Here is a 57,671-nt window from a genome sequence, read left to right on the forward strand (position 1 = left end):
TACAACCGCCGCCGCGAAGCGCTGCTCGGCGCGTAACCCTCCCCTCACCACCAGGAGCACCGCATGTTCAACCTCGATCGCCTCACCGCTGATCGACTGCGCCACGTGCTCAGCTATGACGAGCAGAACGGCGAATTTCGATGGGTCGTCCGGATCAACAATCGAATCCAGATCGGTCAGATAGCAGGGTACGCGAGCGGCGGCTATAGGCGAATCTCCATTGATGGCGTGACGTACCTTGCGCATCGACTGGCGTGGCTCTACATGACCGGCGAATGGCCGTCGAATCAGATCGACCATATCGATGAAAACGGATTGAACAATGCGTTCGGCAATCTGAGGGGCGCCACCGCTTCTCAGAATCGATGCAACCGCGGTGCGCAGTCCAACAATCGGTCTGGATTCAAGGGCGTTTCATGGTTCAAGAAAACGAAAAAATGGCGTGCTCGTATTCGAATTGCCGGGCAAGCCAAGACGCTCGGATATTTCTCTGATCCTGCCGAGGCGCATGAGCTTTACGGACTTGCGGCCGAAATGCTCCACGGTGAATTCGCAAACCTCGGCCATTCGGCCGCTCACCTCGATCAGTAATAGGAGAACTCATGTTCAACGTCCAAGACACGCTCGCCAAGATCACGTCGTGCACCAACCGATCGGAGAAGCACGGAAAGGAGCGCGAGCCGGCGATTTCCATCGGCCTTACGCTGGTCGGCGGTGGCGAGCTGCTCGACCAATTCGACGTCGCCCTGCGGCCGATGCTGTATCGGAAACCGCAACCGAAGCCGGGTGAGCTTCCGATGGAACACGCGGGGCTCACGGAGCTGCGGTTCCCGTACCTCCGCAATATGCGCTGGGACAAGAGCTATCCCGGATACCTGCTTCGATTCCACATCGGTGCGTCCGGCGCTGAAGACGTACTTCTGGCCGAGTGCGAGATCAAGGAAATCGTGTTCGTGACCATGGACGGCGGCTCCGTCGAGGTGTCGTTCAAGGTGAACGCCCATCCGAAAGATGACGAGGACCACGGCAAGATCGGCCGCCGCGTTCAGCAGGAGATCGGTATCACTCTGACGCCGCCGGATGGGTACGTCGATCCCGATCTGTTCGGCCGGCCCGACAGCAACGAGAGCGACGAGCACCGCCCCTTCGCCGGTTCCGACCTCGACACGCAGCCGGATGAGGAAGTCGAGGAAGAGTGAACCACCAGCCGCGCGGCACCCGTCGCGCGGCAACCAAAGCCTCAACGTCGGCGACATGGGTGATGGGTGGGCGCCGTCACAACTTCAACTCGATGCGGATTTCATGCGAACAACGCTGCCATATGCGAACCGTGTCGCCGACTTTGAGGCTTGATCTACTGATTTAAAGGATGCCACGTGGCCGCGTACTACAACGAGCACGACCCATACGCCGCGCAGTGGCTGCGCAACCTGATCGCCGCCGGGCACATCGCACCGGGCGACGTCGACGAACGGAGCATTGAGGATGTCCGACCTGATGACCTGCGAGCCTATGACCAGTGCCATTTCTTCGCCGGAATCGGTGTCTGGTCGCACGCGCTTCGACGCGCTGGCTGGCCTGACGATCGACCTGTTTGGACCGGTTCCTGTCCGTGCCAACCTTTCTCCGCGGCAGGCAAAGGAGCTGGGTTTGACGACGAGCGGCACCTTTGGCCTGCGTGGTACTGGCTCATCGGCGAGTGCCGACCTGCAGTCATCTTTGGAGAGCAGGTTGCGAGCCCTGCTGTCGACCCGTGGATCGACCTTGTACACGCTGACATGGAAGCCGTGGACTACGCCTACGGGTGTGAGCCGTTCCCGTCTGCGGGCATCGGTGCGCCGCACATCAGAGATCGAGCTTTCTGGATGGCCTATGCCAACAGTTGGAAACGCGGAGGGCTCTCAGTCGTTCGAAGGGCTGAGCGCAACAGGGCGCACGCCGGATGGCCGGAAGGTAGCGGTGAGCCTGAATCACGTGGCGCAGTTCGCGGGATGGCCGACACCCACAACGACAGACGCGCTTCGGAAGCCGGCTGCGCAATTCTCGACGACAAACATCACGTTGAATCATGCGGCGGCGCTCCTGAAAGACAACCCCATGCCGGCCCGACTAACGGCTTCTGGCGAGCTGCTGACTGGCTCCTCTGCCGGGATGGAAAGTGGCGGCCAGTTGAACCCGGCACATTCCCGTTGGCTGATGGGGCTCCCTCGCGAGTGGGACGACTGCGCGCCTATGGCAACGCGATCAACGCCGAAGCGGCGACGCAATTCATCCTCGCCGCGCGAGACATCCTGACCTGAGGACCACACCATGACCACCGGAAATAGCCGCGCTGATGCGCTGACGGACCTGCAAATTATGGAGGCGCTCGAAGCTGCTGGCGTGAAGTGGCAAGCGCAACGATCGCTGGCAAACGACCGCGAAATTCTGACCTACGGCAGCACGCCAGCAGCGGACATAATCGCAGGCATCCGCACTTTGCTCGCCGCATCCCCTGTCGAGCAGCCCGCAGCAGCGCCGATCGAGAAGTGCGCAGGATGCCACTCGCGATGCACGAATAATCCACCGGACTGCTATGCCGCACCCTCGCCGGCGGACGAGCGGGCGGCGTTCGAGGCGTGGGCTCGCGAAGAGTACGGCGGGGATGAGGCGTTGCTACGTTTCGGCAAAGAATCCGGTGAAGAGTACCGGTACAGCGGAACTAGCGATGCGTGGGCCGGCTGGCAAGCCCGCGCCGCATCTGCCACGAAGCCGGCGGACGAGCGGGCGGCATTCAGTGTCGCACAGACATGCGCGCTGAAGCATGCGATTTCTAGCCTCACTGCGGACGGTCTGGAAGCATCTGCGAGAGAGCTCGAAGCATTGCTCGCCCGCGCCTCCTCTGCCAACGAGACGGGGGCGGAAGGGGCTGACGCGCTCGCGCACGAAGTATGGTCGGCGGCGCAGCGTGCGCCCGGCGAAGGCATCGAGGATGCAGTGCAGCGGATCGCCGCCATCCTATCCCGCTCGCCCAATATGGCGGCGGAAGCGGTGTCGATCCCGGCCGGATGGAAGCTCGTACCTGCCGAGCCGACGCCGGAGATGCTGGATTGCTGGTGGGATGGTTTGCCGAAGGGCACTGCATTCCAGAACTGCACCCCGCGCGGCGTCTATGCGGCCATGCTTGCTGCCGCCCCGCAGCCCGCGCAGGCAGACGCTCGGGTCGGGCTGACGGACGAGCAGCGCGACGTACTCACGTGGGCGATCGGCCGTGCCAATGCGCAAGGCGAGGATGCATGCGCCGACGTTCTCCGCTCGATACTCGCCTCCCAACCGGGCCGCCCGGAGCCGCGCGCCGAGGTGACGGAGGCCGAGATCAGCGCCGCCGCCCGCGTGCTCTCGGATAGCAACGCCGACCTGTGTTATGTCGATCGCGACGACAACTGGAAGATCCACGGCGATGAATTCAGGATCGAGGCGAAAACCGCGCTCGAGGCAGCTGCCGCCGCCCGCACCGGAGCCTCATCATGACCAACCGCCGCATCAACGGAACCGCCGTGCTCGAAGTCCTGCGCACTGGCACGCACACCGCGCGCGAGATCGCAATCGAGCTCCGGTCATCGCCCGCCGTCGTGCAGTGCTTCCTCGACACGCTGTTTTACGCCGGCCGCATCAGGATCGATCGACGTGTGCAGACGGACACAGCGTACGAGGTGACGCCGGCCGCAGTGCCGCGCGCGGCACTCGACACGCCGGCCGCAGGCCCGCGCCTCGCACCCAACCTGCAATCCACGCTCGCCGGCTACGATCGCGAGATCAGCCGCCGCGTCGAGCTTGCTATGTCCACGAGGGCACGATGATGGAAACGAACGAAGTGATGAACGTGGCCCGCCGCGCGGTGCAGCTCTACGCGGAAACGCACCCGCGGCCGACGCACGTCACGCAGATGCAGGCCGCCGAAATGCTCGGCATCAGCCGCTGGACGGTCAGCAAGATGGTGAAGGCCGGCGACCTCAAGCTGAACCGGTGCGGACTGATCCCGATCGAGGAAATCGACAAGGCGCGCGAGGCGCACGTTTAAAGCCGCGCGGCGATCTGCTCGGACGTCTCGCGATAGTAGTGCTCCTGCAGCAGCTTCAAATCCTTGATACCGCTGATGCGCGACAGCGTCAGCACATCGACTTTGCGAGCCAGGCGCGTCAGCGCCTCACCTCGCGAGTCGTGGAACGTCATCCCCGTGATCAGCAGAGCAAGCCGTGCCTTTCGAAACAGCGTGCTCAGCGAGTCGGCATCGACAGTGAAGCACCGCTCGCGATGGGCAACTGCCTTCAGCAAGCGCAGCGCGGGGCGTGGGAGCGGTATCTCGCGCGGCTTGCCGGTTAGGTACTGCATCTTGTGCTCGAGCCGCGCAACGCCGGTCTTCATGTTCAACGTCTTCTTTCCGAGTCCGCACAGCTCTTTCACGCGCATGCCGCTGCGCAGCGCAACCAGCCACGCGAGCGCGACCTCCTCGCTCTTTGTGGCTGGCTCTTGTCCACTTCTATACCCAAGCCACCGAACGATGGGGCGAACCTCTTTCCACGGGTCGACGCGACGCGTGCGCGCCGCATTGTCGGGGGGAATTCCGAGGTCGGTGAACGGATTCGCGTCGATCCACTTCCACTCGCGCCGCGCGATCGTATAGACGTTCCGGTACAGGTTGATCTCGCGCAGCACCGAGCCGTTCGTGATGCCGCGCACCTTCGCGCCGTCCGGCCCGACATAGCCTGCCAGGCGCCGGTCGCGCCACTCGGCCCACATCGGTGTGTCAGCCTGCGACAGCGATCGCTCGGCGTACTCGGGGAACTGCTTGATGAACGAGGCGATACGGTTCTGTTCCCACTTCGTGCCGCCCTTCTTCGTCGACACGCGGCTCGAGTATTCGGTGAGCATTTCGCCAAGCGTGTGACGATCAGCGGCCGGCGTGTCGCGCAGGCGCTTCAGCTCTGCCTCGCGCGCAGCGCCCCACGCTGTCGCCTCGCGGCGCGTACGGAGGACCTTCGAATCGCGCGCGCCGTCGACATAGACCTGCACGCGGAAACCGTTCTTGTGTGGGGTGATCGATGCCATCGTGGGGAGAGTCGTGCGTAGCAAATGGGGAATCCATTCTACAACTCTCCCCACAACGCGGGGAAAATACCCTGTATGGATCAACAGTTACGACTCGCTAACCCATTGTTTCTACATGGTTCAACGAGATGGAAAAGTTATTGTTGAGGTGTCGTGGTGCCGGGGACCGGACTCGAACCGGCAAGCCAGTTAAGGCGGCGGATTTTCGTCACACTGCTTCTTTCAAAGCCGGCCTCGCGTGCGAGAACCGTTCGTGCGCTGGACTATGCCTTCACCGTCGCGCGCGGGCATGACCGCTGCCCGTGCGCCTTAGGTGCCCCCCGTCTAGTCTCTACACCTTCCTCGCGGGTGCCGCGAGGCTTGGCTCGGCGTTGCCTCGATGCGCGCATCAGGGGTTTCGCCGAATTTGAAGGGTTCTGCACCGACCGTTTCCGGCCGGGCACTCAATCGTTTAAGTCCGCTATGTTTACCAATTTCATCACCCCGGCAAGAGGGCGGACGCGATTCTACCATTGCTTGGCGCATGCGTTCCCTTATTCCGCCGCGCCGCATCGCGACACCGGCCATCGTCGCACCGCCTCGGCCTGCGCATTCGATACCGACACCACGCCCGACGATTTCATCCCGCGCCGCCGCCTCCGTCGATACAATCGGTCGCGCGTCGTCCGACGCCGTCAACCGTCTGACGTTTGTGTCGTGCCGTTCGCGAAACAAGCGTCGCATGCGTCATCGCGAAGTCACAAACGTTTTCGATAATTCCCCGGCCGAAAACGTTTACATCGCATGACTTCATGACCTCGACCATCAAGGACGTCGCTGCCCTCGCGGGCTTCTCGATCGCCACCGTTTCGCGTGCGATCAACGCGCCGCATACCGTCAGCCCCGCCACGCTGCAGACGATCCGCACCGCCATCGACACGCTGCAGTTCCGCCCGAGTCCGCTCGGCCGGCAACTGCGCGGCGAACGCACGCGGCTCGTCGGCGTCGTCGTGCCGACGCTGTCGAACCCGGTGTTCGCCGACTGCCTGCAAGGCATCGACGCGCTCGCGACCGCGGCCGGTTTCAAGCTGATCCTGATGACCACCGAATACGATGCGGCGCGCGAACGTCATGCGATCGAGACGCTGCGCGAGCAGCGCGTCGAAGGGCTGATCCTCACCGTCGCCGATGCGGACACGCACCCGCTGCTCGACATGCTCGACCGCGACGGCCCGCACTACGTGCTGATGCACAACGACACGCGGCGCCGTCCGTCGGTGTCGGTCGACAACCGCCGCGCCGCCCATGACGGCGTGCAATTGCTGACCGCGCGCGGCCACCGCCGCGTGCTGATGCTGGCCGGTTCGCTCGCCGCGTCGGATCGCGCGCGCCAGCGTCATCTCGGTTATGCGCAGGCGCTCGAGGAAAGCGGCGTGGCCCCGCTGCCGCCCGTCGAGGTCGACTTCAACGCACCCGAACTGCCCGATGCGGTGCTCGCGCATCTCACCGCGCACGCCACGCGCCCGACCGCCCTCTTCTGCAGCAACGACCTGCTCGCGATGGTCGTGATGCGCGGCCTGCGCCGCGCGGGCTTCTCGATTCCCGACGATCTGTCGGTGCTCGGCTTCGACGGCATCGCGATCGGCGAGTTGCTCGCGCCGCCGCTCGCGAGCATCGCGACGCCGAACCACGACATCGGCTGCCACGCGTGGCAGCGTCTCGTCGAATGCATCGGCGGCGCGGCGATCGACCGGACGTCGACGATCCTGCCGCATGCGGTGCGCGACGGTGCGACGATTGCGCCGCCCGCCACCGACCTGCAACTGCGCAAGGCCTGATCGCAACACGCACGCGCCACGCCCAACGACCACCCTCCCACTCGCCCGGAGACCCACCGTGTCCTTTCGCCTGACCTCGCTGCTGCGCGCACTTGCCGCGCCGCTCGCCCTCGCCGCGCTCGTTGCCGGCGCCCCCGCGGCTCATGCCGACGAAACGGCGATCTGCTACAACTGCCCGCCCGAATGGGCCGACTGGGCCGCGCAGATCGCGGCGATCAAGCAGAAAACCGGCATTCGCGTGCCGTTCGACAACAAGAACTCGGGCCAGTCGATCGCGCAATTGATTGCCGAGCAGAAGAGCCCGGTCGCCGACGTCGTCTACTTGGGCGTGTCGTCGGCGTTCCAGGCAAAGGACAAGGGCGTGATCGCACCGTACAAGCCCGCGCACTGGAACGACATTCCCGCGAACCTGAAGGATCCGCAAGGCTACTGGTTCGCGATCCACTCGGGCACGCTCGGCTTCTTCGTGAACAAGGACGCGCTCGACGGCAAGCCGGTGCCGCGCTCCTGGGCCGATCTGCTGAAGCCCGAATACAAGGGCATGGTCGGCTACCTCGATCCGTCGAGCGCGTTCGTCGGCTACGCGGGCGCGGTCGCCGTCAACCAGGCGCTCGGCGGCAGCCTCGACAACTTCAAGCCGGCGCTCGACTGGTTTCGCAAGCTGAAGGCGAACGCGCCAATCGTGCCGAAGCAGACCGCGTATGCGCGCGTGCTGTCCGGCGAGATTCCGATCCTGCTCGACTACGACTTCGACGCGTATCGCGCGAAATACAAGGACAACGCGAACGTCGAGTTCGTGATCCCGAAGGAAGGCACGATCGCGGTGCCGTACGTGATGAGCCTCGTGAAGGGCGCGCCGCACGACGCGAACGGCAGGAAGGTGCTCGATTTCGTGCTGTCCGACGAAGGCCAGAAGCTGTGGGCCAATGCGTACCTGCGCCCGGTGCGCGCGCAGGCGCTCGGCGCCGACGTCGCCGCGAAGTTCCTGCCGGCGAGCGAATACGGGCGCGCCAAGCCGGTCGACTTCGGCAAGATGGCGGCCGGCCAGCAGGCGTTCGGCCAGCAGTACCTGCAAGTGATGCAGTAAGCCGCTGGACGCAACCGATGCTCGACCTCACTTTTCCGCTGCGCTGGCGCATCGCGCTCGTCGCGCCGGCGCTCGCGGTATTCGCCGCGTTCTGGCTGCTGCCGATGGCGTCGCTCGTGCAGGTGTCCGCCGACGGCGCCTTCTTCTCGCACTACGCGGCGCTGCTCGGCAATGCGCGCTACATGAAGAGCCTCGGCGAGACGGTCGCGCTGTCCGCGGGCGTCACGCTCGCGACGCTCGCGCTGTCGACGATCTCGGGCCTGCTGCTCGCGCGCCGCGAATTCGCCGGCAAGCGCGTGCTGCTCGCGCTGCTCACGTTTCCGCTCGCGTTCCCGGGCGTCGTCGTCGGCTTCATGGTGATCATGCTCGCCGGGCGCCAGGGGCTGATCGGCATGCTGTCGGCGAAGCTCACGGGCGACAAGTGGGTGTTCGCGTACTCGGTTGCCGGCCTGTTCATCGGCTACCTGTATTTCTCGATTCCGCGCGTGATCGTCACCGTGATCGCGGCCGCGTCGAAGCTCGACGCGTCGCTCGAGGAAGCCGCGCGTTCGCTCGGCGCGTCGCCGTGGCGCATCTTCGCCGACATCGTGCTGCCCGCGCTCGCGCCGGGCCTGATCGCGGCCGGCGCGATCTGCTTCGCGACCGCGATGGGCGCGTTCGGCACCGCGTTTACGCTCGCCACCGACCTGAACGTGCTGCCGATGACGATCTACACCGAGTTCACGCTGAACGCGAACATCGCGACGGCGGCAGGCCTCTCGATCGTGCTCGGCATCGTCACCTGGGCCGTGCTCGCGCTCGCGCGCCGCTTCACCGGCCACACCGCCGCCGCCGCGGCCTGAGGATTCCTTCATGCAATCGCTTCCCGGCTCTTCCACGCTGTCGTCGGCGCCCGCTCCGTCGCATGCGAACGGCGTCGCACGACGGGCACCGCGCGTCACGGGCGCGCGCGCGATCGCCGCGCTGCAATGGAGCGTCACGCTGCTGCTGTGCGCGTTCCTGATCGTGCCCGTCGTGATGTCAGTGCTCGCGGGGCTGACCGTCAACTATTTCCGCGGGCTGTCGAGCGGCCTCACGCTGCGCTGGCTCGAACAGGTGTGGCAGCAGTATCACGGCTCGGTCGCGCTGTCGCTCTACGTCGCGTTCGCGACGCTCGCGATCGTGCTCGCGATCGGCGTGCCGGCCGGCTATGCGCTCGCGCGCAGCAAGAGCCGCGTCGCGCGTGCGATCGAGGAAGCGCTCGTGCTGCCGGTCGCGCTGCCGGGGCTGGCCTCGGCGCTCGCGCTGCTGGTCGTGTACGGCGGCTTCACCGCATTCCGGATGAGCCTGTGGTTCATCGTCGTCGGCCACGTCGTGTTCACGCTGCCGTTCATGGTGCGCGCGGTCGCGGCGGTTGCGGCCGGCGCCGACCTGCGCACGCTCGAGGAAGGCGCGGCGAGCCTCGGCGCGTCGTTCGTCACGCGCTTCGTCACGATCGTGCTGCCGAACCTGCGGCCGGGCATCGTCGCCGGCGCGCTCGCGGTGCTCACGCTGTCGATCGGTGAGTTCAACCTCACGTGGATGCTGCATACGCCCGACACCAAGACGCTGCCGGTCGGGCTCGCCGATACCTATGCGTCGCTGCGCCTCGAAGTCGGCAGCGCGTACACGATCCTGTTCCTGCTGATGACGCTGCCGCTGCTCGTCGCGATGCAGTGGCTCGGCGTCGATCCGTCCGGGACGCGTGCGCTGAAGAAGCGCCCGCGCTGACCCTGTGCTGACTTTACCGATTCCATGAAACTCGATTCCACGCCCATCACCCTGACCGGCTGCGCGAAGACGTTCCGCGGCACACGCGTGCTCGAGCCGCTCGACCTGTCGATCGGCGCCGGGGAAACGCTCGTGCTGCTCGGGCCGTCCGGCTGCGGCAAGACGACCACGCTGCGCCTGATCGCGGGCCTCGACACGCCGGACGCCGGCGGCACGATCGCGTTCGGCGACGACGACGTGACCGCGCTGCCGATCGAGCGCCGGCAAGTCGGCATGGTGTTCCAGAACTACGCGCTGTTTCCGAACCTGACGGTGCGCGGCAACGTCGGCTACGGGCTGAAGATCCGCAAGACCGAGCCGCGCGCGTTGCGCGAACGCGTCGACGAACTGCTCGCGATGATGCGGCTCGACGCGCATGCGGACAAACCGGTCGATCAACTGTCGGGCGGCCAGCGTCAGCGCGTCGCGCTGGCGCGTGCGCTCGCGGTGCGGCCGCGCGTGCTGCTGCTCGACGAACCGCTGACCGCGCTCGACGCGAAGCTGCGCGACGTGCTGCGCCGCGACATGAACGCGCTGCTGCGCGCGCTCGGCGTGACGACCGTCTACGTGACGCACGATCAGGCCGAGGCGATGGAGCTCGGCGACCGGATCGTCGTGATGGGCGCGGGCCGCATCGAGCAGATCGGCACGCCGCGCGAGATCTACTACCACCCCGCGAACCGCACGGTCGCGCACTTCATCGGCACGCTGAACCGGCTGGCGGGCCAGTGGCGCGACGGGGCGCTCGCAACGACGGGCGGCGCGATCGTCACGCCGCATGCGGCCGACGAATGGTTCTTCCGCCCCGAGGACGCGCAACTCGCCGATCCCGCGCACGCGCCGCTGCGCGGGGCGGTCGGCGCATGCGCGTTCCTCGGCGAGCGCACGCGGCTCACGATCGAGCATGCGGCGCCCGACGCGCTCGTGATCGACGTACCGGGCCGCATCGCGCTCGCGCGCGGCACGGCGGTCGGTCTCACGATCGCGCCGGAAGGCCTGATCGCGCTCGGCGCGTAAGCCGCCGATCGGGCATCATGCATGCAGCCCCCCACGACGGCGCACGCCGCCGCGACAACAACCAGACGATTCCGAGGAACGACGATGCTGCTTGCTCAAATCAGCGATCTCCACATCAAGCGGCCGGGCCAGCTCGCGTACCGGCGCGTCGACACCGCGGCCGCGCTCGCGCGCTGCATCGCGAAGCTGAACGCACTCGTGCCGCGCCCCGACGCCGTGCTCGTCACCGGCGACCTGACCGACTTCGGCCACGATGAAGAGTACGGCAACCTGCGCGAGCTGCTCGCGGCACTCGAGATGCCGTACTACCTGATGATCGGCAATCATGACGACCGTGCCGGTCTGCGCCGCGCGTTCGCCGATCGCGCCGAGTTGCAGGACGGCGAATTCGTGCAGTACGCGCTCGACGTCGGCGCGGTGCGCGTGCTCGCGCTCGATTCGCAGGTGCCGGGCGCGAGCCACGGCGACCTGTGCGACGCGCGGCTCGCGTGGCTCGCCGCGCAGCTCGACGCCGCGCGCGCGCAGCCGGTGATCGTCGCGCTGCATCACCCGCCGTTCGTGTCGGGCATCGGCCACATGGACAAGCTGCGTCTAGCGCCCACCGCCGCCGCGAAACTCGATGCGCTGCTGCGCGCGCATCCCAACGTCGAGCGCGTGCTGTGCGGCCACGTGCACCGCACGATGTTCACGCGCTTCGGCGGCACGCTCGCGGCCGCGGTGCCGTCGCCCGCGCACCAGGTCGCGTTCGACCTGCGGGCCGACGCGCCGTCCGCGTTCCGGCTCGAACCGCCGGCGTTCGCGGTCCACCGTCATGCGCCCGATACGGGGATGACGTCGCATCACGTGTATATCGACGAAGGCGCGGGGCCGTATCCGTTCTACGAGCCGACGGGCGAGCTGGTCGACTGACCGATGTGAAGCGCGGTGACGGGCGACGGCCGGCCCGTCGCGCCGGCTTGCCGCCGGCAGGATTCGCGTCGCTCCGGTATGATCGGCAGCCTCGACCGGCGCCCGGCCTGCCGACGCATCCGACGCGTGCGCCGCCTGCCGCGCCGCCCCACTCCGTTGCCGCCGCCATGTCCACCGCCTCCACCGACCGTCCGACCGACGCCGCCTCGCCCCACTACTCGCGCAGCCTGCTGTTGCTGCTCGCGACGATCGCGGGCGTGTCGGTCGCGAACATCTACTACAACCAGCCGCTGCTCGACAGCTTCCGTGCGACCTTTCCGGACGGCGCGTCATGGATCGGCGCGGTGCCGACCGCGACGCAGCTCGGCTATGCGGCCGGCATGTTCCTGCTCGCGCCGCTCGGCGACCGTTTCGATCGCCGCGGGCTGATCCTGCTGCAGATCGCCGGGCTGTCGATCGCGCTGATCGTGGCGGCCGCCGCGCCGTCGCTGGCCGTGCTCGCGGTCGCGAGCCTCGCGATCGGCATCCTCGCGACCATCGCGCAGCAGGCCGTGCCGTTCGCCGCCGAAATCGCGCCGCCGGCCGAACGCGGCCACGCGGTCGGCACCGTGATGAGCGGCCTGCTGCTCGGCATCCTGCTCGCGCGTACCGCCGCCGGCTTCGTCGCAGAGTATTTCGGCTGGCGTGCGGTGTTCGCCGCCTCGGTCGCGGCGCTCGTCGCGCTCGCCGTCGTGATCGTGCTGCGGCTGCCGCGCAGCTCGCCGACGTCGACGCTGTCGTACGGCAAGCTGCTCGGCTCGATGTGGCATCTGGCCGTCGAATTGCGCGGGCTGCGCGAGGCATCGCTGACGGGCGCCGCGCTGTTCGCGGCGTTCAGCGCATTCTGGCCCGTGCTCACGCTGCTGCTCGCCGGCGCGCCGTTCCATCTCGGCCCGCAGGCAGCCGGATTGTTCGGGATCGTCGGCGCCGCGGGCGCGCTCGCCGCGCCGTATGCGGGCCGCTTCGCGGACACGCGCGGCCCGCGCGCGATCATCTCGCTCGCGATCGCGCTGCTCGCGCTGTCGTTCGTGATCTTCGCGCTGTCGGGGTCGAGCCTCGTCGGGCTCGTGATCGGCGTGATCGTGCTCGACGTGGGCGTGCAGGCCGCGCAGATCTCGAACCAGTCGCGCATCTATGCGCTGAAGCCCGACGCGCGCAGCCGCGTGAACACGGTGTACATGGTGTGCTACTTCATCGGCGGCGCGCTCGGCTCGTCGGCCGGCGTCGCCGCATGGCGCGCGTTCGGCTGGACCGGCATGTGCGCGGCCGGCCTGCTGTTTGCCGCGCTCGCCGGCTGGTCCCACCATCGCGGCGGCCGGCGCGGCTGAGCGGGATCGGCTGCGGCTGCTGCGGCTACGGCGGCGTCACGCGTCGGTGCGCGCGGCGGCCGGCTCGGCGGCGGCGGGCGGCGGCGCGAACGCCGGGGCCGGGTCGATCACCGCGCCGGGATCCATGACCGCGGCAGGCGTCGGTACCGCCAACGGGACGGCCGAAGGCGCGAGAATCGGCGCCGGATCGGGTGTCGCCATCGGCTCGGACGGCGGCGAAGCATCGCTTGTGAGCGCCTGCTCCATCGCCGCGGCCGGTGCGGCCGGTGAAGTGGCGGCCGAGGCGGTGGCCGTCGCAGCCGCGGGCCGACGCGCCGGATCGAACACGAACGACAACCCGACGCTGCCGAGAATCGCGACGGTCGCGACGACGGTCGCCATCGTCACCGGTTCGCCAAGCAGCAGCGCACCGAGCGCAACCGCGACGATCGGGTTCACATACATGCAGCTGCTCGCGATGATCGGGCTCGTATGGCGGATCAGATAACCGTACGCGACGTACGCGGCCATCGTGCAGAACACCATCAGGTACACGAACGCGAACACCGACCCGACGGCCAGTTGTTCGACGCGTTCGCCCAACAGCCACGCGACGATCGTCGACATCAGCCCGCCGAGGCCGATCTGCAGCGACGTCGACAGGAACAGGTCGGACGGCAGCTTGAGCCGCGTCGCGAGATGCGCGCCGCCCGCCCAGAACAGTGCGCCGGCCAGCACGCAGATCGTGCCGAGCGCCGAGTTCGCGGCGGCCGCGCCGCCCGAATTCAGCACGACGATGCCGACCATCCCGAGCGCGACGGCCGCCCATTCGCCCTTCGCCACCGGCCGCCCGGCGACCGCCGCGATCACGGTCGCGAACAGCGGCACCGTGGCCACCATCACCGCGGCCGACCCGCTGCTGACCGTGCGCATGCCGAGCGCGATCGTGCCGGACGACAGCGCGACGAGCATCGTGCCGACGATCGCCGAGTTGCGGATTTCCAGCAGCGTCGGCCATTCGGGCTTGCGCCGCAGCGCGAAGATGAACAGGCCGACCCCACCGAGCAGGTTGCGCAGCCCCGACAGCAGCAGCGGCGGAAACGACTGCAGCGCGAAATGCAGCCCGCTGTAAGTCGAGCCCCAGACGAAATAGATGAAGACGAGCGCCAGCGCCACGCGACCGCCGCGGCTTTGGGGCAGGCGGATCCGGAACGAAAATCGGGCGAGGAAATCGAGAAGGCGGTCGAGCGGTGTCATTGCGCTGCCCGCCCGCACGTCGCGTCGCGTGCTCCGCGGAAAGACGCCGGCAATGCCGGCAAACGGTCCAGGCGGAACCGGGAAGGCAGAGCAAACGTGCGGAACGACATGGCAGTGCGAACGGCGACGAAAAAGAACCGGCAAGCGGCGGCAGAGGGACAAAAAAACGCGCGCAACCGTTTTCGGTTGCGCACGCTCGGCATTATGGCATCAAGGATTCGAAAGCATCGTCAGACCTATCCGAAAGGATCGGGAGTGACGTTTCGGCGCGACACCTGGCGTGCCGCGAGCCCTTCCCGTCTACCGCGCCAGTTCGACCTGCACGACCGCGCCGCTCTCGTCGGCCGACAGCACGGTGATCCGGCGTCCGGACACCGTATCGACGATCGACTTGCCCGGCATCAGCGGCGCGTCCTTCATGCCGTCCGCGCTGCCGGGCGTCGCATCGACGAGGGTGTTCTTGATGCTCACGGTGTTCGGGTGGCGCATGATCCGCACCGTCACGCCGTTGACGAACGGCGACGTGTCCGGCCAGTCCTCGAACGTGCCGCGCTTGCCTGCGTCGAGCTGCGGACGGCGGAATTCGAGCACCAGCGCCGAGCCGTCCCCACGCGGCAGCCGGTAGCCCTGCTTGCCCGGCAGCGTGCTCCACAACGGCGCGAGGCGATACGTGCCGGGCTTGACGATGGCGGGCACGTCCTCCTCGGAAAGCCAGCCGGTAAACAACTGGTAATCGACGGGATACATCCGCCGGCCGCCACCGCCCACGGTATCGGTCGGATCGTCGATGCCGCCCGTCACGCAGCCGTTGCCGATCACGACGGCGCCATCCTTGACCGGGCAGTGTTGCAGCGAATCGGGGTGGTGTACGCCGAGCCCGTGCCCGAACTCGTGCGTCCACATCCAGTACCCATGCCCGGAGCCGTTCGACAGGATCCACGCGCCCGGGCTCCCGGCCAGACCTGAAAATCTGCATTCGCGGTTCGACGGGAAATCGACGAACAACAAGTTGAACTTGCCGGCATCGACGCCGCGCGCCTTCGCCGCGGCCTTCGCCTGCGCGCGAATGGCGACCGAATCGCACCCCTTGGGGAAATCGCCGAGATCCACGTCGGTCAGCATCGTGCCTTCGATCCCGAACTTGCCGCGCGATGCCAGCTTGAGGTAGTGCGCGAGCGACGAAAAATCGTCGCCGTCACCGAATACCGCCTTGCGGATCGGCTCGGCGGGATTCGCCGTCTGGCCCGTAAAGCGGCCCGTTATCAGCAACACGCGATCGGTGCCGCCGACCCTGCGCATCAGGGTCGGCACTTCACCTTCGTAGGTCCAGCGTGCGGCGGGCTGGCCAGCCTCGGGCAGCATCGCGAGCGCGTCCTCCGTCGCCTGCAGCGCGGTGCCTTTGTTCGTATCGGCCCAGTGCTTGTTCAGCATCGTGAACGCGCCGTTCGGATCGAGCATCGCCGCACGCCACAGCCGCGTCGTCGGGTAATCGGCGCCGCCGCACGACGACATGCTCACCGCGCCCGGCGCGGCAGGCGCCGCACGCAGGCAGACGTCGCGGCTCTGCGATGCGGCCAGCACGTTCTTCACCCTGAAGTTCTCGTTGTTGGCCCGCTCCATCCGCCAGCGCTGCGCGTCCGATCCCGAACAGGCCGCGAACCCGACGGACACGCCATCGACAGTCGACATCGTGAGGCAACGCTCACCGCCTTGCGCGAGGTTGCGGATGGCGAAGCTCGTGTCGATGGGTGCTGGCGGCGGTTCGATTGGGGGTGGTTCGACCGGCGGAGGCTCGACCGGCGGAGGCTCGACCGGCGGAGGCTCGACCGGCGGAGGCACAACCGGCGGCGGCACAACCGGCGGCGGCACAACCGGCGGCGGCACAACCGGCGGCGGCACAACCGGCGGCGGCACAACCGGCGGCGGCACAACCGGCGGCGGCACAACCGGCGGCGGCTCGCCGGGCACCTCCTCGGGCAGCGTGGGCGCCGGATCGGCCAGTTCGACGTCGCCCGGCTCCGGACGCGGGCTCGCGTCCTCGATCTGCACGACCTCGGACGAATCGTCACCGCCGCAGGCCGACAACGTCAAACCCGCCAGCAGACAAAATGCTCCCAACGGCAAACCACGCCGAAAAAATACAAGATTCATGCTAATCGACTCACCGCGAATAGGAAAAAGGAAGGCGCAGCCGCACACGCATCACACCGTGCGCGACCAGCGTTACTCGACCTGTCATTCGCGATTCGAATAGCGAATAGGTTAAATTCCGCTGCTGCCAGATACATACGTCAATTGACGCCGATCTCCCGCGAGGAGATCGGCGCGACGAGAAAATTATAAAATTCGACGTATTCGGCAAACAATCGTACAAGTACTAAATTACGATCCTCATTAACGCCATGAAATTCGATCTTTACCGATCTTTTTCGAGATAAGTCGCCAGTCCATCGCGCGATGCGGCCCACGTCACGATCCGCCGAACCAGTTGTAGCCCTGATCTACCCAGTAGCCGCCCGGGAACGTATCGGTCACGAAGATTTCCATGATGTGCTTCGGGTTCTTGTAGCCGAGCTTGGTCGGCATCCGCAGCTTCATCGGGAAACCGTACTCCGGCGGCAGCTGGCGGCCGTCGTATTCGAACGCGAGCAGCGTCTGTGGATGCAGCGCGGTCGGCATGTCGATGCTTTCGTAGTAGTCGTCCGCGCACTTGAAGCCCACGTATTTCGCGTGTGTGTCCGCGCCGGCGCGCGCGAGGAATGCGCCGAACGGCGTGCCGCCCCAGCGGCCGATCGCGCTCCACCCTTCCACGCAGATATGGCGCGTGATCTGTTCCGCGTGCGGCAGTGCGCGAAGCTCGTCGAGCGTCCATACGCGCTTGCCCGTCACGCGGCCCGACAGCACGAGCCGATACGTCGACTCGTCGACGTGCCGCACTTCGTCGATCCCGTAGTACGCGTTGAACGGGAACGGGCGCGTGATGTCGGCCTCGGTGTAGGTCGGCGCGAGCTGGTTCGGGTTGAACAGCCACGCCTGCACGCGATCGTTCATGCGCGACACTTTCTCGAGGAACGTGTTGACCGACGCGTCGTCCTGCAGCGTGCAGCCGGTCAGCATCGCGAGGCCGCCGAGCGTCAGCACGCGCCGGTTGAAGAGCCGTCGCGACGGCATCTCGAGTTCGCGGCGCACGTCGAGCTCGAGCGACTTCCGGTCAAGCGTCCAGCGCGGCTCGCCGCGTTTTTTTTCGGATTCCGACATGATAATTTCCTTCGCCCGCGAAGCGGGTCAGCGGCCGCGCAGCATCGCGAGCAGCGAGCGCGGCACGAGCAACGCCATCGCGACATGGACGACGACGAACGCGACCAGCAGCGACATCGCCCAGAAATGCACGATGCGCGCATTGTCGTAACCGCCGAACAACTCGCGCAACAGCGGGAACTGTACCGATTTCCAGATCGCGAGCCCCGACAGCACCAAGACGACGAGATCGACGATCGCGGTCAGATACGCGGCACGTTGCACCGAGTTGTAGACGCTCAGGTCGTCGTGCGACAGCCGCCCGCCGAGCGCGGCGCGCACGTCGCGCCACACCGACGCCGGCGTCACGGGCAGCAGCTTGCGTGCGAAGCGTCCCGTCGCGATCGCCATCGCGAGGTAGAACAGCCCGTTGCCGACCAGCAGCCACATCGCCGCGAAATGCCATTGCAGCGCACCGCCAAGCCAGCCGCCGAGCGTGATGCCGTGCGCGAACGTGAACGACGGATAGATCGGCGACGCGTCATAGATACGCCAGCCGGACAACGCCATCAGGATCGCCGCGAGCGCGTTGAGCCAGTGGCTCGCGCGCACCCACCGCGGATGGATCGTCGGCGCGGGCGGCGGCGCACTCGCGCGATCCGTGACAGGGACCGTTTGCATGATGAATACTCCCGGGATGATGTGGCGGGACGCGACGCGCGCCCGTGACCGGCCGGCCGCGCCCCGCACGCATTCGTTAGTTCGACGGGCTCATGGCGTCCTTCTTCATCGCGTCGTCCTTCTTCATCGAATCGTGGCCCATCGCGTCCTTCTTCATCGAATCGTGACCCATCGCGTCCTTCTTCATCGCCTGCTTCTTCATGCCGTCCTTCTTCATGCCGTCCTTCTTCATGCCGTCCTTCGACATCGCGTCGTGGCCCATCGCGTCCTTCGACATCGACATGCCGTCCTTCGACATCGCATCGTTCTGCGCGTAGGCCCCCGTTGCGATCGTGGCAAGTGCGGCGATACAGGTGGCGACGAATACTTTTTTCATGACATCTCTCCGATACATGGGTTAAGGAGCCGAATAGACGGAGCACGCGGACGGAAATGACAGCGATGACGAAAATTTTTTTGCGCCTGAAAAAAGGGAACGGACTACTGCCCCGCTCGGCCGTTCTGTACGGCCCTGCATCGCGGTTCGACCGCAGCGCTTGCTGCGGCGCAGCGTGCGCGCACCAGCGGCCGCGATCCGGCCATCGCCCGGCGCCATCCGCGCCGCATCCGGTTGAAACCGCCGCCAAGCCGGTGTATCGTGTGCGCTGCTAACGCGGGGGTCCTGCAATGCGTTCGGTCAAACAACCGGCATTGCGGGTGAGAAATACCCTTTGAACCTGATCTGGATAATGCCAGCGCAGGGAAGCGTACGGATTTCGCCGCCATCCCTCTGACGAAACCCGCCGCCTCACCAAGCCTTGTCTCCTGCTTAGCTCGAGCCCCACATTCGTCAAGGGCTCCGGGCAAGCGCCGAAGCGCCTGTCCGGCGCCCGCACAGGAGATTGCATGAACGCCAATCCGAAGTTTCTGTCTGCCGACGCCCACGTCGACGCCGCCGCCGTCGCCCCGCTGCCCAATTCGCGCAAGGTGTATGTCACCGGCTCGCAACCCGACATCCGCGTGCCGATGCGCGAGATCACGCAGGCCGACACGCCGACCGGCTTCGGCGGCGAGAAGAATCCGCCGATCTACGTGTACGACACGTCGGGCCCGTACACCGATCCGGACGCGAAGATCGACATCCGCGCGGGCCTGCCCGCACTGCGTCAGCGCTGGATCGAAGCGCGCGGCGACACCGAAGTGCTCCCCGGCCTGTCGAGCCGGTACGGCCTCGAGCGCGCGGCCGACCCGGCCACCGCCGACCTGCGTTTCCCCGGCCTGCACCGCAACCCGCGCCGCGCGCAGCCCGGCAAGAACGTCACGCAGATGCACTACGCGCGTCAGGGCATCATCACGCCGGAAATGGAATACATCGCGATCCGCGAGAACCAGCGCCGCGCCGAATACATCGAGAGCCTGAAGTCGAGCGGCCCGAACGGCGCGAAACTCGCCGCGATGATGGGCCGCCAGCATCCGGGCCAGGCGTTCGGCGCCGCGGCCTTCGGCGCGAACGCGCTGGCCGAGATCACGCCGGAATTCGTGCGCGACGAAGTCGCGCGCGGCCGCGCGATCATCCCCGCGAACATCAACCACCCGGAATCCGAGCCGATGATCATCGGCCGCAACTTCCTCGTGAAGATCAACGCGAACATCGGCAACTCGGCCGTCACGTCGTCGATCGGCGAGGAAGTCGACAAGATGACGTGGGCGATCCGCTGGGGCGGCGACACGGTGATGGATCTGTCGACCGGCAAGCACATCCATGAAACGCGCGAATGGATCATCCGCAACAGCCCGGTGCCGATCGGCACGGTGCCGATCTACCAGGCGCTCGAAAAGGTCAACGGCAAGGCCGAGGACCTGACCTGGGAAATCTTCCGCGACACGCTGATCGAACAGGCCGAGCAAGGCGTCGACTACTTCACGATCCACGCGGGCGTGCGCCTGCAGTACGTGCCGCTCACCGCGAACCGGATGACGGGCATCGTGTCGCGCGGCGGCTCGATCATGGCGAAGTGGTGCCTCGCGCATCACAAGGAAAGCTTCCTGTACGAACACTTCGAAGAGATCTGCGAGATCATGAAGGCGTACGACGTGAGCTTCTCGCTCGGCGACGGCCTGCGCCCCGGCTCGATCTACGACGCGAACGACGAAGCGCAGCTCGGCGAACTGAAGACGCTCGGCGAGCTCACGCAGATCGCGTGGAAGCACGACGTGCAGGTGATGATCGAAGGCCCCGGCCACGTGCCGATGCAGTTGATCAAGGAGAACATGGATCTCCAGCTCGACTGGTGCAAGGAAGCGCCGTTCTACACGCTCGGGCCGCTGACCACCGACATCGCGCCGGGCTACGACCACATCACGTCGGGCATCGGCGCCGCGATGATCGGCTGGTTCGGCACCGCGATGCTGTGCTACGTGACGCCGAAGGAACACCTCGGCCTGCCGAACAAGGACGACGTGAAGGAAGGCATCATCACGTACAAGCTCGCCGCGCACGCCGCAGACCTCGCCAAGGGTCATCCGGGCGCGCAGGTGCGCGACAACGCGCTGTCGAAGGCCCGCTTCGAATTCCGCTGGGAAGACCAGTTCAACATCGGTCTCGACCCGGACAAGGCGCGCGAATTCCACGACGAGACGCTGCCGAAGGATTCGGCGAAGGTCGCGCACTTCTGCTCGATGTGCGGCCCGCACTTCTGCTCGATGAAGATCACGCAGGACGTGCGCGAGTTCGCGGCGCAGCAAGGCGTGTCGGAAGCCGAAGCGCTGAAGAAGGGGATGGAGGTCAAGGCAGTCGAGTTCGTGAAGACCGGCGCCGAGATCTACCACCGCCAGTAAGCGCGCGGCGAGCCGCACCGCTCGCATCGCGCCGCGCGAAGCCCGCTTTCGAGCGGGCTTTTTTGCGCATGCCGCGTGCCTGCCGGCGCAGGGGAAACAATTGATTACGAAACCGCGCGAGCCTTAACAAGTCCTTACAGCAGCGCCGCGGGACGGCGCGTAGATTGGGGACATGCGCGGCCGCCGGCCGGTCGCGCGCCCTCCGTTCACTACCACAAGGACAACGATCATGAATTCGATTCGGCGTTTTGGGGTATGCGCGCTCCTCGTCGCGACAGTGGCCAGCTTGTCGGCCTGCGATTCGATGTCGCGGCGTCAGCGCGATACGGCAATCGGTGCGGGTGTCGGCGGCGTCGCCGGCGCGGCGATCGGCGGCAACGCGCTGTCGACGCTGGGCGGCGCGGCGGCCGGCGGCATCATCGGTAACCAGATCGGCAAGTAAGCAGCCCGACTCCGGCCGGCCGGGCGTCATCCGGCCACGGCCGATCGGCTCAACGGCGCTTCCGCACCGCGGACGCGCCGTTTTTGCATGTAGCGCCGCGGAGCGTGGCCGCGGACCGGAAATGATCGGTTACCGTTTCTCATACCGTGTCATCGGTACTCGGCCTAAGCTTCAGGTATCTGCCGATAGCCGGCTGCGCCGGAGACACATCATGAACAGGACCTTCGTCGCCGCGGCGCTTGCCTGCGCGACGCTTGCCGGCTGCTATTACCCGTACGCCTACTATCCCGGAGGCTATTACACGGCGGCGCCGGCGCCGGTACAGCCCGCGCCCGTGTATGTCGATCCGGCCCCCGCCTACTACTATCCGGCGCCTGCGTATGGGCCGGCGTGGGGCGGCTATTGGGGCCCGGCACTGTCGCTCAATTTCGGCTTCGGCGGACGCGGCGGCTGGCGTCATCGCTGATCGGCCGCGCCGCGCGTGGCCGCCCGCCGCCGGGCACGACCGGCGACGTTCCCGTTTCTTGTCGTTTCATCCGATCGTGAAACGACGGTGTGGTAACGCGGTGTAAGATCCTCGCATCCCGTCCCCGCCCTCCCCGATCGATGTCGCCCAAAAACGCTTTCCTGCTGACCGTGCTCGCCGCCCTGTGGGGCGCGTCCTTCCTGTTCATCCGGATCGGCGTGGTCGATTTCGGCGTCGCGCCGCTGATGGCGCTGCGCGTGGGCATCGGCGCGCTGTTTCTCGCGGGCTTCGCGCTGACGCGCTTCAAACCGGCCGATCTCGGCACCCGGTTGCGCCGTCATGCATGGCCGCTGTTCGTCGTCGGCGCGCTGAATTCCGGCATCCCGTTCTGCCTGTTCGCGTTCGCCGAGTTGACGCTGTCGGCCGGCGTGACGTCGGTGATCAACGCGACGACGCCGCTGTGGGGCGCGCTCGTCGCTTATCTGTGGCTGAAGGACAAGCTGTCGCTGCCGCGCGCGCTCGGCCTCGTCATCGGGTTCGCCGGCGTACTCACGCTCGTGTGGAACCAGATCGCGACCGCGCACGGCGACACGGGCGCCGGCGCGACCGCGCTCGCCGCGGCGGCAGCACTCGGCGCGACGCTGCTGTACGGCGTCGCGGCCAACTATACGAAACGCAACCTCGGCGGCGTCGATCCGCTCGTCAACGCAGCGGGCAGCATGATCGGCTCGACCGTGCTGCTGCTGCCTTTCGCGATCGCGACGTGGCCGGCCGCGCCGATCGGCGTGCACGCATGGGGCGCGGTGCTCGCGCTCGGCGTCGCGTGCACGGGCATCGCCTATTTCATCTTCTTCTACCTGATCGCGCACATCGGGCCCGCCCGCGCGATTACCGTGACGTTCGTGATCCCCGTGTTCGGCCTGCTGTGGGGCGCGCTGTTCCTCGGCGAACACGTGTCGGCCGTGATGATCGAAGGCTGCGCGATCGTGCTCGTCGGCACCGCGCTCGCGACCGGCGTGATCAAGCGGATTCCCGGCGTCCGGCCCCGCGGCGGCGAAGCGGCCTGACGATCGGCACGCCGGGCGCGCACGGACCGTCGCAGGCCGCCCGCTGGCCGCGGCCCAGTGGCCGCCGCGCGGCAATGCCGATGACGGCGCGCCGCGGGTTGGCCGACATGCCGCCGATCGCACCGCGGCGCGCGGCATTCGTCTCATTCGTCTGACAGCGGCGGCCGGCCGCCGGGATTTCCCGTATCGGGCGGCAACGACGCACGATCACGCCCTGTCGCGGGATGCTCGCCCGCGGCCGCGGCGCGCTTCGTTTCGCGACGATCATGCACCGTACGCACGCATGCGGCGCCCCCGGCCGCGCCGCCGCCCGCGTGCCGGAATCGCGATGTAGCGTTTGCGTCTGGAGTTACCCTGATACGCGCGCCGCGGCAATCCCGTTACACTCGGGACACTTATCCGCAGAAGGCAGTCTCGATGCCCCACGTTCTTTCGCGTCCGCCTGCGCATGCGGCTGCATCGGCGTGGCGGAGTGTCGACGCCCCGCCGCCCCCGCCTGGGCACCGTTGACATGAAGCCCACCCGCGACCTGTCGCTCGACGCCCTGCTCGAACGCCTCACGCCGACACCCCACGGCTGGCTCGCCACCTATCGCACCACGACCTTGCGCAGCGTGTTCCAGCCCGTGCTGTCGATCACGCACAAGCGCGTCGTCGGCTACGAGGCGCTGCTGCGCGTCGTCGACGGGAACGGCGCGCTGGCGTCGCCCACCGCCCTGCTCGACAAGACGCGCGGCGACGCCGACGCGCTGCTGCTCGACCGGCTCGCGCGCTGCCTGCACACGGCCAACTTCGTCGCGCAGGGCATCGGCGATGGCTGGCTGTTCCTGAACGTGACGCCGCGCGTACTCGATACGGGCCTCGTACAGCGCGAGTTCGTCGAGGCGCTATGCCGGCATTTCGCGCTGCCGCCGAACCGCATCGTGCTGGAAGTGGTCGAGCAGCCGGCGCGCGACGAAGCCGCGCTCGCCCGCACGATCGACATGATCCAGCATCGCGATTTCCTGATCGCGATCGACGATTTCGGCACCGGCTTCTCGAACTTCGACCGCGTGTGGCGGGCGCGACCCGACATCGTGAAGCTCGACCGCTCGCTCGTCGAGCGTTCGACCAGCTCGGCCGAGGACCGCCGCATCATGCATCACCTCGTGTCGATGCTGCACCAGGCCGGCGCGATGGTGCTGGCCGAAGGCGTGGAAAGCGACGACGCGTTGCAGGCGCTGATGGAAGCCGACATCGATTTCGTGCAGGGTTTCCGGTTCGGTCAGCCCGATGCATCGATCGCGCACGCGAGCGCGGCGGCGCCCGCGATGCTCGACGCCGCGTGGCGGCGCTTCATCGCCCGCCGGCACACGCCGGTGGCCGCCGGGCAGCCGGGCTTCGACGCGATCGAACGCCTCGTGCTCGGCGGCGCGGCCGCGTTTTCGGCGAGCGGCAACCTGCAGGACGCCGCACAACGCGTATTCGCGGTGCCTGCCGCGCGTCGCGTGTTCGTCACGGACGAGACGGGCGAACAGTTCCTGCCGTCGATCGGCGCCCCGCTCGACGATAGTCAGGCGAGCGCGACCCGCCTCGCCCCGTTGTTCCCGGAGACCCACAGCAACTGGTCGCGACGCCCGTATTTCCAGCGCGCGATCGCCGCCCCCGGGCGCGTCGCGCTGATGGGCCCGCACTTTTCGCTGACGGAAGGCCGCGACTGCTATACGGCCGCCGTCGCGATCCGCGCGCAGAGCCGGCTCGTCGTGTTCTGCGTCGATTTCGTGCTCGACAGCGCCGGAACCGTGATGCGCTAACGGGCCGCGCGCGGCGGACCTTCGCTCGCGACGAGCACCGGCCCGTCGTTCGTCAGTCGACCACCTTCCCTCGCCCCGACTTCACCACGCTGCGGCGCGACTTGTGTTCGAGCCGCCGTTCTTTCGACGCACGCGTCGGTCGCGTCGCGACCCGCGCACGCGGCGTGTACGCGACGCTGCCGATCAGCGTATCGAGCCGCGCGAGCGCCGCCTCGCGGTTCTTCTCCTGCGTCCGATATTCCTGCGACTTGATCACGACGATGCCGTCGCGCGTGATGCGCTGGTCGGACAGCGCGAGAAGCCGCTCCTTGAGCACCGGCGGCAGCGACGACGCGCGGATGTCGAAGCGCAGATGAATCGCGCTCGACACCTTGTTCACGTTCTGCCCGCCCGCGCCCTGCGCGCGCACGGCGGTCCATTCGACCTCGGCCGGATCGAGCGTGTAGCGGATCATCATCGCGAAACCTCCATGCGGCGCCGGGCGAGCGCCTCGTCGATGCGGGCCGCGAGCCCCGAATCGCGCTGCGTGCGCGTCGCGACTGCCTGCGCCAGCACGCGCCGCGGCCCGATCACCTGCACGCGCGTGCGGGCGCGCGTGACGGCCGTATAAACGAGCTCGCGCGTGAGCACGCGGCCGAACGACGCGGGCAGCACGAGCGCCGCCTCGTCGAATTCCGAGCCCTGCGATTTGTGCACCGTCAGCGCGAACGCCGTCTCGTGCGGCGGCAACGCGGCCGGCGACACCGCGCGCACGGTGCCGTCCGCGCGCCGGAACCACACGCGCAGCACGCCGTGCGCGTCGGGCAGCGCAATGCCGATGTCGCCGTTGAACAGCCCCAGCGCATAGTCGTTGCGCGTGACCATGATCGGCCGCCCGGTGAACCAGTGCGCGCCGACCGCGAGCGGCACGCGCGCCGCGTGCCGTACGTGCGCGGCCACCAGCGCATTGACGTGTTCCGCGCCGCGCGAGCCGCCGCGGGTCGCGCACAGAATCCGGAACCGGTTGAGCGCGTCGAACAGCGGCAGCGGATCGGGCACCGGCGCGGCCAACGCGTCGCGCAATGCGTCGAGATAGGCGCCGAAGCGCCGCGCGAGCCGCTCGACCGTCGACGACGCCAGCGTGTCGCCCGCATCGTCATGAAACGACGCGGCGGCCGAGTCGTCGGCAGGCAGCGCATCGAGCGCCGCCTGCACGTCGCCGCGGCGGATCGCGAGCGACAGCCGCCCGATCGGCGAATCGAGACCGAACCGGTAATTGCGTTCGAGCCACACGACGCAATCCGCGAGCGGTGCCGGAGCGGACGTGCCGGCGGACGCGGCGACGGCTTCGCCGGTCAATGGCGATGCGGCGGCCGTCACCGATGCGAGCACCGCATCGGCCGTGTCGAACGGCGGCAGCTCGACGGTGTCGAGCCACGCGAGTTCGTCGGCCTCGATCCAGGCGGGCGCAGTGCCGTCCGGTACGCCGGCATCGGCCGGTGCCGACTCCGCGCTGGGTGGCGGCGCGATGCCGGGCGACGACGCTTCGTCGTCCTGCGGTTCGTCGTCGAAGAGCGACGCCTGTCGCGCATCGACTTTCGGCCGAGCCGCCGGCTTGCGTGAAACGGGTACGGACGCCGATGGCGACGCCGAAGCCCGGGCGGAAGCGGAAACCGGATGCGCGGCCGGAACCGCGGCCGGCGCGGCTTCGTCCGGCACCGGCAACGCCGCGACGAACGCCGCCTCGTCGATGCCCAGCGCCTGCGCGATGCGCGCGCGCGCCGCGGCCGTGAACGCGGGCCGCGCGCTCAGCTCCGCGAATACGGCGCCGGCCTCGACCGCGGCCAGTTGATCCTTGTCGCCCAGCAACACGAGCCGCGCGCCCGGCGCGAGCGCGTCGAGCAGATGCGCGGCGAGCGCGACGTCGATCATCGACGCCTCGTCGACGACGATCAGATCGTACGGCAACGGATTGTCGCGATGATGCCGGAAACCGCCTGCTCCACCGCCGCCCAGCAGCCGATGCAGTGTGTACGACGTGTCGGGCAGGCGCGCGGCGAGTTCCGGCGGCAGATCGCCGGCGCGCGCGTGCAGCGCCTCCTGCATCCGCTGTGCGGCCTTGCCGGTCGGTGCGGCCAGCGCGATGCGCAGCCCCGGGTGCGCGTCGAGCAGACAGGCGAGCACGCCGACGACGGTCGTCGTCTTGCCCGTGCCCGGCCCGCCGCTGACGATCGTCACGCGGCCCGTCAGCGCGACGATCGCCGCGACGCGCTGCCAGTCGACTTCGCCGGTGGCGGGCCCGAAGTAACGGGCGAGACTGTCGCGCAACCGGTCGGGCGACAGGCGTTCGTCCGGCGCGGCGACGCCGGCCTGCGCGACGAGCGCATCGGCGAGCCGCCGTTCGTAATCGAAATAGCGCGACAGGTACAGGTGATCGAGCCGGTCGACGATCAGCGGCCGCTCGTCGCCGCGCGCGAGCGTGCCGAACGCGACCACGCCGCTTGCGGCCAGCGCCGCACGGACCTCGTCGAGCGGCGCTTCGTAGCGCTGCGCGAGCGCGCCAAGCGCGACGCACACGTGGCCGCCGGCGGTCGCGCGGCTCGTCGCGAACGCGGCGCGCGCCGCCCAGCGTGCCGATGCGGGCGGCGCACCGGCACGCCGCGCGAGGTCGCCGATGCGGCGCGCGAAGCCTTCCGCGAGCGCGATGCCGAAATCGGCCGGCTCGGGCAGCCGCGCGACGAGGCCGCCGGTGAATTCGAGCATGTCGTCGGACGCGGTCATGCGCGGCTCCCTTCCATCATCCGGTCGAGTGCGTCGACGAGCGCGCGCGCGGGCCGCCGCGCATGCACGCCGGCCGGCTCGCCGCCGCTGCGCCAGCCGGGCCGCACGCCGCGCACGAACAGGTACAGGTAACCGGCGATGTGCGTGTCGTAGTCGTAATCGGGCAGGCGGCCACGCAGGTAACGGTGCAGCGCGACCGTATAGAGCAGCGCCTGCAGGTGATACGCGTGATCGGCCATCGCGACGTCGAGCGCGCGCGGGCCGTAGGCATCCGGCGTCGTGCCGAGGTAATTCGACTTCCAGTCGACGATCCAGAAACGGCCGTCGTGTTCGACGATCATGTCGATGAAACCCTTGATGAAACCGGCGAGCGTGCCCGCCTCCAGTGCAACGTCCGGATAGCCGTGCGCGACCAGCAGCCGGCGTAGCGCCGTCAGATCGAGCGACGGCGCCGGAAACAGGAAGCCCATTTCGTCGAGCCGCTTCGCCGGATCGAGATCGGCAAGCCGCATGCCCGGCACGAGCTCGGTGTGCACGACGTCGTCGACGAGCCGCGCCATCATCGCCGGCAGGCGCGCCGCAAGCTCCGGCTCGGCCTCGACCGGCCGGTCGTGCAGCGCGCCGAGCGCGGCGGTGTGCCACGATTCGGGCTCGGTGAACCGGCTGAGCTCGAACAGGCGGTGCAGGCATTCGCCGGCCGCCGCGCCGCGCGGGAACATGAGGATGTCGTCGTCCGGCGGGCCGGCCGCGGCCGTATCGGCCAGTATCGGTTCGCCGTCGGGCGTCACCGCCGCAAGCGCATCGTGATCGGGCCGCAGTTCGTCGTCGGGCACGGCCGCGACGCCCACCACCTCCTCCCGCGCCATCGACGCGGTCAGCGAGCTGAAGCTCGCCATCCGCCACGCATCGCGCAGCACGCGTGTCGCATGGCGCGCCGCGAGCGTCTGCGACGCGTCGTGCCCGGCTTCGAGACGCTCGCGGCGCGCAGGCACCGGCAGCGGCGCGACGCTCACGGGGCCGCCCGCGAGCGCGTGCCACGCCGCGTCGAGCGCGGCTTCGTCGGGCGGCTCGTCGAGCCACGCATCGAACGCATGACCGGCCCCCGCGACGAGCCAGTTGAGCACGCTGCGCCGCGCTTCGCGCGTCGAGCGCGACGACAGGTAGGGCCCGGCGACGACATAGCAGCGATAGACCGCGCGCGTGAGCGCCACGTAGACGAGCCGCGCGCGTTCCGCGGCCTGCTCGCGCAGCGCCTGCCGCGCCGCGTGCGCGGCCGCTTCGTCGTCGCATCCGTAATGCAGCACCGCATCGCCCGCCTCGTCGTGATACTCGCGCGCATCGGGCAACGCGGACGACGGCGGCTCGCGCAGCCCGCCGTCGTTCAGGAACGGACAGAACACGATCGCGTATTCGAGCCCCTTCGACTTGTGCACCGTGACGATCTGCACGAGATTGCGATCGGATTCGAGCCGCAGTTGCGCTTCCTCGCCGCCGCCGTCGAGCCGTTGCGCGGCGAGCCAGCGCAGCGTCGGCGCGATGCCCGGCTGCGCGGATGCACGGGCCTGCGTCAACTCGGCCAGATGGTTGATGTCGGTCACGCGGCGCTCGCCGTCCGCACCGGCCATCAGCCGCTCGGCGATCCGCAGCTCGCGCGTGAACGTGCGCCACATCACCGCGAAACCGCGTTCGCGCCACAGCAGCCGATACCGCGAGAAGCGCTCGACCCAGCTCATCGCGTCGGCACCGTCGGCCGCCGGCGCGCCGGGTGGCGCACCGCCGTCGCCCTGCTCCATACGCCACAGCGCGCCGGCATCGAGCCCGAACCAGTCGGACGCGAGCGCCGCGCGCAGGCGCCGCAGGTCGCCCGGCGCATCGATCGCCGCCAGCACGCGTTCGAGCTGCTCGGCATCGCCGGTCGAGAACACCGACGCCTGCGCCAGCTCGACGCTGCCGATGCCCCACGTCGCGAGCACGCGCTTCACGAGGCTGCCCTGCCGGTGCGTCTGCACGAGCACCGCGATGTCGCCCGGCGACAACGGCGTGTCTCCCAACCGCACGCGCCCTTCACGCGCGCCGCGCATCAGCCGCGCGATCTCGGCCGCGCACGCCTGGGCGGCCTGCGCCTGCGCATCGCGCTTGAGCAGCGTGCGTTCGCCGCCCGGCAGCGCCCACACCCGGAAATCGCCGGCAGGGCCCGGATCGGTTTCGTCGACGAACGGCGCACGCACGCGCGTGCCGGCGCGCACCGCGTAATAGTCGAGCCCGTCGAGCACGAACGCGCGCGGATTCGACATGAACAAGCGGTTGCACGCGTCGACGATCGCGGGCGTCGAGCGCTGGTTGACCGCGAGCGTGTAGCACGCGCTCGCCCGTGCGCGCGCGGCGAGATAGGTATGCAGATCGGCCGCGCGGAAACTGTAGATCGCCTGCTTCGGATCGCCGACGAGGAACAGCGGGCCGCCCGGCGCGAAGATCCGGTCGAAGATCGCGAACTGCAGCGGATCGGTATCCTGAAACTCGTCGATCAGCGCGGCCGGATAGCGTGCGCGCAGCGCCTCGGCGAGCCACGGATGCGCGTGCAGCGCGTGATACAGGTTCGCGAGCAGATCGTCGAACGACACGACGCGCCGCGTGCGCTTGCGCTCGGCCAGCTCGCGCGGCGCCATGTCGAGCCATTCGGCGATCAGCGCGAGCCAGCGCGCGCGCTGCGTGGCCTCGGCCGCGGCCACGGCGGCCTCGAGCGCGTCGGCCACGTCGAAGAACGCGTGGGCGGGCGTCGCACCGCCTTTTTTCGTCGCCTTGGTCAGTGCGGTTTGCGTGAGCTTCAGCGCGGCTTTCGGCAGCGCGGCCGTCGCGTCGCCCTGCGCGAAATGCGCCGCCCACGCGGCGAGCGCATCGGCGAGCGCGTCGGGCTTGTGCGAGCGCTGATTGAGCGCGGGCTGCGCGGCGCGCAGCAGCGCATCGATCGCGTCGCGCTCGGCCGCCCACATCCGCGCGGCCTCCGCGAAGCATTCGGCCGCGGCCGCTTCGGCCGATTCGTCCGGCTCGGTCACGCCATCCCAGCGCAGCGCGGCAAGCGGCTTCTTCAGCCGGCGTGCGAGCTGCGCATCGAGCGCGGCCGGGCCGGCGCCCGATTCGACGAGCCACGTCGCGAAGCCCGGCCAGCGCGCGGCCGCCGGTTCGACACGCGTGCGCCAGAAATCCGCCGCGAGTTCGAAGCGCAGCGACGCATCGTCGGCCTCCATGTCGAACGCGAACGGCATCGCCGCCGCGAACGGCGCTTCCTGCAGCGCGCGCTGGCAGAACGCGTGGATCGTATGGATCGCCGCCTGGTCGAACGCGCGCAGCGCACGCCGGATCCGCTTCACGGCCGTCTCGGGATCGAGCGCGCCGTCGTCGCCGAGCGTGGTCTCCAGCAGGCGCGCGATGAACGGATCGCCGCCGTCGTCGCCCGTGTCGAGCGCATGCGCGAGCTGCGCGAGCCGGCCGCGAATCCGCTCGTGCAACTCGGCCGTCGCCGCTTTCGTGAACGTCACGACGAGGATCTCGTCCGCGCCGAGATCCTTTTCGAGCAGCAGGCGCACGTACAACGCGCAGATATTCCAGGTCTTGCCGGTGCCGGCCGACGCCTCGATCTGGTTGACGCCGTCGAGCGGGCACGCGAATACGTCCAGTTCGAGCGCCTGCTGCTGCGCCCCGGCGCTCATGCGACCTCCTTCAGATGCTCGACGAGCGGCTCGAACACGAGCCGCGCGAGCGTGCCGAACGGCTCGTCGAGCGACGGATGCGCGCCGCGCCACGCGATCGCGATGGCCGGATCGTCGGCTTCGCTCACGACCCGCTCGTTGATCCACACGCTCGCGGCCTTGGCCTCGCCGTCGGACACCCGCGCCCATGCACTGCGCGGGAAAAACCGCAGCGGCATGCGCCGCCCCGCGCGGAACAGCGCGGCCAGCGGCGCGAGCCGTTCGAGCGGCGCCGCGACGGGCGTCAGCTCGAACGCGCCGCCGCTGCCGAACCACAGCGTGCGGCACGGGCCGCCCGGCTCGATCGCGCAGTAGACGAGATGCGCGAGCCATGCGGACAGGTAGTCGCGCGCGCTCGGCCGCGCATAGCGGTAGATGACCTGGCCGGCCGGTGTCAACCGGTTCAGCGTGCCGTGCAACTCGAGCGCCGCGCTCACCGCGTCGGCCGCCAGCATCGCGTCGTCGGCGCCGAACAGCGCCTGCTCGGTGTCGGGCCATTTCGGCACGACGGCGAGCGAGAACGGCCGCCGCTCGATGCCGCCGGCCAGCGCACCGCGCACGTTCGACGCAAGCTGCGTCATCGAGCCGAGCGCCTGGTCGCGCCACACCGCGCCCGTCGCGCCGCCGGGCAGTTCGGGGCTCGCGTCCGCGATGCGCAGCGCGTGATCGTGCACGCCGCCCTCGCCCGCTTCGATCAGGAGCGGCAGCACGCGCTCGGCAAGCGCGTCGCTGCCGGCAAAGTCCAGCGCGAACGGCTCGGTATCGAGCAGTTCGGCCTGCGCGTCCGCCAGCACGATGCCGAGCCGGCCGCGCAGCAACGCGCGCGCCGGATGCCGCCAGAAACGTTCGAATTCGCTGAACGCGACGGGCTCGACCGGCTCGGCCGGCAGCGGCTGCGCGAAGAACGGCTGCTCGCGCGGCCCGCCGCGCGACGCTTCGGCGGCCAGCAGCGACGCAAGCGTCGCCCGCTCGGCGTCGTACGAAACGAGTTCGCTGCCGGGCTGGAAATACGCGGCCGCGAACGGCTGCAGCGGATGCTCGACGATGAACGCGCGCCGCGCGGCATCGACCGCATCCGGTGCGGCGCCGGGCCCCGCCGTGACGATCGCCAGATGATCGAGTAACTCGTCGACGAGCGCCGCGGGCGGCAACGGCGCATTGTCGCGGATGCTGCGGCCCGTATAGGCGATCAGCAACCGGTCGCGGGCAGCCAGCAGCAGGTCGAGAAACAGATTGCGCTCGTCGTCGCGGCGCTGCCGGTCGCCCAGCTTCGGCAGCACGGCCATCAGGTCGAACTCGTCCGCGCGCGCGAGGCTCGGCAGCACGCCGTCGTCCATCCCGAGCAGGCAAACGATGCGATACGGCAGCCCGCGCAAGCTCGTGAGCGACGAGAACGTGACGCCGCCCCACGGCACCCCGCCGCGGGCCGGATCGTCGAGCGCCGCGGTGAGCCCCGCGCGGACGACGGCCGCGGGCAGCGCCTCGTCGGGCGCGCCTTCCGTCATCGCGGCCAGCATCGCGTCGAGCGCGTCGCGCACGCCGGCCAGCGCGTCGGCATACGCGGCGCCCGAATCGAAGAAGCGCGCGAGCGTGTCGGCGAACAGCTCGCTCCAGCCGCGCGGCGTGTGCGACTGCGCGAGCCGCCGCGCGAAGCCGTCGAGATCGTCGGTGAAGCGTGCGAGCCGGCCGAGCAGTTCGGCCTCGCTGCCCGTGGCCGCCTCGATCGGCAGCCATGCGCCGATCGGCGCCGCGCCTTCGGGCATCGCATAGCCGAGAAAGAGCCGCGCGAGCGCATCGGAAAACGTATGGCGCGGCGCGGGCACGGCCGCGTCGTCGCTCGCGCGCGGCGACAGCCCGCGCCGTGCGCCGGCGGCCGCGAGCCAGGTCTGCACCGTTTCGAGCGCGGCCGCGTCGATGTCGTAGCGCGCGGCCACCGCATCCACGCGCAGCCATTCGACCAGCTCCGGCGCGCCGACCTGCCGCTCGGGCAACGCGAGCCAGTCGAGCAGCACGCGCGCGACCGGGTTCGCCTGCGACGGCGGCAGGCCGGTGATCCGGTACGGCACCCGCGCGCCGCCGGCGCCTGCGGTGCCGAACACCGCGTCGATCAACGGCCCGGCCGCGGCAAGATCGGCGACCGCGACGAGCACGTCGGACGGCTGCAGGCTCGCATCGGCGTCGAACCACGCGAGCAGCCGGTCGTGCAGCACCTCGAGCTGGCGCGCGAGGCTGTGGCACACATGCACCTCGATCCCGCGCTCGAGCGGCGTGCCGCCGATGTCGGCCTCCGGCTGCAGTTCGAGGATCGCGTTCTGCACGCGCGCGAGCCACGTCGGTGCGGGATTCTCGACGAAACGCGACGCATCGCCCGACGCCGCGCTTTCAGTCAGCTCGTGCAGCATGTGCAGTTGCGCCTGCGTCTGCCTGCCCCATTCGGCGAGCAGCGGATGGCCGACTTCCTGGTAGTCGCGCCGCCCGGCCGCATCGAGCGCCTCGGCGTGCGCGGCGGTCACGATGTCGAACCAGAATTCGCGGCACGGGTTCAGCGCGTAGACGCGCACGTCGATCCAGCGCGACAGTTCGCGCAGCAGCGCGACGTGCAGCGGAGGCATCGTCGGCAGCGCGAACACGCTGACCGATTCGGGCCAGTCGGCGCGCGCGACCGTATCGGCATCGAGATGGCGCGCCTCGACGAGGAAACGGTGCGCCGGCGGCGTGCCGCTGTCGCTCAGCTCGGCGAGCAGCGCGCGCCACAGCGCGGCCTGCCAGCGCTCGTCGTCGCGCGCGGCGTCGCTGATCCCGCGCGGCGCGGCGTCGCCCGCGAGCACCGACTCGCCGGCCTGCCACGCGGCCAGCCATTCGGGGCGGTAGGTCAGGTAGTGATCGAGCACGGCCGCGACGCGATGGGCCAGCTCGTAGCGCATCGCATCGTCGGAGGCCGACAGATACGCGGCCAGCCGCGGCGACGCGAGCCACGGCGCGTCGCCTGCCGCCTGCGCGAACAGCCGGTAGCAGCGCCACACGAGCCGGTCGGGCGCGAACGGCGAACGCGCGGGCACCGCCAGCACGCGGCCGATCTGCGCCCACAGCCACTGCGCGAGATACGTGAACTCGACGTTCGCGCACACGCCGTTGCGCGCGGCGATGTCGAGCTCGAGGCGGCGGCGCAGCGCCGCGCTCGGCACGATGACCTGTTGCGGCGCCCACGGGCCGTTACGGGCCGGGAACGCGGCCAGATCCTCGAGCAGCGCGTCGGCCAGCGTTTCGTGACGGTTCGAATAGAAAAGATGGAGCATGAAGCGGGCGTCGGAACCTCGGACCGGCGGGGCCGGGCGAACAGGATCACCAAGGATAGCAAATGGGCCGCCGCCGCGAACCTCGGCCGGAAAGCCAGCTTTTGCGAACCGCGAAATACGATAGACTCGTCGCCAGTCAATACGCCGCCCCCGGGCGTCTTCGTCTGCCATTCAGCCCATCGATGCGCTATTCGGTCGAAATCAGAAAGTTTTTCTACAGCCAGTACTTTTTCGGCGGCCTGCGCATCGCGGTCGGCGTGTCGCTGCCGGCCGTGTTGTGCCTGATCGTGTTTCACAACCGCGAGCTCGGCTTCACGATCTCGACGGGCGCGCTCGGCGCGTGCGTCGTCGACATGCCGGGCCCGCTCAAGTACAAGCACAACGAAATGCTCGCGTGCAGCGTGATCGGTTTCCTGGCGGCGCTCGCCACCGGCCTCGCGACACCGAACATCTTCGCGCTGTGGCTCACGATCGTGCCGCTCACGTTCGTGCTGTCGCTGATCGTCGTCTACGGCAACCGCTGGCCGCAGATCAGCTTCGCGACGCTGTTCATGATGGTGATGACGCTCGAGGAGAAGTTCACGCCGCTGCAGGCGTTCGTCAACGCCGGCTGGATTCTCGCGGGCGGCCTCTGGTACACGTACTGGGCCACGCTCGTGTCGCAGTGGCAGGCGCGCCGGATCGAGCAGCAGGCGCTGGCCGAAAGCCTGTTCGCCTGCGCCGACTATCTGCTCGCGCGCGCGCAGTTCTACGATCTCGACGCCGATCTCGACGAGTGCTACCGCAATCTCGTCGCCCGGCAGATCACCGCGGTCGAAACGCAGGAAACCGCGCGCGACATCGTGCTGCGCAACCTGCCGAAGCTGCGGCGCGGCAAGCTCGATCCCGGCCGCACGACGATGTACAACCTGTTCATCAACAGCGTCGATCTGCACGAGCTGTTCGTCGGCGCGCACACCGACTACCCGCTCGTGCGCAACACGTTCGGCGGAACGGACCTGATCATCTTCTACCGCGACCTGATCCGCAAGGCCGCGGCCGATCTCGAGGAGGTCGGCCTCGCGGTGCTCGAAAACCGCGCGCCGCATTCGCACATCAGCGTGAAGGCCGAGCTGCGCGCGATCGAGTACGAGATCGAGCTGATGCGCAAGAAGAACTTCGCGGCCACCCACGCGGAAGCCTATGCGGCCGTGGTCGCGACGTTCCGGCGCATCTGGAGCGCGACGCGCCTGATCGACCGGATGCGCCGCAACCTGTCGGGCCGCGCCGATCCGCAGCAAACCGAACTGAAGATCGACAAGGCGCTCACGCGCTTCCTGCAGCGCCGCCGCCTGTCGCCGCTGCTGATCTTCTCGAACCTGAACATGCGTTCGCCGAGCTTTCGCCACGCGCTGCGCGTGACGATCGCCGTGGCGGTCGGCTTCTGGATCGGGCGCCTGCTGCCGCTCACCAACGCATACTGGATCGTGATGACGACCATCATCATCCTGAAGCCCGGCTACTCGCTGACCAAGCAGCGCAACGCGGCGCGTATCGTCGGGACGCTGATCGGCTGCGCGGCGAGCGTCGCGCTGATCTACACGGTGAAGGACACGCACCTGCTGATCGCGATCATGTTCGGGTCGATGATGATGAGCTACAGCCTGCTGCTGTTCAACTATGCGGCGAGTGTCGTGTTCACGTCGTCGTACGTGCTGCTGATGTTCCACCTGCTCGCGCCGGGCAGCATGCGGATCATCGGCGAGCGCGCGATCGACACGGTGGTGGGCTGCATGATCGCGATCGCCGCGAGCCGGCTGTTCCCGTACTGGGAATACCGGCTGATGGGCAAGCTCGTCACCGACATGCTGAGCTCCACCCGCAAGTATTTCGAGGCCGTGTGGCGCGCCGGGCGCGGCATGTCGCCGCCGACGGTGCCAGCCGCCGACGGTGCCGCCGTCGTCGCGGGCGTCGCCGCGGCGATCGAATCTCCGGCGGCCAGCCTCGACGACGACTACCGCTACCGGCTCGCCCGCAAGGACGTGCACATCGCGTTCGCGAACCTCGGGCAGGCGTTCCAGCGGATGATGATCGAGCCGAAGGCGCACCAGCGCTTCGTGCCCGAACTGAACGACCTGCTCGTGCAGACGCACGTGCTCGGCGCGCAGATCACGGCTGCGGCGCCGCTGATCCGCAGCGCGTGCGCGGCCGACGGCGGGCTCGTGCACGACGACGCGCTGCAGCGCGGCCTGGCCGCCGTGCTCGACAATCTCGAGAAGGCCGAAGCCGGCGAGCCGCCGCCGGCCGACCAGCTCGAAGCGTCGAAGCAGATCACGCGCGATCTCGATGCGATGGTCGTGTCCGCGGAAAGATCCGCTGCGGTCGGCGCCGAGCTCACGCACGACCTGAAGGTGCTCGCGCACCAGTGCAAGCAGATGCTCGCGTCGTCGCTGCTGATCCGCAAGGACGCGAGCGTGATCCGCCTGCCCGCCTGAGCGCGGATGTCCGTGTTCTACGCGCGGATCCGCCCGAAATTCGCGCCCGCGTCACGTTGACGCACGGCCGACCTGTCGATACGGCGCGCCGGTTTCGGCGCGCCTTCCGCTGACCCGGTTCCGCACGGCGCCCGTCGCACCGGAAGCCGCGAATCGACGCCGTTTGCCTGCCGCGCGCGCGACCCGAGCGGGCCGCGCACCGGCACGTCAGTGCGACGCCGCGCTCGCGGCCTCGGCCGGATGGGCCTCGTCGTACGCGTGCTTCTGCGAAATCGCGTTGTACAGGATCGTCCCGATCACGAGCAGCACGGCCACGACGATCAGGATGCTCACGTTGCGGACAGGGTTCTTCTTGCGCTGATCGTTCATGGTCGGTGCCGCTCCGTCAAATTCCTCGAAGCGGGCATTCTACGCGCTTGCGCCCGCGCCGGGCCGCCCCGTTCGCCGGTCTCCGTCCCCGGCTTCTCCCCTGCTTTCCACAAGCTTTCGTTTGTTAATCATTCCCATTTCGATTTAGAATCCAGAATCTTTCACTTTGTAATGTTCCGGGTCGCTCGGGCGGCAGGCGCGCCCCGGAACGCTCCCTCGTCCACCTGCCCCACCGGAGTCTCCATGTCGAATCCGCGCACCCGCCTGCTGCCGCTCGCCGGCGCCCTCGTCCTGGCCGCGGCCGCCTTCGCGCCGCTTGCCCAGGCAGCCGAGGAAGTGAGCCTGTACACCACCCGCGAGCCGAAGCTGATCCAGCCGCTCATCGACGCGTTCACGAAGCAGAGCGGCGTCAAGGTCAACACGGTGTTCGTGAAGGATGGCCTGCTCGAGCGCGTGAAGGCGGAAGGCGCGCAATCGCCGGCCGACGTGCTGATGACGGTCGACGTCGGCAACCTGCTCGACCTCGTCGACGGCGGCGTCACGCAGCCGGTGCGCTCGAAGGCGCTCGACGATGCGATTCCCGCGAACCTGCGCGGCGCGAACGGCGACTGGTACGCACTGTCGCTGCGCGACCGCGTGCTGTACGTCGAAAAGGACCTGAAGGTCGATGCGTTCCGCTACGAGGATCTCGCCGATCCGAAATGGAAGGGCAAGGTCTGCATCCGGTCGGGCCAGCATCCGTACAACACGGCGCTCGTCGCGGCGATGATCGCGCATGACGGCGAAGCCGCGACCGAAAAATGGCTGCGCGGCGTGAAGGCCAACCTCGCGCGCAAGGCGACGGGCGGCGACCGCGACGTCGCGCGCGACATCCTCGGCGGCATCTGCGACGTCGGCCTCGCGAACGCCTACTACGTCGGCCACATGAAGAATGCGGAACCCGGCAGCGATGCGCGCAAGTGGGGCGACGCGATCAAGGTCGTGCGTCCGACGTTCGCGAATACGAAGAGCGGCGGCACGCACGTGAACATCAGCGGCGCGACGGTCGCGAAGCACGCGCCGCACAAGGCCAATGCGGTGAAGCTGCTGGAATACCTGGTGTCGCCGGAAGCGCAGGCGCTGTATGCGCAGGCGAACTACGAATACCCGGTGCGCGCGAACGTGAAGCTCGACCCGGTGATCGCGAGCTTCGGCACGCTGAAGGTCGACCCGCTGCCGCTCGCGGATATCGCGAAGCATCGCAAGCAGGCGAGCCAACTCGTCGACAAGGTCGGCTTTGACAACTGACGCATCGCCTGCCCGCGCGTTGCGCGAGCCGCGCGGTCCGCGTGCGCGCCTGTGGCCGCGCGCGGGCAGCCTGTGGCTGATCGCGGCGCTGGCGATCGCCGCGGCGGTCGCGGCGCCGCTCGCGGTGCTCGTGGCCGCCGCGTTCGACGCCGATCTCGCGCACTGGCGGCATCTCGCCGAATTCGTACTGCCGCAGGCGCTCGTCAACACGCTGCTGCTGCTCGCCGGCGTCGGCACGATCGTGTCGATCGTCGGCACCGGCTGCGCGTGGCTCGTCACCGCGTACGATTTCCCCGGCCGCCGGGTCCTGACCTGGGCGCTGCTGCTGCCGCTCGCGGTCCCCACCTACATCGTCGCGTTCGCGTATCTCGACCTGCTGCATCCGATCGGCCCCGTGCAAGGCGCGATCCGCTGGCTGCTCGGCTTCGACAGCCCGCGCCAGTTCCGCCTGCCCGACCTGCGCTCGTTGCCCGGCGCGATCTTCGTGCTCGGCTTCGTGCTGTATCCGTACGTCTATCTGAGCACGCGCGCGATGTTCGTCACGCAGTCCGCGAGCCTGCTCGAAGCCGCGCGCACGCTCGGCGCCGGCCGCGTCGCGACGTTCTGGCGCGTCGTCGTGCCGCTTGCACGGCCGGCGATCGCGGTCGGCGTGAGCCTCGCGCTGCTCGAAACGCTGAACGATATCGGCGCGTCGGAATTTCTCGGCGTGCAGACGCTGACCGTGTCCGTCTATACGACGTGGATCACGCGCTCCGATCTCGCCGGCGCCGCGCAGATCGCGCTGGCGATGCTCGCGATCGTCGTCGGCATGATCGCGCTGGAACGCTACGGACGCCGCCGCCAGCGCTACGCGCACGGCCGGCGCATGCGGCCGATCGCGCCGCGCCGCCTGACCGGCTCGGCCGCGCTCGCCGCCGCGGTGCTCGGCTGGCTGCCGGTCCTGCTCGGCTTCGGCGCGCCGGCCGCGTACCTCGCGGTCGAAACGGCCAAGCGGCTGCACCTCGTCGGCGGCGTATCCGCGCAATTGATGACGGGGCTCGCGAACACGCTGACGATCGCGAGCGCCGCCACCGCCGCGACGCTCGCGTGCGGGCTCGTCGTCGCGTGGGCCGCCCGCGCGCAGCGCGACAGCGCCCGGGCAGGCCCTGCCCGCCTGTGCGCGCGGATCGCGAGCCTCGGCTACGCGGTGCCGGGCACCGTGCTCGCGATCGGCCTGCTGATGCCGTTCGCGGCGGCCGACCGCCTGTTCGGCGCGGCGCTCGGCCGCGACGCGCTGCTGCTGATGGGCTCGGCCACCGCGCTCGTGATCGCCTATACCGTGCGTTTCCTCGCGATCCCGGCCGGCGGCATCGAGGCCGGCCTCGCGCGCATTCCGCCGTCGCTCGAACAGGCCGCGCGCTCGCTCGGCGAGACGGCGGGCGGCACGCTGCGCCGCGTCCACCTGCCGCTGCTGCGGCCCGCGCTCACGACAAGCGCGCTGCTGGTGTTCGTCGACGCGATGAAGGAATTGCCGGCCACGCTGCTGCTGCGCCCGCTGAACTTCGACACGCTCGCGACCTGGCTGTATGCGGAAGCCGCGCGCGGCACCTATGAAGAAGGCGCGGTCGCCGCGCTCGCGATCGTGCTGGCCGGGCTCGTGCCCGTGATCCTGCTCGCCCGCACCCGCCACAAGATCGGAGCCTGACACCGTGAACCTGCTCGAACTCGACGACCTCTGCGTCGCCTACGACACGCCGCACGGCCGCCGCACCGTGGTCGACGGCCTGAGCCTCGCGCTGCCGCGCGGCGACATCGGCTGCCTGCTCGGCGCGTCCGGCTGCGGCAAGACCACCGTGCTGCGCGCGATCGCCGGCTTCGAGCCCGTGCGCATGGGACGCATCGTGCTGGACGGCACGCCCGTCGCGGCGCCGTCGCTCGACGTGCCGCCGGAGCGGCGGCGCATCGGCATGATGTTCCAGGATTACGCGCTGTTCCCGCACCTGAGCGCGGCCGACAACGTCGCGTTCGGCCTGCGGCGCATGCCGAAGGCCGAACGGCGCCTGCGCGTCGCGGAGATGCTCGACCTCGTCGGCCTCGCCGATTCCGGCGACGCCTATCCGCACGAACTGTCGGGCGGCCAGCAGCAGCGCGTCGCCCTCGCGCGCGCGCTCGCGCCGTCGCCGGAACTGCTGCTGCTCGACGAGCCGTTCTCGAATCTCGACGTCGATACGCGCGAGCGGCTCGCGTTCGAGCTGCGCGACATCCTGAAGCACACGGGTCATACCGCGATCCTGGTCACGCACAACCAGGCGGAAGCGTTCGCGATCGCCGACCGGATCGGCGTGATGAAGGACGGCCACCTTGCGCAATGGGATACGCCGTATGCGCTGCACCATCATCCGGCCAGCCCGTTCGTCGCGGATTTCGTGCGCCGCGACGCGCTGGCCGACGAACGCGCACGCGCGCTGGCGCGCGGCCGATGAAGCGGCGCCGCCGGCGCGGCGGCGCGCCCGTCAGGCGGGCTCGGCCAGATCGCGCACGGGCAGCGCGGTCGAATACTTGATCTGCTCCATCGCGAACGACGAGCTAACGTCGAACAGCGGCACCGTGCGAATCAGTTGCTTGTAGACGCGGTCGTAGTCGTCGATGCCGGCCACCACGACGCGCAGCAGGTAATCGGTCTCGCCGCTCATCCGGTAGACCTCGACCACTTCCGGCATGTCGCGCACCGCCTGCGTGAAGCGCTGCGCCCATTCCTCGGTGTGCTGGTTCGTGCGGATCGCGACGAACACGGTCGTGCCCACGCCGAGCTTGCGCGCATCGCACAGCGCGACCTGCGCACGAATCGCGCCGGTTTCCTTCAGCCGCTGCACGCGCTTCCAGCACGGCGTCTGCGACAGGTTCACGCGCTGGGCCAGCTCCGCGATCGGCAGCGTGGCATCCGTCTGCAGCAGCTCCAGCAGCTTGCGATCGATGGCGTCCATTTCTCCATTCCCTCGTCGATAGAAATTTATTCTATTCATCCTGCCCAACGGGGAACAATATGAAAAGTGTCCGCGCGCGTCGACCAGTGTAAATACCGATCGGCCACGCGCTCGCCGCGCCAAACGAAACAGGCGACGCCACCCGCGAAGGGTGGCGTCGCCTGACGTTGCCGAACGTCGCGGCTTGCCTGCCGCGCGCGGGCCGGCGCTCACACGTCGCCGCCGGCCGCCGCGCCGCTCAATACGCGACCGTCGCGATCTCGCGCACGAAGCTGTCCCGCTCGAGCGCGTCGACGAACGCGACCGCGTAGTCTTCCGCCGAGATCTTGCTGTTGCCTTGCGCGTCGACGATCAGCTTGCCGACGCCCGTGCGGAACGTGCCCGTGCGCTCGCCCGGCGCGATCAGCGCGGCCGGCGCGAAGAAGGTCCAGTCGAGATCCGCAACCGTCTTCAGGTAGTCGAGCGCGTCGCGATGCGCGAGCGCAACCGCCTTGTACGCTTCGGGGAAACCTTCGGTGTCGACGAGCTGCTTGCCCGGCGCGACTTCGAGCGAACCGGCGCCGCCCACCACGACGAGCCGCTTCAAACCGGCCTGACGCGTGCCGGCGACCAGCGCCTTCGCGACCGCGACGACCTGCGCCACATCTTCCTGCTTAGGGCCGTATGCGCTTGCGACGACGTCATGCCCCGGCACCGCAGCCGCGATGCTGGCCGCGTCGAACAAGTCGGCCGCCTTCGCGGTGATGCCGTCGCCGGATGCGCCCGGATGGCGCGACAGCGCGGTGACGCGGTGGCCGCGCCGCACGGCTTCCGCCGCGATGCGCGAGCCGATCATGCCGGTGGCGCCGAACAGCGCGATATTCAAAGAACGTTGCGTCATGTCGATTCTCCAGAAAAGAAAATATGTAACATAGTTAATTACATATAAGATCGAAAAAAACGGGGCGAAGCCCCCGTTGCGCCGACCGCCGCGCGTACGCGCCGTCCGGCTTCCTGCCCTGCCCGCCCGCGGTCACCCGCCGGCGTGCGCCGCCCGCTGCGTGCGCTGCTCCCGATCCAGCATGTCGGTCGTCACGTCGACCAGCGTGCGCGTGGCGAGCGACGCTTCCATCGCGCGCTGCGCGTCGCCGATATAGCCGGTCAGCGCGCCCTGGATGTGCCGCCCGACGAGACACGCCGGATTCGGCGCCTCGCGGTGCAGCGCGAACAGTTGCGCATCGTCGACCGCGCGATACACGTCGAGCAGCGTGATCTCGCCGGGCTCGCGCGCCAGCAGCGCGCCGCCGCCCGCGCCGAGCTGCGACGTGGTCAGCCCTGCTGCCGCCAGCATCGACAGCAGCCGGCGAATCAGCGCCGGATTCGTATTCACGCTGCCCGCGATGACGTCGGACGACAACGGCACGCCTTCCTGCATCGACAGCAAGGCAAGCACGTGAACGGCAAACGCGAACCGGCTGCTGGTATTCATTCCTGACTCACTCGGCGACGCCGGCCCGACCCGCAACCGGCGACATGTGTAACCATGATAATTACATTTTGCGGATCGTGCAAGCCCGCGTCATTCGCCGCTCGCGGGTTTCGCCCCGGCGGCGCTCTGCTGGCTCCACTGCTGGAGTTTCTTGCCGGCTTCGGCGATCTTCGCGCCCGCTTCGGAAGCCGCATGCGCGACGACCGCGGACGCCGCCGCGTCGATCTGCGCCTGCGCAGCCGACGCGAGGCCGCTCGCGGACAACGGCGGCACGGCCGACGCCGCGGACGCGATGCCGGCCTTCGCCGCGTTGATCTGTTGATTGACGGTGCTCGCCACCTGGTCGAGCGCCTTGGCCGCGTTGTTGGCGGCATCGGCGGCCGCGCTCGCGGCCGTATCGGGTTGCGCGGTCGACGTACCGGACTTCTCGCAGCCCGCGAGCAACAGCAGCGCACCGGCGGCCACGGCCGCCAGCACGGACCCGGGCACGCGACGCGCCCGCGATGTCTTCATGTTCATCAGCAATCTCCGGCCGCACGTGGCGCGACCTCGTGGTTGGACCGGTGTCGATGATACCGCCTGTGGAACAGGCCCAATGACGACCCGTTGTTAAAAATGCCTTTCAATTTCGGATTCGTCTGATTCAATCGAACGCGCCACGCCTCTAAAGTGGGCACGCCTCAATTCACTTCGTACGTGCCCCCTTTTTCTTCGTCATGGCTTTCCTCATCGATTGGTTCATCGTCCTGGCCGCGCTGCTCGCCGCCACTCTGTTCCTCTGCCTGCGCGCGCCGTCGGCGCGCCGTCTCGCCGAATCGGGGCGTCCGCGCCGCATCGCGTCCGCGCGCCTGCTCACCCAGGCCGTGATCGGTTTCTGGACGGCCGCGCTGATCGTCGCGCGAGGCATTCTCGGCGCCGATGGCGACGGCCAGTCGCTCGCGGGCTTCGCGGCGCTCGCGGTCGCCGCGATCGGGCTGTCGGCCGTCGCCCTCTACTGGTCCGCGTGCGCGCTGCGGCTGCGCCGGCCGCCCGCGCTGTTCGCGCGCCACTGACGCGCCAGATCGGTGCGTGAGCGGCGCACGCCGCGCACCGCTTCATTCGGCATACGCACCAATTTCGTCACGATCGCACCATAAACGCGCATCCGGCGAAGCGATCGGCGACCGGCGGCCACGCCCCGATCCCGTGCATGATTCACCGGCATGCCGCATCGCACGGTGCCCGGGCACCAATTTCACGCGGCCATTCACCAGCTTGGCTCGATACTTGCGTTCCTCGCCCGTTTTTTGCGCAAGGAAGCCACGGCATGGATGGTCTGAAATCCGGCGTCGACACACTGTTCCTGTTGATCGGCGCCGTCATGGTGCTCGCGATGCACGCGGGCTTCGCCTTTCTCGAACTCGGCACGGTCCGCAAGAAGAACCAGGTCAACGCGCTCGTGAAGATCCTGGTCGACTTCTCGGTGTCGACGCTCGCGTATTTCCTCGTCGGCTACACGATCGCGTACGGCGTCGAATTCTTCGACGACATCGGCTCGCTGTCGCAGCACAACGGCTACGCGCTCGTGCGGTTCTTCTTCCTGCTGACGTTCGCCGCGGCGATCCCGGCGATCGTGTCCGGCGGCATCGCGGAGCGCGCGAAGTTCAATCCGCAGCTCGTCGCGACGCTGATCATCGTCGGCTTCATCTATCCGTTCTTCGAAGGGATCGCGTGGAACGAGCGCTTCGGCGTGCAGGCCTGGCTCGCGCACGCATTCGGTGCGCCGTTCCACGACTTCGCGGGCTCGGTCGTCGTGCATGCGTTCGGCGGCTGGGTCGCGCTGCCGGCCGTGCTGCTGCTCGGCGCGCGCCACGGCCGCTATGCGAAGGACGGGCGGATTGCCGCGCACCCGCCGTCGAACATCCCGTTCCTCGCGCTCGGCGCATGGGTGCTCGCGGTCGGCTGGTTCGGCTTCAACGTGATGAGCGCGCAGACGCTCGACAAGATCAGCGGCCTCGTCGCGGTGAACTCGCTGATGGCGATGGTCGGCGGCACGCTCGCCGCGTGGGTGGCCGGCCGCAACGACCCGGGCTTCACGTACAACGGGCCGCTCGCGGGCCTTGTCGCGGTCTGCGCGGGCTCCGACGTGATGCACCCGATCGGCGCGCTGGTCACGGGCGCCGCGGCCGGTGCGCTGTTCGTCGCGATGTTCACCTGCGTGCAGAACCGCTGGCGCATCGACGACGTGCTCGGCGTCTGGCCGCTGCACGGGATGTGCGGCGCGCTCGGCGGCCTCGCGGCCGGCGTGTTCGGGCTGCCCGCGCTCGGCGGGCTCGGCGGCGTGTCGTTCCTGTCGCAGCTCGTCGGCACGCTCGCCGGCATCGCGATCGCGACCGCGGGCGGCACGCTCGTCTACGGCGCGCTGAAGGCGACCGTCGGCCTGCGTCTCGATCGCGAAGCGGAATTCGACGGCGCCGACCTGTCGATCCACCGCATCTCGGCCACGCCCGAGCGCGACTGAGCGCAAACGCTTGCGACCGGCGTCCGTCCGTTCACCTGACGGACGCCCGACACACCATTACGTTCTCGATTCAAAAAACTTTCATCTAGCGTCCCTACACTTCCGTCCAGTTTTCAATTTGCCTTCGCATTGCTTGCCGTACGCCTGCATCGCGAAGGCCATGTTTCCAACAACCGAAACTGGACTCCACATGCCCGCGTTGCCCAATGCTTCCCGTCGTCAGGCCCTGAAGATCCTCGCCGGCGCGCCGATGCTTCCCCTTTCCGGCCTCGCGCTGCCGGCCCTGCTGACGGGTTGCGGCGGCGACGACGATCCCGCGTCGACGCCGGTCGCCGCCGCCTATACGTCGGCGGCCTTCTCGGCGATGGCCGCGCCGACGCTCGACAACGCGGCCGCGATGGCGACGACGACGGTCGGCGCAACGCTGTCGGTGTCGTTCTCGGACGGCTCGTCGCGCAACTTCAAGCTCGCGTACAAGCCGTTCTTCGTGACGGGCGACATGGTGCCGGACGGCAAGGGCGGCACGACGCTCGCGGGCGGCTACTACGACATCAACAACCAGCCGATCATCGACCGCTCGGTGGCCGGCAAGGAGCGCCAGTTCTATTCCGACTGCCCGGACGGCAGCTCGCTGCTGACGCTGAAGAACGCGAACGTGCCCGGCGCGAAGGGCAACACGGTGTTCGCGGTCGTGCAGTTCGAATACACGACGCGCGACCAGGCGAGCGCGTCGCAGTACGGCCAGCTGCCGTCGCCGATCGCCGTGCTCACGCTCGACCAGGACCCGGCCACCGGCGCGCTGAAGCTCGTGAAGTATCACAACGTCGACACGTCGAGCGCACACGGCCTGTGGATCACGTGCGGCGCGAGCCTGTCGCCGTGGGGCACGCACCTGTCGAGCGAGGAATACGAGCCGGACGCGACGAAGGCCGCGACCGACGCGCAGTTCAAGGCGTTCAGCAAGAACACGTTCGGCGACGAGACGAAGGCGAACCCCTATCACTACGGTCACCTGCCCGAGATCACCGTGAATCCGGACGGCACGGGCACCGTGAAGAAGCACTACTGCCTCGGCCGCATCTCGCACGAGCTGATCCAGGTGATGCCGGACCAGCGCACCGTGATGATGGGCGACGACGCGACCAACGGCGGCCTGTTCATGTTCGTCGCCGACAAGGCGGCCGACCTGTCGGCCGGCACGCTGTACGTCGCGAAGTGGACGCAGACGTCGTCGGCCGGCGCCGGCACCGCGACGCTCACGTGGATCAGGATCGGCCACGCGACCAGCAGCGAGATCGAAGCGCTCGCGAACACGCTGAAGGCGTCGGACATCATGGACCTGGTGACCGTCGACCCGAACGATGCGAGCTACACGAAGATCCACTTCGGCGGCAAGTTCAACTGGATGCGCGTGAAGCCGGGGATGGAAAAGGCGGCCGCGTTCCTCGAGACGCACCGCTACGCGGCGCTGCTCGGCGGCAGCATGGCGTTCACGAAGCTCGAAGGCACGACCGTGAACGCGAAGGACAAGATCGTCTACACGGCGATGTCGCGGATCGAGACGTCGATGGTCAAGGGCAACGCGGTGTCGCGCGACGTCGCGCTCGACAAGAAGATCGCCGCGGGCGCCGTCTACGCGCTGAACCTGAAGGCGGGCCAGCGCGACACGACGGGCGGCGCGATCGACAGCGAATGGGTGCCGGTCGACATGGGCGCGCCGGCCGCGCTCGTCGGCGAGGATCTCGCCGCGGCCGACGCGCTCGGCAACCTCGCGAACCCGGACAAGATCGCGAATCCGGACAACCTGAAGTTTTCCGAAAAGCTGCGCACGCTGTTCATCGGTGAAGACTCGGGCATGCACGTGAACAACTTCCTGTGGGCCTACAACGTCGACACGAAGTCGCTCGCGCGCGTGCTGTCGTGCCCGGCCGGCGCCGAATCGACGGGCCTGCACGCGGTCGACGAGATCAACGGCTGGACCTACATCATGAGCAACTTCCAGCACGCCGGCGACTGGGAATCGCCGCTGCACGACAAGGTCAAGCCGACGCTCGACCCGCTCGTGCGCGCGAACTACAAGGACCGCTTCGGCGCCAGCGTCGGTTACCTGACGGCCGAGCAGACCAGCATCAAGCTCGCGAAGGGCTGACCGTCGCGCGCGGGGACGTTGCGCGTTGCAGGGCGCCCTGACCGGGCGTCCCTAACCGGGCGTCCCTGACCGGGCGTCCCTGACCCGGCCTCCCGGCCGGGCGTTCTTTCTTCGATCACCGTTCATTCGTCGGCGCTCCACGCCGTTTCATGCGCGATGCCCACTGCGGGCATCGCGCTTTTTTTTGCGTGAAACGAGCGCGAGCGCGGCGCGCATCGCGCGGGCAGGCGGGCGCGATGCGACCGTGGACAGGCGTTTGCGGCGATCGGAGGATAATACGGGCCTGACGCGTCCGGGCGGACGGTCGGAAAGACAGGCAAAAAAAAGCGCCACGGAGACCGTGGCGCTAAAAAAGTTCTAGCCATTCCGAGGGCCGTGCTAGAACCTGAGAGACTGCGCGAAACATCGTTGCCGGTTAAACTCTTGAAACGATGTTTCGAAAACGTGAGACATTCTTTCCGTTTCCGCCCGACAAGTCAAGCGGTATTTGCACCGGCTCATGCACTTTCCGGCAACGCTCATTTGAGCGTTTTCCTAATAAACCAAGGGTGAACCCGTAAAATCTCATCCAATGACCGGTTCTCCCGCGGAACATGCATGCTTTGACAATAGTCCTACAATACCAACAAAATTGAAATCGAGTTTCGGAATTAGAGAGAATCCCTCGTGTCGACACCTGTAACCTCTCCCGCGTCGCGGGACCGTGAATCGTCGCCCGACGAAATCACCGCCCTCGCCCGCGGCCTCGCCGTGCTGCGCCGCATCGCGGCTGCCGACGCGCCCGTCAGCAACCGCGAGCTGACCGAATTGACCGGCATCCCGAAGCCGACCGTCTCGCGCATCACCGCCACACTCGTCAGCGCCGGCTTCCTGTTTCAGTTGCCCGACAGCGAGCGCTTCGTGCTCACCGCGTCGGTGCTCGAACTGAGCCACGGCTTCCTGCGCAACTTCGACATCCGCGCGCGTTCGCGGCCGTTCATGATCGAACTGGCCGAACGCACGTCGCTGTCCGTGCACCTCGCGGTGCGCGACCGGCTCGACATGGTCGCGATCGACGTGATCCGCCCGCGCTCGGCCGTGCTCGTCACGCGCCTCGAGATCGGCTCGCGGATGGACATCGCGCGCACGGCCGTGGGCCGCGCGTATCTCGCCGCGCTCGAGGACGACGAGCGCCGCCTGCTGCTCGAGTCGCTGCGCACCACCGCCGGCGACGACTGGCCACACGTGTCCGCCCGCCTGACGCCCGCGCTCGACGAAGCGATGCGCGACGGCCACGCGATCGCGATCGGCGAATGGCGCGAGGGGCTGAACGCGGTCGCGGCCGGTTTCGTCGGCCCGTCGGGTCAGCGCTATTCGGTGAATTGCGGCGGCGCGTCGCACCAGTGTCCGCCCGAATGGCTGCGGGAACACGTCGTGCCCGCGCTGCAGGAGTGCATCGCGAAAATCACGCGCGAGATCGGCGGCGCGCCGGCCCGGCGCGTCGGCGTGTAATCGTTTCGTCATCGCCGTGTCGCGTTCTGTAACGACCGTAACCCGTTGAAAGATAGACCGCTGGACTGTAACGGGGACGGCACGTAGGATCATGCCCATCGTCGCGCCGCACTCGCGGTGCGCACCGCTCTTTCCCGTGCGGATCGGCGGGGCCCCGGACCGAGCCGGGCCGCCCCGTCGCGTCTTCCGCACGCCCACGCGCAGCCGAGCAGTCCGATTTCCGGCCCGCCGCGCCGTCTTCCTGACAGAACACGATGGATAACGAACAAAAGCCCACGCCCCCTTCGAAAGACCCCGCGCCCGCCGCCGCCCGGCGCCCGCGCCGCACGTTGCTGATCGGCACGGTCGCGGCCGTCGTCATCGGCGGCCTGCTGTGGTGGCACCCGTGGAACCGCACGCCGGCGGCAGGCAGCACGGCGAAAGGCATGGGCGCGAGCGCCGCGGGCGGCCATCGCGGCCGCGGCGGCCCCGCCGCGATGGCGAACGTTCCGCAGCCGGTGCAGGTCGCCACCGCGACGCAGGGCGAGATGCCGATCGTGCTGTCCGCGCTCGGCACCGTCACGCCGCTCGCGAACGTGACGGTCAAGACGCAACTGTCGGGCTACCTGCAATCGGTGTCGTTCCAGGAAGGCCAGATCGTCAAGAAAGGCGACGTGCTCGCGCAGATCGACCCGCGCCCGTATCAGGTCGCGCTCGAGAACGCCGAAGGCACGCATGCGCGCGACGCGGCGCTGCTCGCGACGGCCCGCCTCGACCTGAAGCGCTACCAGACGCTGCTGTCGCAGGATTCGATCGCGTCGCAAACCGTCGATACGCAGGCGTCGCTCGTCAAGCAGTACGAAGGCGCGGTGAAGACCGACCAGGCCGCGATCGATTCCGCGAAACTCAACCTGACGTATGCGCGCATCACGGCGCCGGTCTCGGGCCGCGTCGGCCTGCGCCAGGTCGACCCCGGCAACTACGTGACGCCGGGCGACACCAACGGCATCGTCGTGATCACGCAGTTGCAGCCGATGAGCGTGATCTTCACGACGTCGGAAGACAACCTGCCGCAGATCCTCAAGCAGATGAACGCGGGCCGGAAGCTGTCGGTCACCGCCTACAACCGCAACAACACGGTGCCGCTCGAGACGGGCTCGCTCGCGACGCTCGACAACCAGATCGACACGAGCACCGGTACGGTCAAGCTGCGCGCGAATTTCGACAACAAGGAAGGCATGCTGTTCCCGAATCAGTTCGTGAACACGCGGCTGCTCGTCGACGTGCTGCGCAACGCGATCATCGTGCCGACCTCCGCCGTGCTGACGGGCTCGATCGGCCAGTTCGTCTACGTCGTGAAACCCGACAACACGGTGACGGTGCGCAAGGTCACGGTCGGCCCGGTCGACGGCGAACGCACGAGCATCGTCAGCGGCGTGGCGCTCGGCGAACGCGTGGTGACCGACGGCTCGGACCGCCTGCGCGAAGGCTCGAAGATCTCGATTCCGGCCGACAAGCCGAAAGGCGCGTCGGGCGCGCGCGGCGCCGGCGCGGCGTCGGGCGCATCGGCTGCGTCCGGTGCAGCAGGCCATCGCGGCGGACACAAGCACGGCGCGTCGCAGGCAGCGGCCCCCGCGGCCCAGTAACGCGCGGGCCGCTCGATGAATCCATCCCGCCTCTTCATTCTCCGGCCGGTCGGCACCGCCCTCCTGATGGCGGCGATCATGCTGGCCGGCCTCGTGGCGCTGCGCTTCCTGCCGCTCGCCGCGCTGCCCGAGGTCGACTACCCGACGATCCAGGTCCAGACCTTCTACCCGGGCGCGAGCCCGGAAGTGATGACGTCGTCGGTCACCGCGCCGCTCGAACGCCAGTTCGGGCAGATGCCGTCGCTGAACCAGATGTCGTCGCAAAGCTCGGCCGGCGCGTCGGTGATCACGCTGCAGTTCTCGCTCGACCTGCCGCTCGACATCGCCGAACAGGAAGTGCAGGCCGCGATCAACGCGGCCGGCAACCTGCTGCCGTCCGACCTCCCTGCCCCGCCGATCTACGCGAAGGTGAACCCGGCCGATGCGCCGGTGCTCACGCTCGCCGTCAAGTCGAAGACGCTGCCGCTCACGCAGGTGCAGGACCTCGCCGACACGCGCCTCGCGATGAAGATCTCGCAGATCGCCGGCGTCGGCCTCGTGAGCCTGTCGGGCGGCAACCGGCCGGCCGTGCGGATCCAGGCGAACCCGACCGCGCTCGCGCAGTACGGGATGAACCTCGACGACCTGCGCACGACGATCTCGAACCTGAACGTCAACACGCCGAAGGGCAACTTCGACGGCCCGACGCGCGCGTACACGATCAACGCGAACGACCAGCTGACGAGCGCCGACCAGTACAACAGCGCGGTCGTCGCGTACAAGAACGGCCGCCCGGTGATGCTGACCGACGTCGCGACGGTCGTCGCCGGCTCGGAGAACACCAAGCTCGGCGCATGGGTGAATGCGGACCCGGCGATCATCCTGAACGTGCAGCGCCAGCCGGGCGCGAACGTGATCGCGACCGTCGACGCGATCAAGGCGCAGTTGCCGAAGCTGCAGGAGACGCTGCCGGCCGCGCTCGACGTCGAGATCGTCACCGACCGCACGACGATGATCCGCGCGGCCGTGCGCGACGTGCAGTTCGAGCTGCTGCTCGCGGTCGCGCTCGTCGTGCTGGTGATGTACCTGTTCCTCGCGAACGTCTACGCGACGATCATCCCGAGCCTGTCGGTGCCGCTGTCGCTGATCGGCACGCTCGCGGTGATGTACATGGCCGGCTTCTCGTTGAACAACCTGTCGCTGATGGCGCTCACGATCGCGACCGGCTTCGTCGTCGACGACGCGATCGTGATGATCGAGAACATCGCGCGCTACGTCGAGGAAGGCGAATCGGGGCTCGAGGCCGCGCTGAAGGGCTCGCGGCAGATCGGCTTCACGATCATCTCGCTGACGGTCTCGCTGATCGCGGTGCTGATCCCGCTGCTGTTCATGGGCGACGTGGTCGGGCGCCTCTTCCACGAATTCGCGATCACGCTCGCGGTGACGATCGTGATCTCGGCGATCGTGTCGCTCACGCTCGTGCCGATGATGTGCGCGAAGCTGCTGCGCCATTCGCCGCCGCCCGAGAGCCATCGCTTCGAGGCACGCGTGCACCGCGCGATCGACTGGGTGATCGCGCGCTACGCGGTCGCGCTCGAATGGGTGCTGAACCGCCAGCGCTCGACGCTCGTCGTCGCGCTGCTGACGCTCGGGCTGACCGCGCTGCTCTATGTGTTCGTGCCGAAGGGCTTCTTCCCCGCGCAAGACACCGGCGTGATCCAGGCGATCACGCAGGCGCCGCAGTCGATCTCGTACGGCGCGATGGCCGAACGCCAGCAGGCGCTCGCGGCGGAAATCCTGAAGGATCCGAACGTCGCCAGCCTCACGTCGTTCATCGGCGTCGACGGCAGCAACATCACGCTGAACAGCGGCCGGATGCTGATCAACCTGAAGGCGCGCGACGAACGCGGCGAAACGGCCGCGCAGATCATCCGCGGCCTGCAGCAGCGCGTCGCGAACGTCACCGGCATTTCGCTGTTCATGCAGCCGGTGCAGGACCTGACGATCGACTCGACGGTCAGCCCGACGCAATACCAGTTCATGCTGACGAGCCCGAATTCGGAAGAATTCGCGACCTGGGTGCCGAAACTCGTCGCGCGGCTGCAGCAGGAGCCGTCGCTCGCCGACGTCGCGACCGACCTGCAGAGCAACGGCCAGTCGGTGTACATCGAGATCGACCGCGCGAGCGCCGCGCGCTTCGGCATCACGCCGGCGACCGTCGACAACGCGCTGTACGACGCGTTCGGCCAGCGCATCGTGTCGACGATCTTCACGCAGTCGAACCAGTACCGCGTGATTCTCGAGTCGGAGCCGAAAGAGCAGCACTACGCGCAATCGCTGAACGACATCTACCTGCCGTCGGCCGGCGGCGGCCAGGTGCCGCTGTCGTCGATCGCGTCGTTTCACGAGCGGCCGTCGCCGCTGCTGGTCGCGCACCTGTCGCAGTTCCCGTCGACGACGATCTCGTTCAACCTCGCGCCGGGCGCGTCGCTCGGCGAAGCGGTCAAGGCGATCGGGGCCGCCGAGAAGGACATCGACCTGCCCGGCTCGTTCCAGACGCGCTTCCAGGGCGCGGCGCTCGCGTTCCAGGCGTCGCTGTCGAACCAGCTGTTCCTGATCCTCGCGGCGGTCGTCACGATGTACATCGTGCTCGGCGTGCTGTACGAGAGCTACATCCACCCGATCACGATCCTGTCGACGCTGCCGTCGGCCGGCGTCGGCGCGCTGCTCGCGCTGATGATCACCGGGCACGACCTCGACATCATCGGGATCATCGGCATCGTGCTGCTGATCGGCATCGTCAAGAAGAACGCGATCATGATGATCGACTTCGCGCTCGAGGCCGAACGCGTCGAAGGCAAGCCGCCGCGCGAGGCGATCTACCAGGCGTGCCTGCTGCGCTTCCGGCCGATCCTGATGACGACGCTCGCCGCGCTGCTCGGCGCGGTGCCGCTGATCGTCGGCTCCGGCGCGGGCTCCGAGCTGCGCCAGCCGCTCGGGATCGCGATCGCCGGCGGCCTGATCGTGTCGCAGGTGCTGACGCTGTTCACGACGCCCGTGATCTACCTCGGCTTCGACTCGCTCGCGCGCCGCATGCGCGGCTGGTTCGAGCGGCACGGCCCCGACGCCGGCACGCGCACGGACGTGTAAGCGATGAACCTGTCGCGTCCCTTCATCACCCGCCCCGTCGCGACGACGCTGCTCGCGCTCGGCGTCGCGCTCGCGGGCCTGTTCGCGTTCATCAAGCTGCCGGTGTCGCCGCTGCCGCAGGTCGACTTCCCGACGATCTCGGTGCAGGCGTCGCTGCCGGGCGCGAGCCCGGAAACGGTCGCGACCAGCGTGACGAGCCCGCTGGAGCGGCACCTCGGCTCGATCGCGGACGTCTCCGAAATGACGTCGACGAGCACGGTCGGCAATGCGCGGATCATCCTGCAGTTCGGCCTGAACCGCGACATCGACGGCGCCGCGCGCGACGTGCAGGCCGCGATCAACGCGGCGCGCGCCGACCTGCCCGCCGCGCTGAAGAGCAACCCGACCTACCGCAAGGTCAACCCGGCCGATTCGCCGATCATGGTCGTGTCGCTGACGTCGGAGACGGCGTCGCCGGCGAAGGTGTACGACGCCGCGTCGACGGTGCTGCAGCAGTCGCTGTCGCAGATCGACGGGATCGGCCAGGTCTCCGTGAGCGGCTCCGCGAACCCGGCCGTGCGCGTCGAGCTCGAACCGCAATCGCTGTTCCACTACGGGATCGGCCTCGAGGACGTGCGCGCGGCGCTGGCCTCCGCGAACGCCAACGCGCCGAAGGGCGCGATCGAGTTCGGCCCGCAGCGCTTCCAGCTCTACACGAACGACCAGGCGTCCCAGGCGTCGCAGTACCGCGATCTCGTGGTCGCCTACCGCAACGGCTCGGCCGTGCGGCTGTCCGACCTGTCCGACGTCGTCGATTCGGTCGAGGATCTGCGCAACCTCGGATTGTCGAACGGCAAGCGCGCGGTGCTCGTGATCCTCTACCGCTCGCCCGGCGCGAACATCATCGAGACGATCGACCGCGTGCGCGCGGCGCTGCCGCAGCTCACCGCGTCGCTGCCCGCCGACATCACGGTCACGCCGGTGCTCGACCGCTCGACCACCATCCGCGCGTCGCTGAGGGACACCGAGCACACGCTGCTGATCGCGATCAGCCTCGTCGTGATGGTCGTGTTCCTGTTCCTGCGCAACTGGCGCGCGACGCTGATCCCGAGCGTCGCCGTGCCGATCTCGATCGTCGGCACGTTCGGCGCGATGTACCTGCTCGGCTTCTCGATCGACAACCTGTCGCTGATGGCGCTGATCGTCGCGACCGGCTTCGTCGTCGACGATGCGATCGTCGTGCTCGAGAACATCTCGCGGCACATCGAGAACGGCAAGTCGCGGATGCAGGCGGCATTCGACGGCGCGCGCGAAGTCGGCTTCACGGTGCTGTCGATGAGCATCTCGCTCGTCGCGGTGTTCCTGCCGATCCTGCTGATGGGCGGGATCGTCGGGCGCCTGTTCCGCGAGTTCGCGCTGACGCTGTCGCTCGCGATCGCCGTATCGCTCGCGGTGTCGCTCACGCTCACGCCGATGATGTGCGCGCGCCTGCTGCCCGAAAAACACGACCCGCAAAGCGAGGGCCGCTTCGGGCGCTTCCTCGAACGCGGCTTCGCGCGCATGCAGCGCGGTTACGAGCGCTCGCTGTCGTGGGCGCTGCGCCGGCCGCTGTTGATCCTGCTGACGCTGTTCGCGACGATCGGGCTGAACGTGTACCTGTACGTCGTCGTGCCGAAGGGCTTCTTCCCGCAGCAGGACACCGGGCTGATGATCGGCGGCATCCAGGCCGACCAGTCGACGTCGTTCCAGGCGATGAAACTGAAGTTCTCCGAGATGATGCGGATCGTGCAGGGCAACCCGAACGTGAAGAGCGTCGCGGGCTTCACCGGCGGCACGCAGACCAACTCGGGCTTCATGTTCGTCACGCTCAAGGACCGCACCGAGCGCAAGCTGTCGGCCGACCAGGTGATCCAGCAGTTGCGCCCGCGGCTGGCGGACGTCGCGGGCGCGCGCACGTTCCTGCAGGCGGCGCAGGACATCCGCGTCGGCGGCCGGCAGAGCAACGCGCAGTACCAGTTCACGCTGCTCGGCGATTCGAGCGCCGACCTGTACAAGTGGGGGCCGATCCTGACCGAGGCGCTGCAGAAGCGCCCCGAGCTGACCGACGTGAACTCCGACCAGCAACAAGGCGGCCTCGAGGCGATGGTGACGATCGACCGCGCGACGGCCGCGCGGTTCGGCATCAAGCCCGCGCAGATCGACAACACGCTGTACGACGCGTTCGGCCAGCGGCAGGTCTCGACGATCTACAACCCGCTGAACCAGTACCACGTCGTGATGGAAGTCGCGCCGAAATACTGGCAGAGCCCGGAGATGCTGAACCAGGTGTGGATCAGCACGTCGGGCGGCAGCGCGAACGGCTCGCAGACCACCAACGCGGCCGCGGGCACCTTCGTCGCGACCTCGGCCGGCACGTCGAGCGCCGGCACGGCCGCGCAGAGCGCCGCGGCGATCGCGTCCGACTCCGCGCGCAACCAGGCGCTCAACGCGATCGCGGCGAGCGGCAAGTCGAGCGCGTCGTCGGGCGCGTCGGTGTCGACGTCGAAATCGACGATGATCCCGCTGTCGGCGATCGCGACGTTCGGGCCGAGCACGACGCCTCTGTCGGTCAACCACCAGGGGCTGTTCGTCGCGACGACGATCTCGTTCAACCTGCCGCCCGGCGTGTCGCTGTCGCAGGCGACGCAGATCATCTATCAGACGATGGCGGAGGTCGGCGTGCCGCCGACGATCGTCGGCAGCTTCCAGGGCACCGCGCAGGCGTTCCAGCAGTCGATGAACGATCAGCCGATCCTGATCCTCGCCGCGCTGCTGGCCGTCTACATCGTGCTCGGGATCCTGTACGAGAGCTACATCCACCCGATCACGATCCTGTCGACGCTGCCGTCGGCCGGCGTCGGCGCGCTGCTCGCGCTGCTGCTGTTCAAGACCGAGTTCAGCATCATCGCGCTGATCGGCGTGATCCTGCTGATCGGCATCGTGAAGAAGAACGCGATCATGATGGTCGACTTCGCGATCGACCAGACGCGCAACAACGGGAAGTCGTCGTTCGACGCGATCCACGAAGCGTGCCTGCTGCGCTTCCGTCCGATCATGATGACGACGATGGCGGCGCTGCTCGGCGCGCTGCCGCTCGCGTTCGGCAGCGGCGACGGCGCCGAGCTGCGCGCGCCGCTCGGGATCGCGATCGCCGGCGGCCTGATCATGTCGCAGGTGCTGACGCTCTATACGACGCCGGTCGTCTACCTGTACATGGACCGGCTGCGCGTGTGGGCCGAGAAGCGGCGCAATCGCCGCGGCAACAGCGGCGGGCCGGCCGTCGCCGGCGAGTGACGAAAGCGGCCGCCCTCGGGCGGCCGTCTTTTGCGCTTGATTGCCGGGTTTGATTGCAGGACTTGGTGGCCGCACGTGGTGGCCGGACTTGTTTGCCGGCCGCGATCGGCTATCGTGTATCCATGCCCACCTCGTTCCCGTCCCGGAATCTCGCCATGAACGTCCAGCTCAACCATACGATCGTCTGGTGCCGCGACAAGCATGCGTCGAGCCGCTTCCTCACCGAGTTGCTGGAATTGCCGCCGCCGACGCCGTTCGGCGCGATGCTGGTCGTCGCGCTCGACAACGGCG

47 protein-coding genes and 1 riboswitch (2 of these 48 only partly in view) are annotated in these 57,671 nt (G+C 68.4%); of the genes, 32 read left to right on the forward strand and 15 right to left on the reverse strand.

The genetic code is table 11. The features are described from left to right. From LGN10_RS04045 to LGN10_RS04075, 7 genes are all read left to right on the forward strand, one after another. Nucleotides 1-36 carry the 3' portion of a hypothetical protein gene (locus LGN10_RS04045; RefSeq protein WP_226221916.1) on the forward strand. It extends 726 nt beyond the left edge of the window, so the window shows 36 of its 762 coding nt (coding positions 727-762); the start codon falls outside the window, past its left edge; it ends in the stop codon at nucleotides 34-36. A gap of 27 nt (nucleotides 37-63) precedes the next feature. Continuing rightward, nucleotides 64-591, forward strand: a complete 528-nt coding sequence (locus tag LGN10_RS04050) for an HNH endonuclease (protein WP_226221918.1) — start codon at nucleotides 64-66, stop codon at nucleotides 589-591. Nucleotides 592-602: 11 nt separating this feature from the next. Next, nucleotides 603-1,199, forward strand: coding sequence for a hypothetical protein (locus LGN10_RS04055; protein ID WP_226221919.1), 597 nt, complete (start codon nucleotides 603-605; stop codon nucleotides 1,197-1,199). A 177-nt stretch (nucleotides 1,200-1,376) separates the two neighbouring features. Further along, nucleotides 1,377-2,300 carry a DNA cytosine methyltransferase gene (locus tag LGN10_RS04060; protein WP_226221921.1) on the forward strand — a complete coding sequence of 308 codons (924 nt, stop codon included), beginning with the start codon at nucleotides 1,377-1,379 and terminating at the stop codon, nucleotides 2,298-2,300. 10 nt (nucleotides 2,301-2,310) lie between these two features. Further along, a complete protein-coding gene (locus LGN10_RS04065) occupies nucleotides 2,311-3,510 on the forward strand; it encodes a hypothetical protein (protein ID WP_226221922.1) in 1,200 nt (399 codons plus the stop codon). Next, nucleotides 3,507-3,839 (forward strand): DNA-binding protein, encoded by a 333-nt coding sequence (locus LGN10_RS04070; protein ID WP_226221924.1) that lies wholly within the window; start codon nucleotides 3,507-3,509, stop codon nucleotides 3,837-3,839. The genes LGN10_RS04065 and LGN10_RS04070 overlap by 4 nt, the downstream gene beginning before the upstream one ends. Beyond that, nucleotides 3,836-4,060 (forward strand): helix-turn-helix domain-containing protein, encoded by a 225-nt coding sequence (locus LGN10_RS04075; RefSeq protein WP_226221925.1) that lies wholly within the window; start codon nucleotides 3,836-3,838, stop codon nucleotides 4,058-4,060. Before LGN10_RS04070 ends, LGN10_RS04075 begins: the two co-directional genes overlap by 4 nt. Here the strand turns inward: LGN10_RS04075 and LGN10_RS04080 are convergent. Next, nucleotides 4,057-5,088, reverse strand: a complete 1,032-nt coding sequence (locus LGN10_RS04080) for a tyrosine-type recombinase/integrase (protein ID WP_226221927.1) — start codon at nucleotides 5,086-5,088, stop codon at nucleotides 4,057-4,059. The two genes, LGN10_RS04075 and LGN10_RS04080, sit on opposite strands and share 4 nt — an antisense overlap. Before the next feature lie 791 nt (nucleotides 5,089-5,879). On the opposite strand from LGN10_RS04080, the gene LGN10_RS04085 reads away from it, so the two are divergent. From LGN10_RS04085 to LGN10_RS04115, 7 genes are all read left to right on the forward strand, one after another. Next, nucleotides 5,880-6,905, forward strand: a complete 1,026-nt coding sequence (locus LGN10_RS04085) for a substrate-binding domain-containing protein (protein WP_226221929.1) — start codon at nucleotides 5,880-5,882, stop codon at nucleotides 6,903-6,905. A gap of 58 nt (nucleotides 6,906-6,963) precedes the next feature. Continuing rightward, nucleotides 6,964-7,992: an ABC transporter substrate-binding protein gene (locus LGN10_RS04090; protein ID WP_226221931.1), complete on the forward strand. Its 1,029-nt coding sequence runs from the start codon at nucleotides 6,964-6,966 to the stop codon at nucleotides 7,990-7,992. 17 nt (nucleotides 7,993-8,009) lie between these two features. Further along, nucleotides 8,010-8,834 carry an ABC transporter permease gene (locus LGN10_RS04095; protein WP_089464641.1) on the forward strand — a complete coding sequence of 275 codons (825 nt, stop codon included), beginning with the start codon at nucleotides 8,010-8,012 and terminating at the stop codon, nucleotides 8,832-8,834. Nucleotides 8,835-8,844: 10 nt separating this feature from the next. Further along, nucleotides 8,845-9,741 carry an ABC transporter permease gene (locus tag LGN10_RS04100; protein WP_059573918.1) on the forward strand — a complete coding sequence of 299 codons (897 nt, stop codon included), beginning with the start codon at nucleotides 8,845-8,847 and terminating at the stop codon, nucleotides 9,739-9,741. 24 nt (nucleotides 9,742-9,765) lie between these two features. After that, nucleotides 9,766-10,797 (forward strand): ABC transporter ATP-binding protein, encoded by a 1,032-nt coding sequence (locus tag LGN10_RS04105; protein WP_060313422.1) that lies wholly within the window; start codon nucleotides 9,766-9,768, stop codon nucleotides 10,795-10,797. An 84-nt stretch (nucleotides 10,798-10,881) separates the two neighbouring features. Continuing rightward, complete coding sequence (locus tag LGN10_RS04110; RefSeq protein ID WP_226221933.1) at nucleotides 10,882-11,706, forward strand: phosphodiesterase; 825 nt, start codon at nucleotides 10,882-10,884, stop codon at nucleotides 11,704-11,706. A 167-nt stretch (nucleotides 11,707-11,873) separates the two neighbouring features. Next, a complete protein-coding gene (locus tag LGN10_RS04115) occupies nucleotides 11,874-13,073 on the forward strand; it encodes an MFS transporter (protein ID WP_059573921.1) in 1,200 nt (399 codons plus the stop codon). A 36-nt stretch (nucleotides 13,074-13,109) separates the two neighbouring features. Here LGN10_RS04115 and LGN10_RS04120 read toward each other — a convergent pair whose 3' ends face one another. Together LGN10_RS04120 and LGN10_RS04125 are read right to left on the reverse strand one after the other, a co-directional pair. Beyond that, nucleotides 13,110-14,309, reverse strand: coding sequence for an EamA family transporter (locus LGN10_RS04120; RefSeq protein ID WP_226221934.1), 1,200 nt, complete (start codon nucleotides 14,307-14,309; stop codon nucleotides 13,110-13,112). 300 nt (nucleotides 14,310-14,609) lie between these two features. Then, the gene (locus LGN10_RS04125) at nucleotides 14,610-15,998 is read right to left on the reverse strand and encodes an RICIN domain-containing protein (RefSeq protein WP_185722996.1); all 1,389 of its coding nucleotides are present in this window, start codon (nucleotides 15,996-15,998) and stop codon (nucleotides 14,610-14,612) included. A 37-nt stretch (nucleotides 15,999-16,035) separates the two neighbouring features. Between LGN10_RS04125 and LGN10_RS04130 the strand changes: the two genes are divergently transcribed. Continuing rightward, nucleotides 16,036-16,563, forward strand: coding sequence for a hypothetical protein (locus tag LGN10_RS04130; protein WP_226221936.1), 528 nt, complete (start codon nucleotides 16,036-16,038; stop codon nucleotides 16,561-16,563). Between the two features lie 215 nt (nucleotides 16,564-16,778). Here LGN10_RS04130 and LGN10_RS04135 read toward each other — a convergent pair whose 3' ends face one another. From LGN10_RS04135 to LGN10_RS04145, 3 genes are all read right to left on the reverse strand, one after another. Further along, nucleotides 16,779-17,567: a molybdopterin-dependent oxidoreductase gene (locus tag LGN10_RS04135; protein WP_226221938.1), complete on the reverse strand. Its 789-nt coding sequence runs from the start codon at nucleotides 17,565-17,567 to the stop codon at nucleotides 16,779-16,781. A gap of 27 nt (nucleotides 17,568-17,594) precedes the next feature. Then, nucleotides 17,595-18,227, reverse strand: a complete 633-nt coding sequence (locus LGN10_RS04140) for a cytochrome b/b6 domain-containing protein (RefSeq protein WP_226221939.1) — start codon at nucleotides 18,225-18,227, stop codon at nucleotides 17,595-17,597. 76 nt (nucleotides 18,228-18,303) lie between these two features. After that, the gene (locus tag LGN10_RS04145) at nucleotides 18,304-18,603 is read right to left on the reverse strand and encodes a pentapeptide MXKDX repeat protein (protein ID WP_226221941.1); all 300 of its coding nucleotides are present in this window, start codon (nucleotides 18,601-18,603) and stop codon (nucleotides 18,304-18,306) included. Between the two features lie 268 nt (nucleotides 18,604-18,871). Continuing rightward, a riboswitch (TPP riboswitch) is annotated at nucleotides 18,872-18,988 on the forward strand. 124 nt (nucleotides 18,989-19,112) lie between these two features. On the opposite strand from LGN10_RS04145, the gene thiC reads away from it, so the two are divergent. The 5 genes from thiC (at nucleotide 19,113) to LGN10_RS04170 (ending at nucleotide 24,811) form a co-directional block, all read left to right on the forward strand. Next, on the forward strand, nucleotides 19,113-21,044 hold the full coding sequence (thiC, locus tag LGN10_RS04150; protein WP_059644103.1) for a phosphomethylpyrimidine synthase ThiC: 1,932 nt from the start codon (nucleotides 19,113-19,115) through the stop codon (nucleotides 21,042-21,044). 229 nt (nucleotides 21,045-21,273) lie between these two features. Continuing rightward, a complete protein-coding gene (locus tag LGN10_RS04155) occupies nucleotides 21,274-21,486 on the forward strand; it encodes a glycine zipper 2TM domain-containing protein (RefSeq protein WP_059573926.1) in 213 nt (70 codons plus the stop codon). Nucleotides 21,487-21,697: 211 nt separating this feature from the next. After that, nucleotides 21,698-21,952: a hypothetical protein gene (locus LGN10_RS04160; protein WP_060965797.1), complete on the forward strand. Its 255-nt coding sequence runs from the start codon at nucleotides 21,698-21,700 to the stop codon at nucleotides 21,950-21,952. A gap of 140 nt (nucleotides 21,953-22,092) precedes the next feature. Next, nucleotides 22,093-23,019 carry a DMT family transporter gene (locus LGN10_RS04165; RefSeq protein WP_226221943.1) on the forward strand — a complete coding sequence of 309 codons (927 nt, stop codon included), beginning with the start codon at nucleotides 22,093-22,095 and terminating at the stop codon, nucleotides 23,017-23,019. Nucleotides 23,020-23,530: 511 nt separating this feature from the next. After that, the gene (locus LGN10_RS04170) at nucleotides 23,531-24,811 is read left to right on the forward strand and encodes an EAL domain-containing protein (RefSeq protein ID WP_059573929.1); all 1,281 of its coding nucleotides are present in this window, start codon (nucleotides 23,531-23,533) and stop codon (nucleotides 24,809-24,811) included. A 52-nt stretch (nucleotides 24,812-24,863) separates the two neighbouring features. Here the strand turns inward: LGN10_RS04170 and arfB are convergent, their stop codons facing one another. Genes arfB through recC form a run of 4 tightly spaced genes read right to left on the reverse strand, consistent with a single transcriptional unit; the run spans nucleotide 24,864 to nucleotide 34,613 of the window. Continuing rightward, complete coding sequence (gene arfB / locus LGN10_RS04175; protein WP_059573930.1) at nucleotides 24,864-25,268, reverse strand: alternative ribosome rescue aminoacyl-tRNA hydrolase ArfB; 405 nt, start codon at nucleotides 25,266-25,268, stop codon at nucleotides 24,864-24,866. Beyond that, nucleotides 25,265-27,571: an AAA family ATPase gene (locus LGN10_RS04180; protein WP_226221945.1), complete on the reverse strand. Its 2,307-nt coding sequence runs from the start codon at nucleotides 27,569-27,571 to the stop codon at nucleotides 25,265-25,267. Before LGN10_RS04180 ends, arfB begins: the two co-directional genes overlap by 4 nt. Next, nucleotides 27,568-31,278 (reverse strand): exodeoxyribonuclease V subunit beta, encoded by a 3,711-nt coding sequence (gene recB, locus LGN10_RS04185; RefSeq protein ID WP_226221947.1) that lies wholly within the window; start codon nucleotides 31,276-31,278, stop codon nucleotides 27,568-27,570. The genes LGN10_RS04180 and recB overlap by 4 nt, the downstream gene beginning before the upstream one ends. Further along, on the reverse strand, nucleotides 31,275-34,613 hold the full coding sequence (gene recC, locus LGN10_RS04190; protein ID WP_099316235.1) for an exodeoxyribonuclease V subunit gamma: 3,339 nt from the start codon (nucleotides 34,611-34,613) through the stop codon (nucleotides 31,275-31,277). The genes recB and recC overlap by 4 nt, the downstream gene beginning before the upstream one ends. A gap of 182 nt (nucleotides 34,614-34,795) precedes the next feature. On the opposite strand from recC, the gene LGN10_RS04195 reads away from it, so the two are divergent. Further along, the gene (locus LGN10_RS04195) at nucleotides 34,796-37,087 is read left to right on the forward strand and encodes an FUSC family protein (protein ID WP_226221949.1); all 2,292 of its coding nucleotides are present in this window, start codon (nucleotides 34,796-34,798) and stop codon (nucleotides 37,085-37,087) included. Between the two features lie 207 nt (nucleotides 37,088-37,294). Here the strand turns inward: LGN10_RS04195 and LGN10_RS04200 are convergent, their stop codons facing one another. After that, entirely contained in the window at nucleotides 37,295-37,456 is a 162-nt protein-coding gene (locus LGN10_RS04200; protein ID WP_006476417.1) for a hypothetical protein, read from the reverse strand. Nucleotides 37,457-37,699: 243 nt separating this feature from the next. Between LGN10_RS04200 and LGN10_RS04205 the strand changes: the two genes are divergently transcribed. The 3 genes from LGN10_RS04205 to LGN10_RS04215 are packed head-to-tail and all read left to right on the forward strand — an operon-like array spanning nucleotide 37,700 to nucleotide 41,205. Beyond that, nucleotides 37,700-38,743: a Fe(3+) ABC transporter substrate-binding protein gene (locus LGN10_RS04205; protein WP_059644079.1), complete on the forward strand. Its 1,044-nt coding sequence runs from the start codon at nucleotides 37,700-37,702 to the stop codon at nucleotides 38,741-38,743. Then, complete coding sequence (locus tag LGN10_RS04210) at nucleotides 38,733-40,427, forward strand: ABC transporter permease (RefSeq protein ID WP_413227133.1); 1,695 nt, start codon at nucleotides 38,733-38,735, stop codon at nucleotides 40,425-40,427. The genes LGN10_RS04205 and LGN10_RS04210 overlap by 11 nt, the downstream gene beginning before the upstream one ends. 4 nt (nucleotides 40,428-40,431) lie before the next feature. After that, a complete protein-coding gene (locus LGN10_RS04215) occupies nucleotides 40,432-41,205 on the forward strand; it encodes an ABC transporter ATP-binding protein (RefSeq protein WP_059573938.1) in 774 nt (257 codons plus the stop codon). Between the two features lie 30 nt (nucleotides 41,206-41,235). Here the strand turns inward: LGN10_RS04215 and LGN10_RS04220 are convergent, their stop codons facing one another. The 4 genes from LGN10_RS04220 to LGN10_RS04235 all read right to left on the reverse strand — a co-directional run bounded on the left by LGN10_RS04220 (nucleotide 41,236) and on the right by LGN10_RS04235 (nucleotide 43,693). Beyond that, a complete protein-coding gene (locus LGN10_RS04220) occupies nucleotides 41,236-41,706 on the reverse strand; it encodes an Lrp/AsnC family transcriptional regulator (protein WP_059573939.1) in 471 nt (156 codons plus the stop codon). A gap of 238 nt (nucleotides 41,707-41,944) precedes the next feature. Further along, the gene (locus tag LGN10_RS04225) at nucleotides 41,945-42,586 is read right to left on the reverse strand and encodes an NAD(P)-dependent oxidoreductase (RefSeq protein WP_226221951.1); all 642 of its coding nucleotides are present in this window, start codon (nucleotides 42,584-42,586) and stop codon (nucleotides 41,945-41,947) included. Between the two features lie 132 nt (nucleotides 42,587-42,718). Beyond that, on the reverse strand, nucleotides 42,719-43,174 hold the full coding sequence (locus tag LGN10_RS04230) for an Rrf2 family transcriptional regulator (RefSeq protein WP_059644068.1): 456 nt from the start codon (nucleotides 43,172-43,174) through the stop codon (nucleotides 42,719-42,721). A gap of 90 nt (nucleotides 43,175-43,264) precedes the next feature. Beyond that, a complete protein-coding gene (locus LGN10_RS04235) occupies nucleotides 43,265-43,693 on the reverse strand; it encodes a hypothetical protein (RefSeq protein WP_059573942.1) in 429 nt (142 codons plus the stop codon). A 197-nt stretch (nucleotides 43,694-43,890) separates the two neighbouring features. Here LGN10_RS04235 and LGN10_RS04240 point away from each other — a divergent pair, with 197 nt between their 5' ends. The 8 genes from LGN10_RS04240 to LGN10_RS04275 form a co-directional block, all read left to right on the forward strand. After that, nucleotides 43,891-44,226, forward strand: coding sequence for a hypothetical protein (locus LGN10_RS04240; RefSeq protein WP_060313383.1), 336 nt, complete (start codon nucleotides 43,891-43,893; stop codon nucleotides 44,224-44,226). A gap of 254 nt (nucleotides 44,227-44,480) precedes the next feature. Then, nucleotides 44,481-45,674 (forward strand): ammonium transporter, encoded by a 1,194-nt coding sequence (locus LGN10_RS04245; protein WP_226221952.1) that lies wholly within the window; start codon nucleotides 44,481-44,483, stop codon nucleotides 45,672-45,674. Nucleotides 45,675-45,864: 190 nt separating this feature from the next. After that, the gene (locus tag LGN10_RS04250; RefSeq protein ID WP_226221954.1) at nucleotides 45,865-47,823 is read left to right on the forward strand and encodes a PhoX family protein; all 1,959 of its coding nucleotides are present in this window, start codon (nucleotides 45,865-45,867) and stop codon (nucleotides 47,821-47,823) included. A 666-nt stretch (nucleotides 47,824-48,489) separates the two neighbouring features. Further along, nucleotides 48,490-49,314 (forward strand): IclR family transcriptional regulator, encoded by an 825-nt coding sequence (locus LGN10_RS04255; RefSeq protein WP_059573946.1) that lies wholly within the window; start codon nucleotides 48,490-48,492, stop codon nucleotides 49,312-49,314. 254 nt (nucleotides 49,315-49,568) lie between these two features. Beyond that, nucleotides 49,569-50,939: an MdtA/MuxA family multidrug efflux RND transporter periplasmic adaptor subunit gene (locus LGN10_RS04260; RefSeq protein ID WP_060965788.1), complete on the forward strand. Its 1,371-nt coding sequence runs from the start codon at nucleotides 49,569-49,571 to the stop codon at nucleotides 50,937-50,939. Nucleotides 50,940-50,954: 15 nt separating this feature from the next. After that, nucleotides 50,955-54,068 (forward strand): MdtB/MuxB family multidrug efflux RND transporter permease subunit, encoded by a 3,114-nt coding sequence (locus LGN10_RS04265; protein ID WP_226221955.1) that lies wholly within the window; start codon nucleotides 50,955-50,957, stop codon nucleotides 54,066-54,068. Nucleotides 54,069-54,071: 3 nt separating this feature from the next. Next, nucleotides 54,072-57,380 (forward strand): efflux RND transporter permease subunit, encoded by a 3,309-nt coding sequence (locus LGN10_RS04270; protein ID WP_226221956.1) that lies wholly within the window; start codon nucleotides 54,072-54,074, stop codon nucleotides 57,378-57,380. A gap of 155 nt (nucleotides 57,381-57,535) precedes the next feature. Beyond that, nucleotides 57,536-57,671, forward strand: partial view of a VOC family protein gene (locus LGN10_RS04275; RefSeq protein WP_226221957.1) — the 5' portion only. 248 nt of this gene lie beyond the right edge of the window; the window shows 136 of its 384 coding nt (coding positions 1-136); it begins with the start codon at nucleotides 57,536-57,538; its stop codon lies off the right edge, out of view.

The sequence above is a fragment of the Burkholderia sp. AU32262 genome, assembly GCF_020419985.1.
GTDB classification, from domain to species: Bacteria; Pseudomonadota; Gammaproteobacteria; order Burkholderiales; family Burkholderiaceae; genus Burkholderia; species Burkholderia semiarida.

What these genes read in the sequence shown, in the direction of transcription:
- LGN10_RS04195 (WP_226221949.1), top strand. Translation starts at nt 34,796, where the DNA reads ATGCGCTATTCGGTCGAAATCAGAAAGTTTTTCTACAGCCAGTACTTT.
- LGN10_RS04135 (WP_226221938.1), bottom strand. Translation starts at nt 17,567, where the DNA reads ATGTCGGAATCCGAAAAAAAACGCGGCGAGCCGCGCTGGACGCTTGAC.
- LGN10_RS04205 (WP_059644079.1), top strand. Translation starts at nt 37,700, where the DNA reads ATGTCGAATCCGCGCACCCGCCTGCTGCCGCTCGCCGGCGCCCTCGTC.
- LGN10_RS04125 (WP_185722996.1), bottom strand. Translation starts at nt 15,998, where the DNA reads ATGTCGACTGTCGATGGCGTGTCCGTCGGGTTCGCGGCCTGTTCGGGA.
- LGN10_RS04070 (WP_226221924.1), top strand. Translation starts at nt 3,507, where the DNA reads ATGACCAACCGCCGCATCAACGGAACCGCCGTGCTCGAAGTCCTGCGC.
- LGN10_RS04270 (WP_226221956.1), top strand. Translation starts at nt 54,072, where the DNA reads ATGAACCTGTCGCGTCCCTTCATCACCCGCCCCGTCGCGACGACGCTG.
- LGN10_RS04165 (WP_226221943.1), top strand. Translation starts at nt 22,093, where the DNA reads ATGTCGCCCAAAAACGCTTTCCTGCTGACCGTGCTCGCCGCCCTGTGG.
- LGN10_RS04245 (WP_226221952.1), top strand. Translation starts at nt 44,481, where the DNA reads ATGGATGGTCTGAAATCCGGCGTCGACACACTGTTCCTGTTGATCGGC.
- LGN10_RS04200 (WP_006476417.1), bottom strand. Translation starts at nt 37,456, where the DNA reads ATGAACGATCAGCGCAAGAAGAACCCTGTCCGCAACGTGAGCATCCTG.
- LGN10_RS04110 (WP_226221933.1), top strand. Translation starts at nt 10,882, where the DNA reads ATGCTGCTTGCTCAAATCAGCGATCTCCACATCAAGCGGCCGGGCCAG.
- LGN10_RS04160 (WP_060965797.1), top strand. Translation starts at nt 21,698, where the DNA reads ATGAACAGGACCTTCGTCGCCGCGGCGCTTGCCTGCGCGACGCTTGCC.
- recC (WP_099316235.1), bottom strand. Translation starts at nt 34,613, where the DNA reads ATGCTCCATCTTTTCTATTCGAACCGTCACGAAACGCTGGCCGACGCG.
- LGN10_RS04130 (WP_226221936.1), top strand. Translation starts at nt 16,036, where the DNA reads ATGGCGAAGCTCGTGTCGATGGGTGCTGGCGGCGGTTCGATTGGGGGT.
- LGN10_RS04260 (WP_060965788.1), top strand. Translation starts at nt 49,569, where the DNA reads ATGGATAACGAACAAAAGCCCACGCCCCCTTCGAAAGACCCCGCGCCC.
- LGN10_RS04105 (WP_060313422.1), top strand. Translation starts at nt 9,766, where the DNA reads ATGAAACTCGATTCCACGCCCATCACCCTGACCGGCTGCGCGAAGACG.
- arfB (WP_059573930.1), bottom strand. Translation starts at nt 25,268, where the DNA reads ATGATGATCCGCTACACGCTCGATCCGGCCGAGGTCGAATGGACCGCC.
- LGN10_RS04085 (WP_226221929.1), top strand. Translation starts at nt 5,880, where the DNA reads ATGACCTCGACCATCAAGGACGTCGCTGCCCTCGCGGGCTTCTCGATC.
- LGN10_RS04095 (WP_089464641.1), top strand. Translation starts at nt 8,010, where the DNA reads ATGCTCGACCTCACTTTTCCGCTGCGCTGGCGCATCGCGCTCGTCGCG.
- LGN10_RS04265 (WP_226221955.1), top strand. Translation starts at nt 50,955, where the DNA reads ATGAATCCATCCCGCCTCTTCATTCTCCGGCCGGTCGGCACCGCCCTC.
- LGN10_RS04235 (WP_059573942.1), bottom strand. Translation starts at nt 43,693, where the DNA reads ATGAACATGAAGACATCGCGGGCGCGTCGCGTGCCCGGGTCCGTGCTG.
- LGN10_RS04145 (WP_226221941.1), bottom strand. Translation starts at nt 18,603, where the DNA reads ATGAAAAAAGTATTCGTCGCCACCTGTATCGCCGCACTTGCCACGATC.
- LGN10_RS04050 (WP_226221918.1), top strand. Translation starts at nt 64, where the DNA reads ATGTTCAACCTCGATCGCCTCACCGCTGATCGACTGCGCCACGTGCTC.
- LGN10_RS04080 (WP_226221927.1), bottom strand. Translation starts at nt 5,088, where the DNA reads ATGGCATCGATCACCCCACACAAGAACGGTTTCCGCGTGCAGGTCTAT.
- LGN10_RS04055 (WP_226221919.1), top strand. Translation starts at nt 603, where the DNA reads ATGTTCAACGTCCAAGACACGCTCGCCAAGATCACGTCGTGCACCAAC.
- LGN10_RS04170 (WP_059573929.1), top strand. Translation starts at nt 23,531, where the DNA reads ATGAAGCCCACCCGCGACCTGTCGCTCGACGCCCTGCTCGAACGCCTC.
- LGN10_RS04180 (WP_226221945.1), bottom strand. Translation starts at nt 27,571, where the DNA reads ATGACCGCGTCCGACGACATGCTCGAATTCACCGGCGGCCTCGTCGCG.
- LGN10_RS04250 (WP_226221954.1), top strand. Translation starts at nt 45,865, where the DNA reads ATGCCCGCGTTGCCCAATGCTTCCCGTCGTCAGGCCCTGAAGATCCTC.
- LGN10_RS04115 (WP_059573921.1), top strand. Translation starts at nt 11,874, where the DNA reads ATGTCCACCGCCTCCACCGACCGTCCGACCGACGCCGCCTCGCCCCAC.
- recB (WP_226221947.1), bottom strand. Translation starts at nt 31,278, where the DNA reads ATGAGCGCCGGGGCGCAGCAGCAGGCGCTCGAACTGGACGTATTCGCG.
- LGN10_RS04155 (WP_059573926.1), top strand. Translation starts at nt 21,274, where the DNA reads ATGAATTCGATTCGGCGTTTTGGGGTATGCGCGCTCCTCGTCGCGACA.
- LGN10_RS04065 (WP_226221922.1), top strand. Translation starts at nt 2,311, where the DNA reads ATGACCACCGGAAATAGCCGCGCTGATGCGCTGACGGACCTGCAAATT.
- LGN10_RS04100 (WP_059573918.1), top strand. Translation starts at nt 8,845, where the DNA reads ATGCAATCGCTTCCCGGCTCTTCCACGCTGTCGTCGGCGCCCGCTCCG.
- LGN10_RS04240 (WP_060313383.1), top strand. Translation starts at nt 43,891, where the DNA reads ATGGCTTTCCTCATCGATTGGTTCATCGTCCTGGCCGCGCTGCTCGCC.
- LGN10_RS04075 (WP_226221925.1), top strand. Translation starts at nt 3,836, where the DNA reads ATGATGGAAACGAACGAAGTGATGAACGTGGCCCGCCGCGCGGTGCAG.
- LGN10_RS04120 (WP_226221934.1), bottom strand. Translation starts at nt 14,309, where the DNA reads ATGACACCGCTCGACCGCCTTCTCGATTTCCTCGCCCGATTTTCGTTC.
- thiC (WP_059644103.1), top strand. Translation starts at nt 19,113, where the DNA reads ATGAACGCCAATCCGAAGTTTCTGTCTGCCGACGCCCACGTCGACGCC.
- LGN10_RS04220 (WP_059573939.1), bottom strand. Translation starts at nt 41,706, where the DNA reads ATGGACGCCATCGATCGCAAGCTGCTGGAGCTGCTGCAGACGGATGCC.
- LGN10_RS04230 (WP_059644068.1), bottom strand. Translation starts at nt 43,174, where the DNA reads ATGAATACCAGCAGCCGGTTCGCGTTTGCCGTTCACGTGCTTGCCTTG.
- LGN10_RS04140 (WP_226221939.1), bottom strand. Translation starts at nt 18,227, where the DNA reads ATGCAAACGGTCCCTGTCACGGATCGCGCGAGTGCGCCGCCGCCCGCG.
- LGN10_RS04225 (WP_226221951.1), bottom strand. Translation starts at nt 42,586, where the DNA reads ATGACGCAACGTTCTTTGAATATCGCGCTGTTCGGCGCCACCGGCATG.